We start from the raw sequence: 57,149 nt of genomic DNA on the forward strand, positions 1-57,149 counted from the left end.
ATCGCCATTGTGCTGATGTCGGTATTCAACAATTTCGGTAACCGCCAGCAGGCCACGCGCCCGATGGAATACTCGACCTTTGTCCAGAAAGTCCGCGGCGATGAAGTCGAACGGGTTACGATCCAGGGCCGTGAAATCACGGGCAAGCTCAAGGGCGGCGAGAGTTTCACCACCTACAATCCGGGCGACCAGCAGATCTTCAACGACCTTATTGACCGCAAGGTTCAGTTTGAAGGCAAGCCGCAGGAAGAACAGTCACTGTTGTTGACCATTTTCATCAACTGGTTCCCGCTGTTGTTGTTGGTCGGTGTTTGGGTATTCTTCATGCGCCAGATGCAGGGCGGCATGGGTGGCCGCGGCGCCATGAGTTTCGGCAAGAGCAAGGCACGCATGTTGTCCGAGGAGCAGAACAAGATCACCTTTGACGACGTCGCCGGTGTCGAAGAGGCCAAGGAAGAAGTGGGCGAGCTGGTGGAATTCCTGCGCGATCCTTCCAAATTCCAGAAACTCGGCGGCCGTATTCCCAAGGGCGTGCTTATGACCGGAGCGCCCGGGACCGGCAAGACGCTGCTCGCCAAGGCCATCGCCGGCGAGGCCAAAGTGCCGTTCTTTTCTATTTCCGGTTCTGACTTTGTCGAGATGTTCGTCGGCGTTGGTGCCTCGCGCGTGCGCGACATGTTCGAGCAGGCCAAGAAGCACGCACCCTGTATTATCTTCATTGACGAAATTGATGCCGTCGGACGCCAGCGCGGTGCCGGTCTGGGCGGCGGTCACGACGAGCGTGAACAGACGCTGAACCAGCTGCTGGTCGAGATGGACGGGTTCGAGGGTACCGAGGGCGTGATCGTGATCGCCGCGACCAACCGGCCGGACGTGCTCGACCCGGCCCTGCTGCGCCCCGGTCGTTTCGACCGCCAGGTGTACGTGCCGCTGCCCGACATCCGCGGGCGCGAGCAGATACTCAAGGTGCACATGCGCAAGGTGCCGGTATCGGATGACGTGGATGCCAATATTATTGCCCGCGGCACACCCGGTTTCTCCGGTGCCGATCTGGCCAACCTCGTGAACGAGGCGGCGCTGTTTGCCGCGCGCTTCAACAAGCGCCTCGTGGACATGCAGGATTTTGAGAAGGCCAAAGACAAAGTCATCATGGGCGCGGAACGCCGCTCCATTGTCATGCCGGAAAAGGAGCGCATGAACACCGCCTATCACGAGTCCGGTCACACGGTGGTGGCGAAGTCGCTGCCGAACACCGATCCGGTGCACAAGGTGACTATCATCCCGCGCGGTCGCGCGCTCGGTGTCACCATGCAGTTGCCGACGGAAGACCGCTACAGCCACGACCGCGAGTCGTTACTCTCGACCATATCGGTGCTAATGGGCGGACGCATTGCCGAAGAAGTGTTCATGCACCAGATGACCACCGGCGCTTCCAACGATTTCGAGCGTGCCACTGATCTGGCGCGCAACATGGTCATGCGCTGGGGCATGTCCGACGTGCTGGGCACGCGCGTCTATGGCGATAACCAGAGTGAAGTGTTTCTGGGACGCGACGTGATGACACACAAGAACATGAGCAATGCCGTGGCCGAGGCGGTGGACAAGGAGATTCGTCGTATTGTCGACGAACAGTATGCGCGGGCGCGCGCCATCATCGAGGAGAACCGCGAAAAAGTTGAAAAAATGGCGAAAGCACTGCTGGAATGGGAGACGCTTGAATCCGACCAGATCGAGGACATCATGAAGGGCAGGGAACCGCGCCCGCCGGCAGACACGGGTGGTAAGCCCAAGGGCGATGTTGGCAGCCCGAAGAAGCCGAGCGGCAAGGCCGTGAAGCCGCGCCTCGATTCACCCGCGGGCGAACACTGAACTGAAATGACAGTTCTGGATTGCGCCGGGCGGCCGCTCGATTTGCGCCGTCCAGCGGTGATGGGCATCCTGAATATCACCCCCGATTCTTTTTCAGACGGGGGTGTTTTTTTGTCTCCTGATAAAGCGATTGCCCAGGCACTGCGGATGGCGGAGGCGGGTGCCGATATTATCGATATTGGTGGCGAATCCACGCGACCCGGCGCGCGGCCAGTATCGGCGCAGGAGGAAATTGACCGGGTGCTTCCGGTGGTGGAAGCGCTGCACAAGAAAATTCCTCTGCCCATTTCGATAGACACTTCCAAACCCGAAGTCATGCGCGCCGCCGTCAAGGCCGGGGCGGGGTTTATCAATGATGTGCGCGCCCTGCGCGAAGCCGGCGCACTGGAGGCGTCGAAGCAGCTCGGTGTGCCGGTGTGCCTGATGCACATGTCTGGCGAACCGCGCACCATGCAGGATGCCCCCCGCTACGCCGATGTGGTGGGTGAGGTTCGGGATTTTCTCGAGGAACGGCTGGGCGCCTGTATGAATGCGGGCATTCCGGCGCAACGGCTGGTCATTGATCCCGGCTTCGGTTTCGGCAAGACGCTGGAACATAATATAGAATTACTGCGTGGCCTGAAGAAGCTGCAAAGTCTGGGCGCACCGGTGCTGGTCGGGTTGTCGCGCAAGTCCATGATCGGCCAGTTGCTGGGTTTGCCGGTGGAACAGCGACTGTACGCAAGTGTGGCGCTGGCCGTGATGGCGGTGCAGCAAGGTGCCTGTATTGTGCGGGTACACGATGTCGGTCCGACGGTCGAGGCGCTGCGCATGTGGGCCGCCGTGTATCCCGAAAGCATGAGAGAATAGAACATGAGCCATAAACGCCGTTTTTTCGGCACCGATGGTATCCGCGGGAAAGTAGGTGAAGAACCGATCACGCCGGAAACCGTGCTCAAGCTTGGCTGGGCGGCGGGTCGTGTGCTGGGCCAGGGATCGACCGAACACGCTGTAATTCTGATTGGAAAGGACACGCGCGTTTCCGGTTACCTGCTGGAGTCCCTGCTCGAAGCCGGTCTCTCGGCCGCCGGGGTAGACATCCGTCTGCTCGGACCGATGCCGACACCCGCCATTGCCTATCTGACTCGCACGGCCCGTGCCCGTGCCGGCATTGTAATTTCAGCCTCGCACAATCCATTCGATGACAACGGCATCAAGTTTTTTTCCTCCGAGGGTACCAAGCTGCCGGATGATGTTGAGTTCGCTATTGAAGACATGATGCAACAGCCGCTGGCGACCGCTGGACCCGATGCACTGGGCAAGGCTTGGCGCTACGAAGATGCCGGAGGACGCTACATCGAATTTTGCAAAAGCACCTTCCCCCACCGTTTGAGTCTGGAAGGACTCAAGATTGTCGTGGACTGTGCGAACGGGGCGGCCTATCACATCGCGCCCCTTGTATTCAGCGAACTCGGTGCTGAAGTCGTGGCGGTGGCGAATGAGCCTGACGGCTTCAACATAAACCACGAATGTGGCGCCACCTTTCCGATTTTTCTCAAGAAGACCGTGCTGGCGCACAAGGCCGATCTCGGTATTGCGTTGGACGGTGACGGCGACCGGGTGATCATGGTCGATAGTCGAGGTGAAATCGTGGATGGCGATCACCTGCTTTACATCATTGCCATGGACCGGAAGCAGTCAGGGCGGTTGCACGGCGGGGTGGTAGGCACGCTTATGAGCAATCTCGGACTGGAACACGCCTGCGGCAGACTGGGCGTTCCTTTCAAGCGCGCGGCGGTCGGCGATCGTCACGTGCTGAGCATGCTGAACGAACATGATTGGGAGTTGGGGGGTGAGACTTCCGGCCATATCATTTGCCTCGATCGTTCCAGCACGGGTGATGGCATCATCGCTGCATTGCAGGTGCTGGCGGCCATGCGCGGGACCGGCAAGACCCTCGCCGATCTCAAAAGCGGTCTCGAGATTTATCCGCAGACCATGATCAATGTGCGCATGTCACGCCGTTTTGACGTCAAGGAATCACCGCGTGTGCAGCAGGCCCTCAAGGCAGTTGAAAATGAGCTGGCGGACAATGGACGCGTGGTACTGCGTGCTTCGGGCACCGAGCCGGTGGTGCGTGTCATGGTCGAGGGCCGCGACGCCGTGCAGGTCGAGCGTCTGACCCGTCATCTCGCCGATACCGTGAAAAGCGCGGCCGAAGCCGCGGCGTGACGGAAAGAAATGAATAGACAGGATTTACAGGGCGAAGCGGAGTAGTCGCCGATGTACTTAACGTACATCGGCGCCGCTGAGCGCCCGCACATGGATGTGCGGGCCGGGGAAAAACGAAGCCCTGCCGCGACGCCAGGGAAGGCATACTTGCCGTCCCTGGCGAGACCATGAAAACTTCGACATACTCGGCCCCGCCATCCGTGGCGGGGCGCTCGCCGGGACGAAGACATGTTAAGTGTCTTCGTCTGTTTCCGGCTCGCCCTGCTTAATCCTGTCCATTTTCTGGTTTTTGCCTTTCTGAAATTGCTTTCCCACGCCGGCATCGGTAACATCGCGCCCGTTTTTCGAGAGATTTAAGACGAATATGGGGAGGTCCTGATGACGAAGCGTCGGCCACTGGTGGCGGGCAATTGGAAGATGAATGGCTCGCGGACGGAATCTGCGGCCCTCCTGGACGGAATCAAAAAAGGCATCAGTTCCACGTCCAAGGCAGAAGCGGCTGTGTGCCCCCCGTATGTCCTGATACCGTTGGCGGCCGAGAAACTGGCCGGGAGTGCGGTGGCTTGGGGCGGGCAGAACCTGTCGGTGCATAAATCTGGCGCCTTTACCGGCGAGATCTCCGGTCCGATGCTCAAGGATTACGGCTGTACTTATGTTATCGTCGGTCATTCCGAGCGTCGCACGCTGTATGGCGAAAATGACGCCATGGTGACTGAGAAGTACGGTGCGGCCCAAGCCGTGGGATTGATACCTATATTATGTGTTGGCGAGACCCTGCAGGAACGGGAAGCGAATCAGACCGAGGCGGTTGTAGCGCGCCAGCTTGATGCCGTGCTGAGCAAGCATGGCATCGCCAGTTTCAAGAATGCCGTGATCGCTTATGAGCCCGTCTGGGCCATCGGCACTGGCAAGACGGCGACACCCCAGCAGGCCCAGGATGTGCACCGTTTTATCCGCAGCCGACTGGCGACCAAGGATAAAACCATAGCGGAAAGCACGCGCATTCTTTATGGCGGCAGCATGAAGGGCAGCAACGCGAAGGAGCTTCTGGCCCAGGCAGATATTGATGGGGGCTTGATCGGCGGGGCGTCGCTGCAAGCGGACGAGTTCCTGACGATTTGCCACGCAGCCGACTGACAATTGCATATCCATGTGCATCGGAGTTAATTGATGAGAGACATAGTATTAGTTGTTGATGTCATTGCGGCCGTGGCGCTGATCGGCCTGATCCTGTTGCAACAGGGTAAGGGCGCGGATATTGGCGCCGCTTTTGGCAGCGGCGCCTCGCAAACCTTGTTTGGCAGCCGCGGTTCGGCCAATTTTTTGACGCGCACGACGGCAATTCTGGGAACGGTCTTTTTCCTCTCCAACCTGGGAATGGCCTGGTTGCATGCGCAACAGACGGTGCCAGCGAGCGTTACGAAGAGTGTGGTTATTGAACAGCCGGCAAAAACCGAGACGCCGGCACTACCCACCGATGTCCCCGCCGTGCCCAAGGCGCCCGAAGTGCCCAGGTGATGTAACGCGTTTCACGTTACGGGTTTTGAATTCAAGCCGACGTGGTGAAATTGGTATACACGCTACCTTGAGGTGGTAGTGGCGAAAGCCGTGAGAGTTCGAGTCTCTCCGTCGGCACCATTCAGTCTTGTGTTATCCCGCGTGTATTGTGTGACGTAAAATAATGTTTACACCGCTCGTATCAATAGGTGTTCTTTATACCCCTAAAAGTGACTTAACCCTTTGAAGGGTATCGGTTTGTGTTCCTGTTGTTTGCTTGACATCCTTTGCAGCGAAAGCCTAGACTCGCCGGCTCATTCATTTTCATGCGCGGATTGAACTCCGCTGGTGAATTCCCGGGGCTCGGATGCTGCAAGCTTATCTTCCCATCCTGATATTTATTGGCGTTGCCCTGGTCATGGGTGGCGTTATCGTTCTGGCTGGCCGGGTGCTGGGCCCGAATCGTCCGGACAGTGCCAAGCTATCGCCTTATGAATGCGGTTTTGAGGCATTCGAAGACACGCGCATGAAGTTCGACGTGCGTTATTACCTCGTCGCCATCCTTTTCATCATTTTTGACCTCGAAATTGCATTCCTGTTTCCCTGGGCCGTGGCGTTGCAGGAAATCGGTATGTTCGGTTTTGTTTCCATGATGGTATTTCTCGGCATTCTTGTGGTCGGTTTCATTTATGAATGGAAGAAAGGCGCTTTAGAATGGGAGTAGCGACATGAGCCGTGGAGCAGGGGCCCCGCGCATTGTGCGGGGATGCGACCGGCGAGTTGGCGCAGGCCGCCGACAAGAATTTACGTCCGTGTTGTACAGTTTTTCGGAGGCGGCGAAGGTGTTCTGTATTGTGGGGAAAGATCGTGGGTATTGAAGGCGTTCTGGAGAAAGGCTGGGTGACCACGAAGGCTGACACGCTTATTAATGCCGCGCGCACGGGCTCGCTCTGGCCCATGACTTTCGGGTTGGCCTGCTGCGCGGTAGAAATGATGCACGCGGCGGCCGCGCGCTACGACATGGATCGGTTCGGCATCGTCTTCCGGCCCAGTCCGCGGCAGTCGGACGTCATGATCGTGGCCGGGACGCTGGTGAACAAGATGGCGCCGGCCCTGCGCAAAGTCTACGACCAGATGGCCGAGCCGCGCTGGGTGATTTCCATGGGCTCCTGTGCCAACGGCGGTGGCTATTACCATTATTCCTATTCCGTGGTGCGCGGTTGCGACCGCATCGTGCCGGTGGACGTTTACGTGCCGGGCTGCCCGCCGACGGCCGAGGCCCTGTTGTACGGCATCATTCAGCTGCAAAAAAAGATTCGCCGCACCAATACCATCGCCCGCTAGCGCCCGAGGAATCCGGACCATGACTGATTCAAATCAGGAGCTTGTCGCACACGCCCGGGAATTGCTGGGTGCGTCGATCACGGCTGTGCGTGAGTCGGTCGGCCAGCTGACGCTGGAAGTGCGGCGCGACGATGTTCTTTCAGTCTGTACCCGATTGCGCGACGATCCCGCGTTTGCCTTCGTTCAACTGATGGATCTGTGTGGTGTGGATTATCTCGATTACGGGCGGGAATCACCGGCGGGTCCTAGATCGGGGCCGCGGTTTGCCGTGGCGTATCAGCTGTTGTCACTGAAGCATAACCGGCGCATTCGGCTGCATGCCTGGCTGGACGATGAAATGCCGCAGATTGCTTCCGTGACCGGCATCTGGAACTCGGCCAGCTGGTACGAGCGCGAGGCCTTCGATCTTTTTGGCATCGTGTTCGAGGGGCATCCGGACCTGCGACGCATCCTCACCGATTACGGATTCGTGGGCCATCCATTCCGCAAAGACTTTCCGCTCATCGGTCAGGTCGAGATGCGTTACGACCCTGAAAAACAGCGCGTTGTGTACCAGCCGGTGTCGATCGAGCCACGCGTGCTGGTGCCACGCGTGATCCGTGAAGAAGGTTTTGCCAAGGGTTAATGATCGTGGCTGAGATCAGAAATTACACGATGAATTTTGGGCCGCAACACCCGGCGGCGCACGGCGTGTTGCGCCTGGTGCTCGAACTCGACGGCGAGGTTATCCAGCGTGCCGACCCGCATATCGGCCTGTTGCATCGTGCCACTGAGAAACTGGCCGAGTCCAAGCCCTACAACCAGTCCATCGGTTACATGGACCGCCTCGATTACATCTCGATGATGTGCAGCGAACATGCCTACGTGCTGGCCATCGAGAAGTTGCTTGGTATCGAGCCACCGCTGCGCGCGCAATACGTCCGTGTGTTGTTCGACGAGATCACGCGCATCCTCAATCACCTGTTTTGGCTCGGCGCGCACGCGCTTGACGTCGGCGCCATGACCGTGTTCCTTTACTGTTTCCGCGAGCGCGAGGACCTGTTTGATTGCTACGAGGCGGTATCGGGGGCGCGCATGCACGCCACCTATTACCGGCCGGGTGGCGTTTACCGCGATCTGCCCGACAGCATGCCGCAGTACCTGCCGTCCAAATTGCGCGACGCCGATGACCTGACGCGGTTGAATGCCAACCGCCAGGGCTCGTTGCTCGATTTCATCTGGGATTTCACGGAGCGGTTCCCGAAACATATCGACGAATACGAAACCCTGCTGACCGACAACCGCATCTGGAAACAGCGTACCGTGGGCATCGGCGTGGTATCGCCGGAGCGCGCGGTGCAACTTGGCTTCAGCGGCCCCATGCTGCGCGGCTCGGGCGTTGAGTGGGACCTGCGCAAGAAACAGCCTTACGAAGTTTATGACCGCATGGATTTTGACATTCCCGTGGGGGTCAACGGTGACTGCTACGACCGCTACCTGGTACGGGTCGAGGAGATGCGCCAGTCCAACCGCATCGTGCGCCAGTGCGTCGAATGGCTGCGGAACAATCCCGGGCCGGTAATGATTGGTGATCGGAAGATCGCCCCTCCGAAACGTGAAGACATGAAGGACGACATGGAATCGCTCATTCACCACTTCAAGCTTTTCACGGAAGGCTACTGTGTTCCGGAAGGCGAGGCCTATGCAACGGTCGAGCACCCCAAAGGCGAATTCGGCGTGTTCATGATCTCGGACGGCGCGAACAAACCTTACCGGGTAAAAATTCGCTCCGCCGGTTTCGCCCATCTGGCGGCGCTCGACGAGATGACCCGCGGCCACATGATCGCTGACGTGGTGGCGATCATCGGCACGCTTGACATCGTTTTCGGGGAGATCGACCGATGAAGCCGCAATCGAATACGGTCCCGAAGACCGGTCTGCTCTCCGAATCTTCGCGCGCCGAGATCGACCGCTGGATTACCAAGTACCCCCCGGACCGGAAGCAGGCGGCCGTGATGGCGGCGCTGAGTATTGCCCAGGAGCAGAACGGCGGCTGGCTGTCGGTTGAGCTGATCGAGGCGGTGGCGGAATACCTTGAAATACCACCCATTGCGGCGCACGAAGTGGCGACCTTTTATACCATGTACGATCTCAAGCCCGTGGGCCGCCACAAGGTTTGTGTCTGTACCAATATTTCTTGTCAGCTGAACGGTTCCAGCCGGATCATGAACCATATCCAGAAGCGGCTCGGCATCAAACCGGGTGAGACCACGACCGGTGGAAAGTTTACGCTCAAGGAAGTCGAATGCCTGGCCGCCTGCGGTGGCGCTCCCATGATGATGATCGGTAAAAAATATTACGAGAATCTCACCCCCGAGAGAGTGGATGAGATTTTGGGCAAGCTGGAATAACGCCGTGGCCAACGAACTCTGTTTCAAGAATCTCCATCTCAACCAACCGTGGCGGCTCTCGGTTTACAAGGACACCGGCGGGTACGATACTTGGAAAAAAATCCTGAAGGACAAGACGCCGCCGGAAAAAATCATCGATGAGCTAAAAAAATCCGCCTTGCGTGGACGGGGTGGTGCGGGATTCTCCACGGGCCTGAAATGGTCCTTCATGCCGAAGAACACGCCGGGCCAGAAGTATATTGTGTGCAATTCCGATGAGGGCGAGCCGGGCACATTTAAGGACCGCGATATCTTGCGCTTCAATCCGCATTCCCTGATCGAGGGCATGGCCATAGCCGGTTACGCCATCGGCGCCACCGTGGGTTACAACTACATCCGCGGCGAGTTTTGGGAGCCGTTCGAGCGCTGTGAAGCCGCGCTCCGCGAAGCCTATGACGCCGGCCTGCTCGGCAAAAATATCCTGGGCTCGGGCGTCGATTTCGATTTGCATAACCACTTGGGTGCCGGCGCCTATATCTGTGGTGAGGAAACCGCGCTGCTCGAATCCCTTGAGGGCAAAAAGGGCCTGCCGCGCTTCAAGCCCCCGTTTCCGGCGAATTATGGTTTGTTCGGGCGGCCGACCACCATTAATAATACCGAGACACTGGCATCCGTTCCGGACATTATAAGGAATGGTGCCGACTGGTTTCTCAAGATCGGCAAGCCCAATAACGGCGGGCCAAAGCTTTTCTCCGTATCAGGCCATGTCAACAAACCCGGTAATTACGAAGTCCCGCTCGGGATGCCGTTCGCGAAGCTGCTGGAAATGGCTGGCGGCGTGCGCCAAGGCCGCCATCTCAAGGCAGTTATTCCCGGAGGTTCGTCGGCCAATGTGCTGCCGGCCGGGGTCATGATGGAAGTGACCATGGATTATGACGCGCTCGCCAAAGCCGGTTCCATGCTGGGCTCGGGCGGGGTAATTGTGATGGACGACACGACCTGCATGGTGCACGCGCTGGCGCGTATCGCCCATTTTTATTTTGAAGAATCCTGTGGCCAATGCACGCCGTGTCGCGAAGGCACCGGCTGGATGTCGCGCGTTATCCATCGCATTGAGCATGGAGAAGGCCGGCCCGAGGATCTCGACATGCTCACGGACGTGGCCTCCAACATCGAGGGGCGCACCATCTGCGCACTCGGTGATGCCGCGGCCTGGCCGGTAAAAAGTTTCATCAAACATTTCCGCAGCGAGTTCGAATATCACATCGAGCATCGCCAGTGCATGCCGGGAACCTTGGGGAGCCGCGCATGAGCGTGAGCGCGGATAAAATGAAACTCCCGGTTGCGCCCGACACGGTCACGATCGAAGTCGATGGCCGCAAGTTGCAGGCACGCAAGGGCGAGATGTTGATCAAAGTAACCGATGCCGCTGGCATATACATTCCGCGATTCTGCTACCACCACAAGTTGTCGATTGCGGCCAACTGCCGCATGTGTCTGGTGGACGTGGAAAAAGCGCCCAAACCGCTGCCGGCCTGCGCCACGCCGGTGATGGATGGCATGGTGGTGAGCACCCGCTCCGAGCGGGCGCGCACGGCGCAGAAAGGCACCATGGAATTTCTGCTGATCAATCACCCGCTCGATTGCCCAATCTGCGATCAGGGCGGCGAATGCGAATTGCAGGACTTGGCCGTGGGTTACGGCAAGAGTGCTTCGCGCTATGCCGAGGTTAAGCGCATTGTGAAGGATCGGGACATCGGACCGTTGATCTCGACCGAGATGACCCGCTGCATTCACTGCACCCGCTGTGTGCGCTTCGGCCAGGAGATCGCCGGCGTGATGGAGTTCGGTGGCTTGGGGCGCGGCGAGCACATGGAGATACGCACCTTCCTTAATCGCAGCGTGGATTCCGAACTGTCCGGTAACGTTATCGACCTCTGTCCCGTGGGGGCGCTGACCTCCAAGCCCTTCCGTTTCACCGCGCGCACCTGGGAACTGGCGGATCATGCTTCGATCAGCCCGCACGATTGCGTCGGCGCGAATATTATCGTGCAGACCTTGCACGGACGTGTGAAACGCGTGTTGCCACGTGAAAACGAGGCCGTCAACGAAGTCTGGTTGGCTGACCGCGATCGTTTCAGTTACGAAGCCTTGAACGGCGAGGACCGCCTGCGGGTTCCGATGATCCGGCGCGGCACCGAGTGGGAGGAAACCGACTGGCCCACGGCCCTGGAATACACCGTGGCAGGCCTCAGAAAAGTGCTGGAAACGCATGGCCCTGAAGGCCTCGGAGCGCTGGCGGCACCCATCTCCACGTCGGAGGAATTTTATCTGTTGCAGAAACTCATGCGCGCCCTCGGCAGCGGCAACGTGGACCATCGCCTGCGTCAGATGGATTTCAGCGATGATGCCATGGCACCACCGTTCCCATCGCTTGGGCGACCGATCGCCGAGCTCGGCAATCTTGATGTGGCGCTGCTGGTCGGATCCAATCCGCGCAAGGATCAGCCCCTGATCAACCTGCGCTTGCGCAAGGCCGTGCTCAAGGGCGCGAAAATTTTTGCCATCAATCCGCTTAATTATGACTTCAACTATAAGCTCGCGGGCAATGTAGTCTGCACGCCAGCCAATATGCTGCGTTCGCTTGCAGGTGTCGTGAGCGCCCTGGCAGCATTGAAGAAGTGTGCGCTACCCGCCACATTTACCTCTCACTTCGGGAATATCAGGCCGGAAGCGCCGGAACAGTCTATGGCCCAGGCGCTGCATCAGGGTGAACGGGTTTCCGTTCTGTTAGGAACATTTGCGCTCAGCCATCCGCAGGCGGCAGCGTTGCGCGCACTGGCGCAGCTCATCGCTGAATTGTCCGGCGCGAAGTTTGGCCAGCTCCCGGAGGCCAATGCTACAGGTGCATGGGTGGCCGGGTGCGTGCCTCATCGTGGACCGGCCGGCAAGGACGCAACGAAGGGGCGGCATGCATTGGACATGTTGCACAAGCCACTCAATGCCTATCTGCTGTTTGGCACCGAGCCTGAGTTCGACTGCCTGGACGGGTCGGCGGCGACTGCTCTGTGCACGGCTGAATTCGTTGTCATGATGACGAGCTTCAAACCATCGCCGTATCGCACGCGCGCGGTGGAGTATGCGGATGTGTGGCTGCCACTGGCGCCTTTTACCGAAACCGACGGCAGCTTTATCAGCGCTGAAGGCCGATGGCAGCCGTTCACCGCGGCGGCCACCTTATTGGGGGAATCGCGTCCCGGATGGAAGATTCTGCGCATGCTTGGGAATCTCATGGGGTTGCCGGGTTTTGAGCAGAATTCGATTGAAGAGGTTCGCAAGGAAATGAATCTGCCGGCAATCCCGGTGGCACCGCCCATTACTTTTCCTTCGCTGCATGATGACACCGCCATGATGCCCGCGAACGGTCAGCTGATGCGTATTGCCGAAGTCCCCATGTATGTTGTTGACGCCATCGTACGCCGCGCGCCGTCGTTGCAGAACACGGCCGACAACCCGCCGCCGTCCGCGCGTCTCAATACGGCGCAGGCCGGCAAGCATGGTTTCGAGCAGGGCCAGACCGTGCAGGTGATCATGGCGCAGGGTGTGGCGCGCCTCAATCTGGTGCTGGATGAACGCGTGCCGGATGGATGCGTTCTTGTCCCCGCTGGATATGCCGAGACCTGCATGCTGGGCGCACACGGCCCGGCAACCATCAAGGTGGCGTCATGAGCAAAATCATGCTCGACATCTGGAACTGGTTTCCGGATTGGTCGCAGGTGGGATTGCTCAACCTTGGCAAGATCCTCCTCATCGCCGTTCCACTGATACTGACGGTGGCGTATCTCACCTTGGCCGAACGCAAAATCATCGGCTACATGCAGGCGCGCATCGGACCCAACCGCGTGGGCCCCAAGGGTCTGCTGCAGCCGTTTGCCGATGTGGTCAAACTTTTTCTCAAGGAAGTGATAATTCCGAACAAGTCGAGCAGGTACCTGTTCCTGTTTGCGCCGATTCTCACTTTTGCGCCGGCCTTGGCGGCGTGGGCGGTGATTCCGTTTACTGACAAAATGTGGCTGACAAACATTGATGCCGGCCTGTTGTACATTCTCGCACTCACATCCATGACGGTTTATGGAGTTATCATCGCCGGCTGGGCATCCAACTCGAAGTATGCCTTCCTCGGCAGCCTGCGCTCGGCGGCCCAAATCGTGGCCTATGAAATCGCCATGGGTTTCGCGCTGGTGGGCGTGCTGATGGCGGCCGGCAGCCTGAACTTGCGCGAGATCGTGCTGGCTCAGAGCGGAGGCCCGCATCAATGGTACCTGCTTCCGCTGTTCCCGTTGTTCCTGGTGTATCTCATCTCCGGCGTAGCCGAGACCAACCGTGCGCCGTTTGACGTAGCCGAAGGCGAGTCCGAGATTGTGGCCGGCTTTCACGTAGAGTACTCCGGCACAGCGTTCGCCCTCTTTTTTCTGGCCGAGTATGCCAACATGATTCTGATCTCGGCACTATGCTCGATCATGTTCCTGGGCGGCTGGCTGTCGCCGTTCGAAATTCTGCCCGCCAAGCTGCTGGCCGTACCGGTGATTGGCGCCGTGCTGGGCAATGGCATTCACTGGCTGCTGTTCAAGATCAGTTTCATTCTGTTTTGTTTCCTGTGGTTCCGTGCCACGTTTCCGCGCTATCGTTACGACCAGATCATGCGGCTGGGATGGAAGGTGTTTATTCCGGTGACGCTGGTCTGGATCGCCGTGATGGGATGCGTCATGTTTCTCACGCCTTGGGGGTTTATTTTCCACTGAGTGGAAGAGGGGACAACCATGCTCAAGACGGTCAAACGTTATCTGAATACATTCCTGCTCTATGAGCTGCTGAAGGGCCTGATGGTGACCGGGCGTCATCTGTTCATGCGCAAGTTTACGGTGCAGTACCCGGAGGAGAAGACGCCGATCAGTCCGCGATTCCGCGGCCTGCACGCGCTGCGTCGCTACCCCAACGGCGAGGAGCGCTGCATTGCCTGCAAGCTGTGTGAAGCGGTCTGTCCCGCGGCGGCCATCACGATCGAATCGGAAGTGCGCGCCGATGGCACGCGCCGCACCACGCGTTACGATATCGATCTCTTCAAGTGTATCTACTGCGGTTTCTGCGAGGAGTCCTGTCCCGTCGATTCCATCGTCGAAACCAGGATTTTCGAGTTTCATTTCGAAAATCGCGGCGAGCATGTGATCCACAAGGAAGAATTGCTCGCGATCGGCGACAAGTACGAAAAACAGCTCGCGGAAGACCGCGCGACCGACGCGAAATATAGATAAGAATGTGGAACCGCAGATAAACGCAGATGAACGCAGATCGAAGCAAAGAACCAATAGAGTTATTTTTTAATCTGCGTTTATCCGCGTTCATCTGCGGTTTCAAAGATAATAATTATTATGGAATTTAAACAGCTCATTTTTTACTTCTTCAGTGTGGTGCTGGTGTTCGCCGCCGCCATGGTGATTACCGTGCGCAACCCGGTGAAGGCGGCGCTGTTTCTGGTGCTGGCGTTTGTGAGCGCCGCCGGCCTGTGGCTGCTGCTGCAGGCGGAATTCCTCGCCATCGTGCTGGTTTTGGTCTACGTCGGCGCGGTCATGGTGCTGTTCCTGTTCGTGGTCATGATGCTTGATATCAACCTCGTGCGCCTGCGCGAGGGCTTTGGCGAGTACCTGCCGATCGGGGGGCTGGTGGCGGTGCTGCTGGTACTTGAGATGGGCATTATTCTGAGCACTGATCAGTTTGGTTTAAAACAGATGCCCGATCCGGGCTCGCTGCCCGCGGATCACAGCAACACGCGCGAACTCGGGCGACTGCTGTACACGGTTTACGCCTATCCGTTTGAAATCGCGGCGGGCATTCTGCTGGTGGCCATTGTTGCGGCCATCGCGCTCACCTTGCGTCGCCGCAAGGACAGCAAATACCAGGATCCGTCGCGGCAGATTAATATCGACCCGCGCGAACGTGTGCGTATCGTTAAGATGTCGTCAGAAAAGAAAAGCTGAGTGATGACTGTGCGAAAAAGGGAAGGGAAACGATGATTCCGTTGTCGCATTATCTGATTCTCGGGGCTATCCTGTTTTCCCTGAGCGTCGTCGGTATTTTTCTCAATCGCAAGAATCTGGTCATTCTGCTCATGGCCATCGAGCTGATGCTGCTCGCCGTGAACCTGAACTTCATTGCGTTTTCACATTATCTCGGCGACATCTCCGGGCAGGTTTTTGTGTTTTTCATCCTGACTGTGGCGGCGGCCGAGTCGGCCATCGGGCTGGCCATCCTGGTGGCGGTGTTCCGTAACCGCCAGACCATCAATGTCGAAGACCTGAGCAGCCTGAAAGGATAGATGATGCAGAATTCCTTTCCTTTCGAGCTGATCTATCTCGCCATTCCGCTGTCCTGCCTCGTGGGCGCGATGCTGGCCGGCCTGCTGGGCTGGAAGATCGGGCGTGTCGGTGCGCACAGCGTGGCGATTTTCGGTGTGGCCACGGCGTTCGTGCTGTCGGCTTTTGTGGTCCTGCCGGATGTGCTCGCAGGGAACAGTTTTAACGGGCCGGTTTATACCTGGGGCGTTTCTGGTGGCATCCCGCTGGAGATCGGATTCCTGATCGATCCCCTGACGGCGCTCATGATGGTGGTGGTGACCTTCGTTTCGCTCATGGTGCACATCTACACCATTGGCTATATGCACGACGATCCCGGTTATCAGCGCTTCTTCAGTTACATCGCGCTTTTTACCTTTTCGATGCTGATGCTGGTGATGTCGAACAATTTTCTCCAGCTTTTCTTCGGCTGGGAGGCGGTGGGCCTGATGTCCTACCTGTTGATCGGTTTCTGGTACACGCGCGATTCGGCCACCTACGCCCAGCTCAAGGCTTTCCTTGTCAACCGCGTCGGCGATCTGGGTTTCCTGCTCGGTATCGCCGCGATCTACATGACCTTCGGCACGCTGGATTATGCTGCCGTGTTCGCGATCGCCCCGCAGATGGTTGCTAAGACTATCCAGGTGCTGCCGGGCGCTGAATGGAGCGTGATAACGCTCATTTGCATCCTGCTGTTCATTGGCGCGATGGGCAAGTCCGCGCAGGCCCCGCTGCACGTGTGGCTGCCCGACTCGATGGAGGGCCCGACGCCCATCTCGGCCCTGATCCATGCGGCCACCATGGTGACCGCCGGCGTGTTCATGGTGGCGCGCATGTCGCCGCTGTATGAGCTTTCGGAAACCGCGTTGTCAGTGGTGCTCGTCATCGGCGCGATCACGGCGCTGTTCATGGCCTTCGTTGGAATGGTGCAGAACGACATCAAACGCGTGGTGGCGTATTCGACGCTGTCCCAGCTTGGCTACATGATGGTCGCACTTGGGGCTTCGGCCTACAGCGTGGGCATCTTTCATCTGATGACGCATGCCTTCTTCAAGGCTTTGCTGTTCCTGGCCGCGGGCTCGGTGATTATCGCCCTGCATCACGAGCAGGACCTGCGCAAAATGGGCGGCCTCAAGCGGCGCATGCCGATTACTTTTATCACCACCTGGATCGGGTCGCTCGCGCTGGCGGGGATTCCGCCGTTCGCGGGTTTCTTCTCCAAGGACATGATCATCGAGGCGGCGCATCACTCGCAATTGCCTGGCAGCGGCTTTGCCTATTTTGCCGTACTGACGGGCGTGTTCGTCACCGCTTTTTATACCTTCCGCATGCTGTTCCTGGTGTATTACGGCAAGCCGCGCATGGATGAGCATACGCTCAAGCATGTGGAGGAATCGCCCTGGGTAGTGACGATACCTCTTATACTGCTCGCCATTCCCTCGCTTGTGACGGGTTTCATGTTCCTCGATCCGCTGGTGTTTGGCAGTTTCTTCGGCGAATCCATTAAAGTCCTGCCGGCGCATGACGTGGTTCAGCAGATCGCGGGGCAGTATGCCGGGCTCGGCCCCTTCATCGCCCATGGCCTGCAATCCGCACCGTTCCTGCTCGCGGTGGGGGGAATTGTTACGGCCTGGTTCATGTACGTCCGCCTGCCGCACCTTCCGAGCCGCGTGCGCGAAAAGGCCGGCGTGATCTACACACTCCTGCTGCGCAAATATTTCGTGGATGAGTTCAATGAATTCGTATTTGCTGGCGGCGCGCGCGCCATTGGGCGCTTGTTCTGGAAAATCGGTGACGTGAAGCTTATCGATGGCCTGGCGGTGAACGGCACGGCGCGCATGATTGGCTGGGTGTCCTCGGTCATCCGCCATATCCAGTCCGGCTACGTGTATCACTACGCATTCGCCATGATCCTGGGACTGTTCCTGTTGATCACTTTTTTCCTGCACAAATAAATGATGCTGGCCGAACATATCCTGAGTCTGGTGACATGGCTGCCGATCTTCGGCGGTATCGCGGTGCTTGCCACCGGCAGTGATCGCAATGCCGATTACGCCCGCCAGCTGAGCCTCGTGATCGCTGTTCTGACTTTCATCGTTACACTGCCGCTGTATGCCAATTTCAACAGCGGCACGCATGCGATGCAGTTTGTCGAGGACCGTGCCTGGATCGAGGCTTTCAACATCCGTTATCGTCTGGGTATTGACGGCATCTCGCTGCTGCTGATCCTGTTGACGAGTTTCAGCACCGTGCTGGTCATTATTTCTGCCTGGAAGGTGATCGAGAAGAAGGTGGCGCAGTATTATGCCGCGTTCCTGATCATGGAAGGACTCATGATCGGCGTGTTCAGCGCGCTCGATGGCATCCTGTTCTACATTTTCTGGGAGGCCATGCTGGTCCCGATGTTCCTCATCATCGGCCTGTGGGGCGGGCCGAACCGCGTTTACGCCACCATCAAGTTTTTCCTTTATACCTTTCTCGGTTCGGTACTGATGCTGGTGGCCTTTATTTATCTTTACTATCAGGCCGGTAGTTTTGACATTCTCGCCTGGCACGGCGTTAAACTCGGGTCCACCCCTCAGATTCTCATCTTTCTCGCTTTCCTCACGGCCTTTGCCGTGAAGGTCCCGATGTGGCCGGTGCATACCTGGCTGCCGGATGCGCATGTTGAGGCGCCCACGGGAGGGTCCGTTATTCTGGCCGCGATCATGCTGAAAATGGGCGCCTACGGTTTCCTGCGCTTCTCACTCCCCATCCTGCCGGACGCCTCGCATGAACTGGCGTGGCTCATGATCGCGCTCTCGCTCATCGCGATCGTGTACATCGGTCTGGTGGCACTGGTGCAGGAGGACATGAAAAAGCTGATTGCCTATTCATCTATTGCACACATGGGTTTTGTGACCCTGGGATTTTTCATATTCAACGTGCAGGGTATTGAGGGGGGTATCGTGCAGATGATCTCGCACGGTTTTGTTTCCGGCGCGCTGTTCCTGTGCGTGGGTGTTCTCTATGACCGTCTCCATTCACGCATGATCAAGGACTACGGCGGTGTCGCCAATCGCATGCCGGTGTTTGCCGCTTTCATGATGCTGTTCGCCATGGCCAACGCCGGTCTGCCCGGTACCTCCGGATTCGTGGGCGAGTTGCTGGTGATCCTGGGCGCGTTCCAGGCCAATGTCTGGTATGCCCTGGCCGCGGCCACGACGCTCGTGTTTGGCGCTGCCTACACGCTGTGGATGTACAAGCGTGTAATTTTCGGGGCGGTTGCCAATGACAAGGTCGCCGCACTTACGGATGTCACTGCGCGCGAAATCGTGTTTCTCTCGCTACTGGCCCTGGCCGTGCTGGTCATGGGGCTGTGGCCGTATCCGTTTCTCGATGTGATGCACGCGTCGGTGGATCACCTGTTGCAACAATCCATGACTTCAAAACTGTGATAGCCGGATGAAATTCGTCACGCCCGATATGATGCCCGCCATGCCCGAGATCTTCGTGTTCTCGATGGCCTGCGCGATCCTGGTGATCGACCTGTTCCTGTCGGATCGTGCGCGCGTCGTTTCCTACTGGCTCACGCAGGCGACGCTGGTCGGCGCAGTTCTGTTGACGTTGAAAGTGGCAGCCACCGCGCCAGTATTCACCTTCAGCGGCATGTTTGTCGCGGACCGGCTTGCCGATCTGCTGAAGTTGGGTACTTACGTCATTACTTTCTTTGTTTTTGCCTATTCGCGTGATTATCTGCGTGACCGCGGGATGCTGCGAGGAGAGTATTTCGTGCTTGGCTTGTTCGGGGTGGTGGGCATGATGGTCATGGCCTCGGCCAGCCATTTCCTGACGCTGTATCTGGGTCTCGAACTGCTGTCACTCTCGCTCTACGCCATGATCGCTTTCCAGCGCGATTCCGGCACCGCGACCGAGGCCGCGATGAAGTATTTCGTTCTTGGCGCTATCGCCTCCGGCATGTTGCTCTACGGCATGTCCATGATCTACGGCGCGACCGGCAGCCTCGAAATCGCCGCGGTTTCCAAGGCCATCGGTATGATGTCCCCGGACAATATCATTCTCATTTTCGGCCTGGTATTCGTGATTTCCGGATTGGCTTTCAAGATCGGCGCGGTGCCGTTCCACATGTGGGTCCCGGACGTGTATCACGGCGCTCCCACGGCCGTGGCGCTGTACATCGGCACGGCCCCGAAACTCGCAGCCTTCGCGCTGTTCCTGCGCCTGCTGGTCAGCGGGCTCGAACCGCTCGCGGGTTCCTGGCAATCCATGCTCATGATCATTGCCGTATTGTCCATGGCCGTTGGCAACCTCATCGCCATCGCACAAACTAACATCAAGCGCATGCTGGCGTATTCTTCGATCTCGCACATGGGTTTCTTCCTGCTCGGTATATTGAGCGCGGAGCCGAATGGTTACAGCTCTTCTCTGTTTTATATCCTGGTCTACGCCGTCATGAGCGCCGGTGCCTTCGGCATGATCATCTTGCTGTCGCGCACGGGTTTTGAGGCGGAACGACTCGAGGATTTCAAGGGGCTCAACCAGCGTAGCCCATGGCATGCGTTTCTAATGTTGTTGCTCATGCTGTCGATGGCCGGCGTGCCGCCGACCGTGGGTTTCTACGCCAAACTGCTCGTCATCCAGTCCGTCATCAAGATTGGCATGATTCCGCTGGCCGTGGCGGCGGTGCTGTTCGCCGTCATCGGGGCCTACTATTATCTGCGCGTTATCAAGCTCATGTATTTTGACGATGCCACGGAGAAGGCCCCGATTCGCGCGAGCGGGGATATGCAGGTGCTGATCGGCTTCAATGCGCTGTTGCTCATCGGCATCATGCCGTGGGTGGGCGCCCTTATCGAGCTGTGCCGGCAGGCGATCAGGACCTTGGCGTGAATGGAAGGATTGTGTAAAAAAAAGCCCCTTTCGGGGCTTTTTTTCTTAATTTGATATTAAAATCTGAAGATTAAAAAGAGGGGTAAACTTTCATCTCGCTCAGAAACTTGTCCTCTGTCTGCACCATCACCTGTGCAGGCGTATTTGTTTCTTCCAGGGAGTGCTCCACAAAAATTTCCTGTTCTGAAATGACGGGTGGAGTAGCGTTGTCAGCCTGATTGACGTCGAGTCTTTCCTGCGCAGCGAGTGAATGCGTAAGGCTGGCGATTACGACGGCTGACGCGATGGCGGTAATATGATTCAGTTTCATGATTCCTTTCTTCCCTGTTGTTCGAAGTAAATTCCGCGCGGACTCTTGGATACCCTATTCCCTGCAAGCGCCACGAAACAGGGCTGGCAAGATGGGTGTGATGGTTTCGCTGACTGGCGGTCAGGTTCGGGACCGCAGATCGTCTGGCTCGGGGAGTTCAGCCGGTCCTTGGCTCGAAGAATACCACTGTACTATTTTTAGCATTAATTGCTGATTCTGTCCAAGCGATCTGCACGTAATAGGCTAACCATCGCCTGATTTCTCAGGCGGGACCGGACGAACGCAAACGCCGGCGGGTGAATGCCAGCATGTCGAAGAAAAGCTCCCCCAGCGCGTTGAAGCGCACCACCCGCAGCATCAGTCCTGCCGGTGTGAGCTTGCGCACCTCACGCACCTCACGCAAGGCCGGCGCCAGCGTTAGTGCCACCACGCCACGCGCCAGACTCGAGACCACCAGCACGCCCCACAGGCTGCTGGTCCAGTGCCAGGATTTACCGAATAGTACGAAGTTTTCCGGGACCATCAGACTCAGGAAGCCGCCCAGCAAGGCGCCGGCAAAGATAGCAATACTGGTGAACACGTTATGTAACGCGCTATAGGCAGCGCGGCGCTCGGGATTCACGGAGTCATAAAGATAGTTGCTCGCGCTCAAGCTGAAGCCGGCCCAGAAGAGGCCGCCGAACATTTGCAATACCACGACGTAGGCAAAATGCGGTGAAACCAGCCACAGCAGGGGGAAGAACGGAATCACGTAACCGGTAACGGTCAATATCAGACGATTGCCGAAGATATCCCCGATCCGGCCCCACATGTGCAGGCTGCCGAACTGCGCCAAGACGGCCAGCGCCGTGGCTGACATGTACTGGAGGTAAGAGAAACCGAGATCGCGCAGCATGTATACGACGAAGAAAGGTGCGGCGATTGCCGCCGCGAACTGCATGGCGGCGTAGAAAAAGGTGAAGCGCGCGCAGTCGGACCCGCGCAGTCGCTGCCACAGATCCGGCAATGCCGGCCAGTCGATAGCGCTCGGCGCGTGTTCCGGATCGTGCATGCGTGCCAGCTGAGTGGCGGAGTAGAGCCGTGCCAGCGCCGCCAGGGTAAAGACCATCATGAAGCCGAAGCGCACGCGATCTGCTATCTCAAACCCATACAGCAGCAGACCGGCGCCCACCAGCGCCATAAAATTCATCATGCTCATAAGCCGGGTACGCCGCGCAAAGAAACGCCCGCGTCGTTTTTCGGGCACGAGATCGCCCATGAGGCTGTTCCATACCGGCGTGGCCAGGTGACCGCCGGTGAAATACAGCGCGACGCACACGATAAGGATGGTCACGGCATGCGCGGGGAAAAAATATGGCAGCCAGATGATCGGCAGCCACATGGCAGTTTGAAGCACCACGCCAAACAGGATGATGGACTTGCGCCGGCCGAGGCGACTCGCCAGCCAGGCCGAGAACAATTGCGCGAACGAGCCGAGCAGTGACGGGAAGGCCGCGAGCCATGAAATCTGCGCGGTCGTGGCCTTCAGGAACAGGGCGTAGGCAGAAAGGTAGTGCTCGCCGGCGCCGGCCATGACGGAATAAGCCACGCCGTCGCGAACCGAATGTCTCAACGACTGTTCGGTACGCGGGTCCTTGGAATAACGCGGGAAATTCACACTCAACAGCTCACAGCGGCAGATTCAGACCGTGTCTGCTTTACACGGGGTTTATGCTTTTTCAGTATAGACGGCATTTTCGCGCCTGATGATTACCGGCCGCCCGGCCCGACGAGCTGACATGGATGACCGATCAGGTGCCATCTCGCCGGCGAGCGCGTTGCCGGGTTTCACCCTGACAACGTAGAATGGACCGCCTACCGCCCGGAAGAAATAATCATGACGCAAATCCTCATTGAGCACGACCCGTCGCCCATGAAACTGGATATTATCGGCGTTTATGAGTGGCCGATCTGGACCAAGGAGATTTCCAAGTTTCCCTGGACCTATGAACAGAATGAAACCTGTTACATTCTGGAAGGCGAGGTTATCGTCACGCCCGATGGCGGCGAACCGGTTAAAATAGTGGAAAACGATTATGTTTCATTCCCGGCGGGCATGTCCTGTACCTGGGATATCCTGAGTCCGGTCAAGAAGCACTATAATTTCGGTTGAGTATTATAAAATAAAATGAATTCGAACCACGGGGGACACGGGGGAAGACATGAAAGTTAAGAATGACATTCCCGTTTTTCTGATACTTTTTACTCCCCGTGTTCCCCGTGGTTTAAGCTTTAGGTTTTGATTTTGTTAGGTTTCTTAATTACCTGACCGATGCAGGAAGTTACTCGCGATGTTCCCGCGCGCACCGAGGGCGAACTCCGTTTGCATGCCGCCATCCGTGCTTTATTGAGCCCCGGCATATGGTTTGTATTAACAGCGCAAATCGCCCTGTTGTTTGTCCTGCAATGGCGCGCACCGGCGGATGCCACGACGCTGGTCTCGACGCTGGCCGTATTCCTGACGGCCACGTCCTTGATGTTGTTCTTTTATCTGCAGGCGGGTGCTTTTTATGCCTTGACGCTGCGGCGGGAGGCTTTGACGGTCGGAGAAATCATGCGTGCAGGCCAGACGGTATTTGCCAGCTTTGTGTGGCTGACGCTCAAGGCGGGCCTGCTGTTTGCCTTGGTTGTAAATGTTCTGGTGCTGGTGGCGTTGATGCTCACGGGCTCGGACTTCAAAAGTCTGTTGCAGGCGCTGTCAGCATTTTTTGGTCCCGCAACTGGCGTGCTGGCTTTCGTTTTCGTCTACTGGCTGCCTTATGTATTCGTGCATCGGGAATTCCGTCTGCTGCCCAGCCTCAAGGCATCGCTGCAGATCGCCTTGAAAAGACTGCCTCATTCTGTTTTTTTGGTACTGCTGGTGCTTATTCCTGCCGTGGCTATCGGATTCATTCCCGTGGAAAGCCCGGTTCTGGTCGACGTACTGACGAGTGCGGCTACCGGTATCATGGGCTGGATCGCCTATATCTATTGCACCGATATCCTGCGGCTGCCCCAGCAAGTCGCCCCCGGCAAAATACCTGTCTGATAGTCATGGGCGATGGGATAAATACCTTCACAAAAACCCATTAGTAATCGGTTAAGTCCCTCTTTTTCCTTGAATTAGCCCGAGCCCGCCGTTAGACTTCGCGTCCTGCTGCGGGGTGGAGCAGTCTGGCAGCTCGTCGGGCTCATAACCCGAAGGTCGCAGGTTCAAATCCTGCCCCCGCTACCAAACTCCAAAGGCCCTTCAAGGGCCTTATTGTTTTGGATTTCTGGCCACTTTCCGATTGTCGGGGAAGTGCTTATAATTCAGCCGGGTTTCAGCCGTTTCAAGAGTAAGTATAAGAAGTGGGCCGCGTGCCCACTTTTGTTTTATGGGGTCGGAAATTTATGCAGGGTGCACGGGCGGATTTGCGAAAGCTGCTTGAGCCCGGTGTTAGCGCCCTGGGCTTTGAGTTGGTGGACGTGGAGATGGCCGGTAGCCACCACTACACCACGCTGCGGGTGTATATAGACAGTCCCCGGGGCGTAAACGTGGACGATTGCGCCAGAGTCAGCCGGCAACTGTCGGCGCTGCTGGATGTTGAGGACCCGCTGCCGGGGCAATACACCTTGGAGGTGTCATCGCCCGGCCTGGATCGGCCGCTGGTCAAACCGGAGGACTTCAAGCGGTTCGTGGGTGAAACGATCAAGGTGAAGATGCATGTGCCGTTGCAGGGGCGCAAGAACTTCTCCGGCAAACTGGTGGACGTGGCAGCGGACCATGTCGTGGTGGAAGTGGACAAAGAGATTTTTAACCTGGCGTTCGATGCCATGGAGCGGGCACGGTTGGTGCCCCGGTTTTGAACGGCGGGTGTGACGGGAGATAGCGATTATGATGGGCAATGAAGTACTGGTTATTGTAGAGGCGGTGTCGCGCGAAAAAGGCGTCAGCAAGGAAATCATTTTCCAGGCGCTCGAAGCCGCGCTGGCCACCGCCACGCGCAAGCGCCACAAGGGCGACATCGACGCACGCGTTGCAATTCATCGCAACACCGGAACCTACGACACCTTCCGTCGCTGGGAGATTCTCCCGGACGAAACCGAAGTGGTGGAATTCCCGGACCGCCAGTACAAGCTGACCGAGGCCCGTGCGATGAAGCCGGAAATCCAGGTTGGCGAGTTCATCGAAGAACCGCTGGAGCAGGTCGAGTTCGGACGTATCGCGGCGCAGGCAGCCAAGCAGGTGATCATGCAGAAGGTGCGCGAGGCCGAGCGCGAGCAGATCGTCAACCTCTATAAGGACCGCCAGGGCGAAATGGTCACCGGGGTAGTCAAGCGCCTGGAACGCGGCGATGTTATCGTGGACCTGGGTAACGCCGAAGCCTTGCTTTCCAAGAGCACCATGATCCCTCGCGAGGGTCTGCGGCCGGGTGATCGCATCCGCGCGTTGCTGGAAGACGTCAAATCCGTTCCGCGTGGCCCGCAGCTGTTCCTGTCACGTGTGGCGCCCAGGCTGCTCATTGAATTGTTCAAACTCGAAGTCCCGGAAGCCGGAGAGGGCTTGATCACCATCCATGGCGCGGCGCGCGATTCCGGCCTGCGCGCCAAGATCGCCGTGAGTTCCTCCGATCCACGTATCGACCCTATTGGCGCGTGCGTGGGCATGCGTGGTTCGCGTGTGCAGAGCGTGTCAAACGAACTCGCGGGTGAACGTGTCGATATCATTCACTGGTCGGAGAATCCGGCGCAGTATGTTATTAACTCGCTCGCGCCCGCTGAAGTGCAGTCCATCGTGGTGGACGAAGAATCGCACAGCATGGACGTTATCGTGGACGAAAAGCAGCTTTCCCAGTCCATCGGCCGCAGCGGCCAGAATGTGCGCCTGGCGTCTGAGCTCACCGGCTGGGAACTCAACATCATGACGGCGGAATCGGCCCAGGAAAAAGGCACCCAGGAAGCGGCCAATGCCATCAAGCTGTTCATGGAACAGCTGGACATGGACGAGAACGTCGCCACGGTGCTGGTGCAAGAAGGTTTCTCCAGCTTGGATGAAGTGGCCTACGTGCCGAAGCAGGAACTGCTCGCCATTGAGGAATTCGACGATGACCTGGTGGATGCCATCCGCGACCGCGCACGCGATCTGCTGCTGACCCGTGCCATCGCGCAGGAAGAAAAGATCAGTCTGGCCGAACCAGCCAAGGATCTGTTGGAGATGCAGGGCATGGACGAAAACACCGCGCACCTGCTGGCGGCTCGTGGCATCAAAACCATGGAAGAGCTGGCGGAGCAGGCGGTGGATGACTTGCTCGAAGTTGAAGGCATGACCCAGGAGCGCGCCAGCGAGTTAATCATGACGGCGCGCGCGCCATGGTTCGAGGACAAGCAGGCGGGCTAGTTGCCCCGCTTCCGGGAGTTTATGACACAAATTACTATCAAAGGCTTCGCAGACCAGATCGGCATCCCGCCGGAGACGCTGCTGCGCCAGCTCGATGCCGCCGGCATTGATGCCAAAGGCCCGGATGACGCGCTCACGGAAGACGAGAAGGCGAAGCTGTTTCATTATCTGCGCGCCAGTCACGGCGCAGACGATGAGGGTGCGGCCAAGAAAAAAATCACGCTCAAGCGCAAGTCCACCAGTCAGGTAGTGCAAAGCACGCGCACCGGCGCTACCCGCACGGTGCAGGTCGAGGTGCGCAAGAAACGCACCTTCATCAAGCGCACCACTGCCGAGGAATCTCCTGCGCTGGAGGAAGAGGCGCCGGTCGAGGACTTGGTTGAGGAGGCTGCCGCTGCGGCGATTACCTCAGAAACCCCTGTGCAGGAACCGGTTAAGGCCGAGGCGGTCCCGGCCCCCAAGGCGGAGATTCCCGCCGCGCCGAAGATCGCGGTAGCAGCCCCGGTGGCCAAACACGCGCCGGCGCCGGCAAAAGAGGTAAAGAAACCGCACAAAAGCAAAAAGGAACGACTGGCGAAACTTGAAGAGCGTGAACGCGGCGAACTGCATCTCGCGGCCGGCAAGAAAGTTCGGCGCAAGGTCAGAATCGTCGCCAACAAGCCTGTCGTTACCAGCGCCACCGGTCAACACGGTTTTGAAAGGCCCACCGCACCGATCGTGCATGAGGTGGCGCTGCCGGAAACTGTTACGGTCGCTGAACTCGCTCAGAAGATGTCCATCAAGTCGGTCGAGGTCATCAAGGCGCTGATGCAGATGGGCACCATGGTCACGATCAATCAGGTGCTCGATCGCGATACGGCCACGCTCGTGGTCGAGGAAATGGGCCATGTTGTCACGGAGGCCAAAGCGACCGATCCCGAGTCCCTGCTGGCCGGCTCCGGGGCTGATGCCGCCGTCAATGCTGAGCCGCGCCCGCCTGTCGTTACCGTCATGGGTCACGTTGACCATGGTAAGACCTCGTTGCTCGACCATATCCGCAAGGCCAAGGTGGCCTCGGGTGAGGCCGGCGGCATTACCCAACACATCGGTGCTTATCACGTGGAAACGCCCAAGGGCGTCGTCACATTCCTGGACACGCCCGGCCACGAAGCCTTTACCGCCATGCGCGCCCGCGGCGCCAAGGCCACCGATATCGTCATTCTGGTGGTAGCGGCCGATGACGGCGTCATGCCGCAGACGATTGAGGCGGTGCATCACGCGCGCAATGCCAAGGTGCCGATCGTGGTCGCGGTGAACAAGATCGACAAACCCGAGGCGCAGCCCGATCGTGTGCGTCAGGAACTCACCAAACACGAAGTCGTTGCCGAGGAATGGGGTGGCAGCGATATTTTCGTGAACGTCTCCGCCAAGACCGGCGAAGGCATCGACAAGCTGCTCGAATCCGTATTGCTGACGGCCGAGGTGCTGGAGCTGAAAGCCCCCAAGACCGGCCCTGTCGCGGGTCTGGTGGTGGAGGCACGCCTCGACAAGGGGCGCGGTCCGGTGGCCACGGTGCTGGTACAGCGCGGCACGCTGCGCAAAGGCGACGTGATCCTCGCCGGGCGTGAGTACGGGCGCGTGCGCGCCATGTTCGACGAGAAAGGTCGGCAGATTAAAGAGGCCGGCCCCTCCATCCCGGTTGAAGTCCAGGGCCTTTCCGGCGTGCCAAGCGCCGGCGAAGAAGTCATGACGGTCGAATCCGAGCGCAAGGCGCGTGAGATCGCGCTTTTCCGCCAGGGCAAATTCAAGGACGTGCAGCTCGCGCGTCAGCAGGCGGCGAAGCTGACCGATGTATTCGAACAGCTGAAAGCGGACGAAGAAGCCAAGACCCTGAATCTCATCATCAAGGCCGACGTGCAGGGTTCCATCGAGGCGCTCACGGTCGCGCTCGAGAAGATTTCCACGGCCGAAGTGAAGGTCAAGGTGGTGCACGGCATGGTCGGCGGCATCACCGAGTCGGACGTGAACCTGGCGGTGGCGTCGAACGCCGTCATCATCGGATTCAACGTGCGTGCCGACAGCACGGCGCGCAAGCTGATCGAGCATCAGGGCGTAGACGTGCATTACTACAACGTCATCTATAGCGCGGTGGAAGAGGTCAAGGCCGCCATGAGCGGGATGCTCAGCCCGCAGATCAAGGAACAGATGCTGGGTCTGGCCGAAGTGCGCGATGTATTCCGCTCACCCAAGATGGGTGCCGTTGCCGGCTGCTACGTGATCGAAGGAGTGGTAAAACGCAACCGCCCGATCCGCGTGCTGCGTGACAACGTGGTGGTTTTCGAAGGCGAGCTCGAATCGCTGCGCCGCTTCAAGGACGACGCCGGTGAAGTGAAGGCCGGGCTCGAATGCGGCATTGCCGTGAAGAATTACAATGACGTGAAGGCCGGTGACCAGATCGAGGTCTTCGAACGGGTCGAGGTCGCCCGCACCCTGTAGAATTAATAGACAGGATTTACAAGATTAACAGGATTACGGCTGGGCACGTTTTCTTTTAATCCTGTAAATCCTGTAAATCCTGTTAATCCTGTCCATTTCCGTTCTTATGCAAAAAGTTTCCAATCGGCCGCGACGTGTCGCGGAACTCATCCGGCGTGAACTTGCCATGCTCATCCCGCGCGAGCTCGACGATCCCAAGGCGCACCAGATCACGTTAACCGGCGTGGAAATGTCGCGCGACATGTCTTCCGCGCGAATCTATTTTTCTTTGTTGAGCGGTGCCGTGGAGGCGAAAAAGTTGACCAAGTCGCTCAACCGCGCCGCCGGATTTCTGCGGCATGTCCTCATGGGAAGGGTATCGTTGCGAAGCGTGCCGGTGCTGCGGTTTTATTTCGATGAATCGGTGGAACGTGGCGCGCGCATCGACAGCCTGATTGAACAGGCCATCACCGAAGACCAGCAGACCAAAAATAAATAGACAGGATCAACAGGATTCAGCAGGATTAACAGGATTTTTGAAATTTTGAATCTTTAATCCTGTAAATCTTGAGTAATCCTGTTAATCCTGTGAAATTTTTTTCGAAATAAGGATATCGAAGCAGTGAAGCGGCAACGACGTAATTGTGATGCGATAAATGGCGTGATGCTGCTCGATAAGCCGGTGGGGCTGACTTCGAACCAGGCCTTGCAAACGGTGAAGCACCTGCTCAACGCCTGCAAGGGTGGGCACTCGGGCAGCCTCGATCCCATCGCCACCGGACTGTTGCCGCTGTTCTTTGGCGAGGCGACCAAGCTGACCCAGTTTCTGCTCAATGCCGATAAGCGCTACTGGAGCGTCTTCCGGCTCGGGGTTAGCACCACGACCTACGATAGCGAAGGTGAGGCGACCGCTACGCGTCCCGTCAGCGTCACCCGGCGCGATATCGAGCGCGCGCTGGAAAGTTTTCGTGGCGAGATAGAACAGGTACCGCCGATGTATTCGGCCATCAAGCATCAGGGCGAGGCGCTTTATAAACTGGCCCGGGCCGGCGTGGTGATCGAGCGCGAAGCGCGCCATGTGACGATCCATGAGATCAAGCTGGTGAGTTTCGAAAATGATTTGCTGACGCTGGAAATCGCCTGCACCAAGGGCACTTATGTTCGCAGCCTGGCGCACGATCTGGGTGAGGTGCTGGGATGCGGCGCGCACGTGGTGCAGTTGCGCCGACTCGGCACCGGCCGCGTTGGTATCGAGCAGGCGATACCGCTTGACCGATTGCAGGCACTGGAAAGCCCGGTGGAACGGGCGCAGCTGCTGCTACCCGTGGACAGCGTGCTGCATGAAGTTCCGGACGTGCACCTGACGACGCTGGCGGCCCATTACCTGATACAGGGGCAATCGGTGTCGACACAGCATGGCTTCAAACCCGGCTGGGTGCGCTTGTACGAGGGCGACAAGCGCTTTCTCGGCATGGGGGAGGTGATGGATGATGGGCGCGTGGCGCCGCGGCGCCTGCTCGCACTGGGTGAAAATCCCTGAAACAGGCATGAAACAGGCGGTCCGTACGGCGCGTTCGGACCTGATATTGGCGGTTGAGGCGGGGTCCCCCCGCAGGTAGAATACGCGCCCTTCAAAGTGTAATTGACAGCAAATTGAGGTAAATATTGATGACCGTTACCCGCGAGACCAAGGCCAAGGTCATGCAGGATTACCAGGCGCACGAAGGAGACACCGGTTCGCCCGAGGTCCAGGTTGCCCTGCTGTCCACGCAAATCGAGGAATTATCCAGCCACTTTCAGGCCCATCCGAAGGATCATCATTCGCGCATCGGCCTTTTGAAAATGGTGAACAAGCGCCGTCAGCTGCTTGAATATCTGAAAAATAACGACAGCGACCGCTACCGCACGCTCATTGAGCGGCTCGGCCTGCGCAAGTAAGCATTCAAGCCAGTAACGAATAACACGAGGACAAGGTCTTGGCAAAAATCACGAAATCATTTCAGTACGGCAAACATACCGTCACCCTGGAAACCGGCGAGATCGCGCGCCAGGCCAGCGGTGCCTGCATCGCCAGCATGGGCGATACCGTGGTGCTGGCCACCGTGGTAGCGAAGAAAGAACCCATGCCCGGCAAGGATTTTTTCCCCATGACCGTGGATTATCAGGAAAAAACCTTCGCCGCCGGCCGCATCCCGGGTGGATTCTTCAAGCGTGAAGGCCGACCCTCGGAAAAGGAAATTCTCACCTGCCGTCTCATCGACCGTCCCATCCGCCCGCTGTTCCCCGAAGGTTACACCAACGAAGTCCAGATTATCGCCACCGTCATCTCGGTGGACCCGGACATCGATGCGGATATCGTCGCCATGCTTGGTTCCTCCGCGGCGCTCAAGCTTTCGGGCGCACCGTTCAACGGCCCCGTCGGTGCCGTGCGCGTCGGTTACAAGGACGGCCAGTACCTGCTCAATCCGGGTAACAAGGATCTCGTCGATTCACAGCTCAACCTCGTCGTCGCCGGCACCGTGAAAGCCGTGCTGATGGTCGAATCCGAGGCACAGCAACTGTCGGAAGAAGTCATGCTCGGCGCCGTCATGTTCGGCCATGAGCAGATGCAGACGGCTATCAAAGCTATCAACGAACTCGTCAAAGATGCCGGCGTGCAGCCCTGGGCCTGGCAACCGCCGCTGGAAGACACTTCACTCAAGAACACCTTGGAGACCGAATTCGCCCCGCTCATTGTCGAGGGTTATCGCATCAAGGAAAAGACTGCACGTCAGGACCGCATCGCCGAAATTCACGAGATGGCGGTTGGCAAGCACGCGGCCGAAGGCGCCCCCGCGGGCACCAAGGAAAAAGTCCAAAAAATCATTGGCGATATCGAATACCGCACCGTACGCGACAAGATTCTTTCCGGTGAGCCGCGCATTGACGGGCGTGACACGCGCACCGTGCGCCCCATCACCGTGCGTACCGGCGTGTTGCCGCGCACCCACGGTTCCGCGCTGTTCACGCGTGGCGAAACCCAGGCGCTGGTCGTCACCACGCTCGGCACCGGGCGCGACGCGCAAATCATCGACGCCCTGGAAGGCGAGCGCAAAGACCCCTTCATGCTGCATTACAACTTTCCCCCGTACTCGGTGGGTGAATGCGGTCGTGTCGGTAGCCCCAAGCGCCGCGAGATCGGTCACGGTCGGCTGGCCAAGCGCTCCATGATTGCCGTATTGCCGGACATGGAAACCTATCCTTATATCCTGCGCGTGGTGTCTGAAATCACCGAATCCAACGGCTCCAGCTCCATGGCCAGTGTGTGTGGCGCATCACTGTCGATGATGGACGCCGGTGTACCCATTAAAGCCCCGGTCGCGGGTGTCGCGATGGGCCTGATCAAAGAGGAAAAGCGCTTTGCCGTGCTCACCGACATCATCGGTGACGAGGACCATCTCGGCGACATGGACTTCAAGGTCGCCGGCACCACGAATGGCGTCACTGCTCTGCAGATGGACATCAAGATCGAAGGCATCAACAAGGAAATCATGGAAGTCGCGCTCAAGCAGGCGAAAGAAGGCCGGCTGCATATCCTGGGCGAAATGGCCAAGGTGATTTCCACGCCGCGCGCCGAACTCTCGGAATACGCCCCGCGCATCATCGCCATCAAGATCAATCCGGAACGCATCCGCGACGTCATCGGCAAGGGTGGCGCGGTTATCCGCGCGTTGTGCGAGGAGACCGGCTGCACCATCGATATCGAGGATGACGGCACGGTCAAGATCGCTTCGGCCGACAACGTCGCCGCGCAGGAAGCTGTGCGTCGCGTTAAGCAGCTCACGGCGGATATCGAAGTCGGCATGGTCTACGAGGGCAAGGTTGCCAAGCTCATGGACTTCGGTGCCTTCGTCACCATCCTGCCCGGCAAGGATGGCTTGGTGCATATTTCGCAGATCTCGCGCGAGCGCGTCGAGAACGTTGCTGACAAGCTGAAGGAAGGCGAAATGGTCAAGGTCAAAGTACTGGAAGTGGACAAGCAGGGCCGCATCCGCCTGTCCATGAAGGCGCTGGAAGAAGAACCGGTCTCCTGAGCATTGCACGCTTGAGCAGTAAAAAAGGGAGCTTCGGCTCCCTTTTTTGTGCTTGTCTTGTTTAGGCCGTGCTGGCTGGTTAAGCTGGTGGACGTTAAATGATTGGCTAGTTTTTTCAGAATCGGAGGATGCAAGATGGCTAAATTCAAGATACAGGCCACTGGCAGATTCCTGATGCTATCGGCGTTCTGTATTGTCCTCAACGGATGTGTAGGACTGGAAACTTACATAGTAAGTAGTCCAATAAGTAATTCATCACAAGTAGATATCAGCAAGAAAGGGCGGTTTGTACTTGATGACACAGTTATCTTTGTATCGCCAACAAATTACGTTCATGTAAATAGCGGTGCACTGTGGTTTTCTGTGATCCCGGTAACTGAGGATATTCCACAAAAGGACCAAGGTTTCAGCCCCGGTTACTATATAGGTTCTTTCCAGAAACCGGGATTCTTTATATTCGAGATATTCTTTGCTGTTGGAAAAACCCCCATTATATTTTACCCCGGTGACATTGTCCTTCGTCATCGTGGTAAAGAATGGCGACCAGTAAATACATACGAACTAGTCAAAATGCATGATGCAACCAATCCGTTTTGGGGCCATGAACCATTTAGGCAACTTTGTGCTGGAAAAGAACAGGACACACACAAACGTCATTATTATCACAACCCGATTATGGTGACACATTATGATGGCACCACTAATCAACTCCCAGGTATCGGTGTTCCCAAAAGAATCCAGCTTGAGCAAGATACAAACCGTTGTTATGCCCTAAAGTTCTTGGTTGATCCCCCAGATCCAAGAGAAGAGTTTGATATTGAATTTAGTTCTCTGCAGATAAATAATCGAAATGTTCCGATTCGGATTAAATACGCCCCATTAACTGTGAAGGAAGGACACGGGTGAAGCCCATCAATCTCGGATCTCGCGATAACGGAGCTTCGCCATGTCATTGACCCTGACTTCCACGGCGTTCCGCCACAACGGTGAAATCCCTGAGCGGTACACCTGTGACGGCGAGGATATTTCGCCGCTGTTAGCATGGTCAGGCGTGCCGTCCGAAGCCAAAAGTCTGATCTTGATCGTAGACGATCCCGATGCTCCCGATCCCACAAGGCGCCCAAAATGACTTGGGTGCATTGGGTGCTCTATAACATGCCACCGACAGCCACTGGATTACCGGATGCGGTAGCGGCAAAAAGTTTGCTCAAGGGAACGCTGATAGGAATCAACGACTGGAAGCGCACGGCTTATGGCGGTCCCTGTCCGCCCATCGGTCGCCATCGTTATTTTCACAAACTATACGCGCTCGACACGATGTTGCCGGACATGAACCGGCCAACCAAGGCTAAGGTGGAGAGTGCCATGCAAGGGCATATCCTTTTCCAGGCTGAGATCGTCGGCACTTATCAACGATCTCCATGATGCTTGTGTGGTCGGAGTGGCTTTACAGGAAGCGCATCGTCCTTTAGCCTCGGTGTCAGACATGTACATTGCCGGTCAAAAAAAGAATAACGATCCGCTGCAAAGCTCGCGCCTCCATTCTGCCCGTCTGTTGTTTGCAGTGGTCTGCCTGTCTGTCTTGGCGGCTTGCGGGACGATGAAGAACAGCCCCGATGAGGCGGCGGCAGGGGATTCCGGCGCTCAGATAGATGCGGCGACAGAGGAACGGAACAACGTCAAAGATCCGTTCGAGGGCCTCAACCGCGTTATGTACACGTTCAACGACAAAATGGACCGGTACCTGCTCAAGCCGGTCGCCAAGGGTTACCGCGCGATCACGCCCAAACCGGTCAGCAAGGGCATTTCGAATTTTTTCAGCAATCTGCATGATCCGGCGATCATGTTGTACAACTTCCTGCAGGGCAAACCGAAGGCAGGCGCCTCAGACCTGGGGCGTTTTCTCGTTAATTCCACCATCGGCATTGCCGGCCTGTTCGATGTCGCCACCAAGATGGGGCTGGAAAAGCACAACGAGGATTTTGGCCAGACGCTGGCGGTGTGGGGCGTGGGTGACGGACCCTACCTGGTGTTGCCGTTCTTCGGGCCGAGCAATATACGCGAGGGCGCATCCATCCCCGTGGATTGGTATACCTATCCGCCCAATCACATGGAGGAACAGAGCACGAACGTCAAGATGTTTGCCGTGGAAGTGGTGGATCGGCGCGCGCAGCTGCTGGATGCCGGCGATATTCTCGATCAGGCCGCGGGAGCTGACCCGTATATTTTTGTGCGTGAGGCTTTCCGCCAGCGCCGTCTCAGCCTGATTTACGATGGCAATCCGCCGCAGGCCGCACCGCCCCCGGGCCTGTTCGAGGATGATGAACCGGTGCCCAACACATCTGCCCAACCCGCGCCGGGTGCGCCTCCTCAGTCGAGGTAGCCGTAACCCAGCAGCGCAGGGAACTGCGCCGGATTGCGTGGTTTGACGGGAAATTGGTCGATTCTCGGTCAAAGCTTGTTATTCGCCGTTATCGTTACCGGGAAACAATGATCTGGCTCTGACTGCTGATTTTCAGCGGGTTTTTCGGCCGTGCCCCTTCATTTCTCGCGGTATCGAGGGTAAAATCGCGCCCTTTCTCGAACCTTGCAAGGCCCTGTCCGGCCGGGCGGGGCTTCTTAACGAAGTGAGGTAGATCAATGGTAACCATACGTCTGGCCCGTGGCGGCGCGAACAAGCGGCCCTATTACCGCATCATTGTCGCTGACCGGCGTCGTGCGTTGAACGGCAATAACATTGAGCGCATCGGATTTTATAATCCGATGGCGACCGCAAAGGAAATCAAGCTGAAGGTGGACATGGAGCGCGTGCAGTACTGGCTGGGCAAAGGCGCCAAGCCGACCGATCGCGTGGCTGATCTGCTCAAGCAGGCCGCCAAAACTTCTTAAGTCATCATGGCCGACCCGTCACGCCCTGACGGCTTGGTGCATTTCGGCCGAATCACCGGTCTGTTCGGTGTGCAGGGTTGGGTCAAGGTTTTTTCCCATGCCCGTCCGCGTGAATCGATTATCGACTATTCGCCCTGGCTTGTGAAAACCGCCGGAGACTGGCGCGAGTTGGTGGTCGAAGAAGGGCGCGCGCAGGGCAAGGGCGTGGTGGCAAAGCTCGCCGGCGTGGATGACCGCGATCAGGCGAGCCAGCTGATCGGCGCGGACATCGAGATAAAGTTTTCGCAGTTGCCGCCGCTGTTGAAGGGCGAATATTACTGGACGCAGCTGGTGGGGCTGGAGGTTGTCAATCTCGCCGGAGAACGTCTCGGTAAAGTGGACCACCTCGTCGAGACCGGCGCGAACGATGTGCTGGTGGTGCTCAACGGGAAGGAGCGCTGGCTGCCGGTGACGGCGAAAGTCATCCGCGGGGTGGATCTGGAAGCGGGCGTGATCCGGGTGGATTGGGAAGCGGATTTCTGATCCATGCGTATTGACGTTATAAGTTTGTTTCCGCCGATGTTCGAGGCCGTGAGCGCTCACGGCATTACCGGACGGGCGGTCAAGAACGGATTGCTGACGCTGCGGGTGTGGAACCCGCGCGATTACACGGAAGACAAGCACCGCAGCGTGGATGACCGGCCTTATGGCGGCGGCCCGGGTATGGTGATGATGAATGAGCCGTTGACGCGCGCGATCCGCGCGGCACGCGGCGAACAGACGCAGACGGCGAAGGTGATTTACCTTTCGCCGCAGGGCCGGCGGCTGGATCATGCCGCGGTGCTGGAGATGTCAAAGCGCGAGGGCATGATTCTTCTCGCCGGGCGTTACGAAGGTATTGACGAGCGCCTGATCGAGACAGAAGTGGACGAGGAGTGGTCAATGGGTGACTACGTCCTCTCCGGCGGTGAACTGGCGGCGATGGTATTGATCGACGCCGTGACGCGCCAGCTTCCCGGGGCCTTGGGCGACGAAGATTCAGCGCAGCAGGATTCCTTCGTGGAAGGCCTGCTGGATTGCGAACATTACACGCGGCCGGAAGAGTATGCCGGGCGTAAAGTGCCGGAAGTGCTGTTGTCGGGCGATCACGAAAAGATCCGCCGCTGGCGTCTCAAGCGGTCGCTGGGACGGACCTGGTTGCGGCGGCCGGATTTGCTGGAAAAGTTGACGTTGAACAGTGAGCAGAAACAGCTGCTGGAAGAATTTAAAGAGGAATATTTGAATAAATAGAACCACAGATAAACACGGATAAAAAACTTCCGGGTTTTTATTGAATAATCTGTGTTAATCCGTGTCCATCCGTGGTTAAAAGTATATTTTGAGAATCTAGAGGTGAAAAAATGAGCAAGATCATGCAGGAACTGGAAGCGCGGATGATGGCGGACAATAAGGTCCCCGAGTTTTCTCCGGGTGACAGCGTTATCGTCCATGTGAAGGTGAAGGAAGGTGAGCGCGAACGTCTCCAGGCCTTTGAGGGCATGGTCATCGCGCGCCGGAATAGCGGTTTCAACTCCTCCTTTACAGTACGCAAGACTTCCTACGGCGAAGGGGTGGAGCGTGTGTTCCCGCTGTACAGCTCGGCCATCGCCAAGATCGAGGTCAAGCGCAAAGGCGACGTACGCCGCGCCAAGCTTTATTATCTGCGTGATCTCGCCGGCAAGGCCGCTCGTATTCGCGAGAAGGTCTGAGTTTTGTTGTCATGCCGGCGGAAGCCGGCATTCAGGTAGCACCAGAAAAGCCGCCCATCCGGGCGGCTTTTTATTTTCCCTCTCCCCTTGCGGGAGGGGGTTAGGGAGAGGGGTGTAGTAATTCTGCCAAATCGCCTTCGGCGATGATTAACCGCTAATTGCGGGTTGCTCCGCCCCGCACCCTGGGTGACTTTTGTTTCGGCAAAAGTCACCAAAACCACTCCCCCCGGAGCGCGCGACTTCCTTCTCCGCTCCTCGCCCCACCGGGCGCTCGACCAACTCGCCGGGCGCGAAATACGCGCCTCGGGCTCAAACAGGGTCTCGCTTAAAAACTCCCGGCGGGGCTGCGGTGCTCGACGCGCGCTACGGGGTCTGAAGAAACCGTGGTGGCACTGATCGCTGTGCCCGTGGATAATGAATCCATGCGGAACGGGAGAACATCCAAAGCCAGGGACTACGACGCGGTTGTGGCCACGCCCATCGGCCGGGTCGGGATCGTGGTGCAGGACGACGCGCTGGTGGACGTGAACTTTCTCGGCATGTCCGCCGCCTTGCAGGCCCCGCGCACGAACATGGCGCGCCGGGCTTGTCGCCAGATCCGATCCTATTTCATCAATCCCCGTCTTTCCTTTCGCCTTCCGTTGAAGCTGTCGGGGACGGCGTTCCAGCAGCGCGTGTGGCGCGCGTTGCAGCGCATTCCCGTGGGCCAGACGCTCAGTTACGGCGTGCTGGCGAAGAAACTCGATACCTCGGCACGTGCCGTGGGCAATGCCTGCCGTGCCAACCCTGTCCCCATCATCGTTCCGTGTCATCGCGTCGTCGCAGCGGGTTACGGCGATGTACAGGGAAGTACAAGTGTCGCGGGAAGCAGGAAGCTGAGAGCGACCGTCGGCGGTTTCATGGGCAAGCGCTCGGGTTCCCCGTTGAATCTGAAGCATTGGCTGCTGGAGCATGAGCGCAGGGAATAAGGACCTCATCGAACGTTTTTGCGACGCTCTGTGGTTGCAGGATGGGCTGAGCGCGAACACGCTCGAAGCCTACCGGCGTGATCTGGAAGGACTGGATCGCTGGTTTACCAAACGCGGCACGGCGCTGGCATCGGCCTCGCGCGCCGATCTGCAGGAGTATCTTTCCCAATGCGTCAGCAAAAAAAGTGCACGTACGGCTGCGCGATTGCTGTCCAGCCTGCGCCGGTTTTACGGTCATCTGGTGCGTGAAGAAAAAATCAAAACCGACCCTACGGCGCTGATCGACTCGCCCAAGCTCGGCCGGCCCTTGCCGAAATCGCTGTCTGAAGAGCAGGTGGAAAAACTGCTGGAATCGCCGGATGTCGCGAAGCCTCTCGGCCTGCGCGACCGCGCCATGCTGGAAACGCTCTATGCCACCGGCCTGCGCGTGTCGGAGCTGGTGGGCCTGACGCTGTCGCAGGTGAGCCTGACGCAGGGCGTGGTGCGCGTCATCGGCAAGGGCGACAAGGAACGGCTGGTGCCGCTGGGCGAAGAAGCCATCTCGTGGATCAGCCGCTATCTCGCCGAAGGTCGTCCCAAGCTGGTGCGCAGCCGCTCGACCGATGCGCTGTTCACCACCACCCGCGGCGGCCCCATGACCCGCCAGGCCTACTGGCATAACCTCAAAAACCACACCCGCAAGGCCGGCATTGAACCCAAAAGACTGTCACCCCACACCCTGCGCCACGCTTTTGCCACGCATCTGCTCAACCACGGCGCCGATTTACGCGTGGTACAGATGCTCCTCGGCCACGCCGACCTTTCCACCACGCAGATTTACACCCACGTCGCACAGGCGAGATTGAAGACATTGCACGAGCAGCATCATCCGAGGGGGTAGGGTATCGCGCGCTTTGCGCGCGATACCATTCAAGGCCTGGATTCCGGTTTTCACCGGAATGACGAAAGGGAAAAAGCCGCCTTTCGGCGGCTTTTTATTTACCCCTCTCCTTAATCCTCTCCCGCAAGGGGAGAGGAGAGATATCAATGATAAGCCGACCGATTAATCTGATCGTGATCCACATCCGGATCAAACACCTCCACTCCCGGTACTCGTTTGTAGCCGAGGACGAGGGCGATCTTGTGGATGAGGGTTTTCCAGTTGAGTGAGTTGACGCGGCGACGCAGGACGTCGTTGACTTCTAGCGTCAGTTTTTCATGTTCCTTTTCCAGCGCCGGCAGCTTGTGAAAATAGCGCAGCGCGAGCCAGGCGTAGGCCACCGGCAGCAGTTTGACGATCAGGGACGGGTTTGCCATCGCAAGCCACATGACGATGAAGCTGACGCCGGCGAAAATGAAGAACAAACCATAGCGCACGGCCTTGGCGTACTCGTCGCGATTGCGTTCCATGGCCTCGCGCAGTCGCCGCTCGGCATTGCGTGAAGCGATGGAGTGCGCGTAATGGATGTCGCGGAACATGCTCAGCGTTTTGAGCATGCGCTCGCTATGACGCCGGTTCTCGATGCCGAATGAATCCAGCGCCGATTGGAGGCTTTCGCGGAACTGGCGGTAATTCGGCGTGGCAGCCGGTTCCTTGTAGCGGTCGGCGGTGTGGTTGATCAGGTAACGCAGTTCCAGCACGTTCGCGATCTTCATCGGAAAGCGCAAGCTGATGAACTTGGTGTAGAACGTGTGAAAGCCGTCAGGCGTCAGGTTCAGCCCAGAGAAATCCTGCGCCAGTTCCCGCTGCTGAGCCCTTTCTTTCCTTCGTTTGCTAGTTGTTTTTTTCATGAATGGAAAAGCTCGCTCAATATCCTGCCCCGTTTTCATGATATTGAACCGTCCTGTAGTTCTAATGGAAACTAGGATAACGGATAAAGCAGGGGTTTTCTACCGCCGGGCTGGCGCCCCGGGAACGGTCGTAGCTTAGAGACTGTGTCAGAACAAATACAAAAATCATGAACCACGGGGTCCACGGGGAGAAATGAATAGGATCATGCCTTCATCCCAGCCTGGTTTTCCCCGTGCTCCCCGTGGTTGAAATTCTTAACTATTACCCAGCATGTTCCGCAGGTTGGCGACATGGATGTCGGCGCGGCCGAGCATAGCCTGAGCATCAGGCTCCCGGTCCGGCTCCTCCCACTTGAGGTCATCCGATGGTAATTCCCTGAGGAAACGGCTGGATTCGCAGATGATGACCTCGCCGCCGCGCTTGCGCCGGTCGACAAAGGAGAATGTCAGCGTTTGGCGCGCGCGCGTCATGGCCACGTAGGCGAGACGGCGTTCTTCTTCCACGCCGGCCTCCGACTTGTTCTGATGTTGCGGCATCAGGCCTTCTTCCATGCCGACGATGAAAACATGCGGAAATTCCAGGCCCTTGGCGGCGTGCACGGTCATGAGCGAAACCAGATCGCCGGGATTTTCCTGATCGCCTTTATCCAGGATGCCCGAGAGCGTCAGCCGCGCGACCAGGTCGCTGAGCGTCAAGTCCTCTTCCTGGCGCGCGAGACGCTGGATCCAGCCCACCAGTTCCAGCACGTTTTCCATGCGGCGTTGTGCGATCTTTTGATCGTTGCAGATGTCCTTGAGCCAATCTTCATAATGCAGGTCGGTCAGCATGTCGCACACGAGTTTGCCCGGCTCATCATCTTCCGACTTGGTGATCATTTCCATCAGCCAGTGCGTGAAACCGCGCAACGTTGTTTCCTGACGTGCGGTAAGTTTCGTGTCGATGCCGGGATCCATGGACGCTTGCAACAGGCTCGTGTTCAGTTCGGCGGCATGCGCGGAGAGCAGCTCCAGTGTGGCCGGAACGATTTCGCGCCGCGGCGTGTTGATCACGCGCAGGAAGGCATTGTCATCGCCCGGGTTGCATAGCAGGCGCAGATAGGCCATGACGTCCTTGATCTCGGTCTTGTCGAAGAATGACGTCCCGCCGCTCTGAAAATGCGGAATGCGCCGCTCGCGCAACACGCGCTCGAGCACGCGCGACTGATTGTTCTCCCGGAACAGGATGGCGTAATCCCTGAAATCCGTGTTGTTCTTGAATTTGTGATTCAGCAATTCGGAAATAACGCGCTCGGCCTCGTGCTCCTCGCCGCGTGCCCGCAGCACGCGCAGCGACTCGCCGTAATCGCGGTCGCACCACAGCGATTTCTCGAAGAGATGGGAGTTATTCGCAATCAGGGCATTGGCGGCCTTGAGAATCCGCCCGCTCGAACGGTAGTTCTGCTCGAGCTTGATTACCTTAAGTAGCGGGAAATCCTGTTGCAGCTGTTTCAGGTTCTCCGGATGTGCGCCGCGCCAGGCATAGATGGACTGGTCGTCATCGCCCACCACGGTGAGCGCACCGCGATCGCCGGCCAGTAGTTTGACGAGCTGGTACTGGCATAAATTTGTGTCCTGGAATTCGTCCACCAGCAGGTAACGCACGCGCTGGCGCCATTCCGCCAGTAGTTCCGGGTGCTCCTGGAGGAGCCGCACCGGCTTGAGGATGAGGTCGTCGAGATCCATGGCGTTGTACGCCTGGAGGTGGCGTTCGTATTCGCCGTAGATCCGCGCTGCCACGTCCTGGATGGTTTCGCCCCCGGCCGTGAGTGGCGCTTCCGCTGGCGACACCAGGTTGTTTTTCCATAACGAGATCTGGTGCCGTACGGCCTCGGCAGGGTTAATCTTGCCGGTGTATTGTCCGCGCAGTAGCTTGCTGAGCAGTGCCTGGCTGTCTTCGCCGTCGTACAGCGAGAAGCCCGGCCGGTAACCGATATCGCTCAGGTGCTCGCGCAGGATTTTCAGGCCGAAGGTATGGAAGGTCGAGATGAGCAGTTCCTTGCTGTATTCGCCGTTCATCAGATCGGACACGCGCGATTTCATTTCGCGTGCGGCCCTGTTGGTGAAGGTGATGGCGACGATATGGCGCGGGGCAATGCCGTAGTCGCGGATAAGCCAGGAGATTTTACGGGTAATGACGGAGGTCTTGCCGCTGCCCGCGCCCGCCAGCACCAGCAGGGGGCCATTGACGTACTGCACGGCCGCTTTCTGTGGCGGGTTCAGTTTAGGCAATTCCGCTGGATCGTGATAGGAAGTGTCATGACTGGACGGGCATTCTAACCTTAATTCACAGTCGTTTGAAAGAAAAGTTTCCGGAAAAATTTATCTTCATTCCAGTTGCTCAAGAAAGTTTTTCATGCGTTCCCGCGTCGCGGCGGGTTTGTCCAGCAGCTGGCCAATGAGATCGAACAGGGCGTGGTGGCGGGAGCCGAACAACCGGTGGGCACGCACCATCTTCAGGGTGTGCACGCCTTCGCCTTCAAGCGCGCCGGTTTGGCCACGAACCAGCCGACGACCCAGCTCGTGATGGTGGGAGCCCTTGCTGGTGGCCGTGGTAATCAGGTCGCCAAGGCCGGCGAGTCCGTGCGCCGCGCCCGCCGAACCGCCCAGACCGGTGACGATGCGCTCCAGCTCGTGCATGGCCGCCGTGGCAAGATAGCCCCGCATGTTGTCACCCAGGCCCAGCTCGTCTGCCACGCCGAACAGGATGGCGTAAACGTTCTTGAGCACGGCCGACCAGGAAATGCCCTCGGTGTCGGCGCTGTGTTCGAGGTAAAGCGAGGTACCGGCAAAGACATCGCGCAGGCGAGCAAAGATTTCAGCCCGTGCGGCGCCGGCTTGGGCGAAGGCCGGACGTCCGGCGCGGATTTCCTCCGAAATCATCGGTCCGTAAAGCACGGCAATTGGGGCTTCCGGACCCAGCGCTTGGGTAAGTGCCCGCGCCGCCGTGCGTCCCTCGTCGTCGAGCCCCTTGGCGATACTGACGCAGAACGTGTCCGGGCGCAGACGGGGCCGCAGCCGGGTGGCCAGCTCGAAATGGGGATTGGCCGGCAGACAGAAGATAATGATGTCCTGTTGTCCGGCGATGGATTCCAGTTCGACGGCAAGGCTGCCTGGTTGGGAGCGACGCTGCCAGACCGTGAGCGTGTGGCGCTGTTGCAGGAGGTATTCCATAGCCCGGCCCATTTCGCCGTGGCCGAGGATGAGGATTTGATATTTATTTTTCACCGCCAAGTCGCCAAGACGCCAAGAATTCAGAAAGTCTAACGAATCCCAGGGTTAAAATCCTGAATTTCATTGGCGTCCTTGGCGTCTTGGCGGTTAAGCACATATAGTTCCAGAGCATGACTAATCGAATTATTTTCGTCCCGGGGAAAAATCCCAAGCCGCCCGCGGAAGAGCACCGGCGTCAGTTGGTGCGCAGCCTGCTCCGGGGTGTCGAGCGCGCCGACCCCGCTGTGGCGCTGGAGATCGAACGCAAACCCGACAGCTTCCAGTGCATCTCGTGGAATCCGCTCTACTATCAAAGCTACAAGCCGCTGGACGAGGATCTGCCGTGGATCGAGGCGTTGCTGAAGCAGGTTGGCCCGACCCAGGAAGATGTGCAGGAGGCGCTATCGGTTCGCCGTCGCTTCGCCTGGGTGCTTTATACGGTGGCGGATCTGTTTCATTTTCTCATTCCGTTGCTGCCGGACCCGGTCGTGAGGGCTACGATCCGGGAAACCGCGCGTTACTTCAGCAACGACGGAGGCATCGGCCAGCAGGTACGTGAGTTGCTCAAGGTGCCACTGCGTAAAATGCTGGAGGCGGGAGATCGTATCCTTATTATTGGCCACAGCATGGGTTCCGTGATCGCCTACGACAGCCTGTGGGAATTGACGCACATCGAGAAAAACCCCGGCCGGATCGACCTGCTCTCGCTGGGCAGCCCCTTGGGTATGCGCTTCACGCAGCAGCGCCTGCTGGGCGTGCGTGAAAAGGGGACGCAGCGTTATCCCCAAAATATCCGGCACTGGACCAACATGACCGCGCAGGGCGACCTCACGGCCCCGGATCCCACGGTGCGCGATGATTTCAAGGCCATGCTGAAGCTGGGCGTGGTGGAGTCGATCACCGATGTGAATGGCGGACTCTTCAATTATTTTCGCAATGAGCGGGGACTGAACGCGCATCGTTCCTATGGCTACCTCGTCAACCCCCGGGTGGGCGAGGTCATCGCGAACTGGTGGAAAGAGGGCGGATGAAATGAAACAGATGATGCGGTGGAAATTCGCCATGCTTGTGGCGCTGGGCTTGTGCGGGCTTGGACCGGTTTCCGCTGTCTGGGCAGAGGCCGACAGGCTTCCCGAGCCGGTGGCGGCGGCGCTGAAGCGCCATGGCTTCCCGACGCGCGGCCTGAGTCTCTATGTGCAAGAAATCGGTCAGGACGAGCCGGTATTGTCCATTGCGGCCAATCAGCCTCGCTTTCCCGCCTCGACCATCAAGCTGCTCACCACGCTGGCGGCGCTGGAGGAACTTACCCCGGCCTGGCGCTGGAAGACCGAGGCCTATGTCACGCAACCCGTGCGTGACGGGCGCCTGGCGGGCGATCTTTATATTAAGGGTTACGGCGACCCCTATCTGGTGATCGAGCATTTCTGGCGCCTGCTGCGTGCGCTGCGCGCGGCGGGCCTGGAAACCATCGATGGCAATCTGGTGCTTGACCAGAGCCACTTTGCGCGTGAAGCGGGCGATGCCGCCGATTTCGATAACCAACCGCTGCGCGCCTACAATGTCCTGCCGAATGCCTTGCTGGTCAATTTTCAGGCGGTGAATTTCCGCTTTATCCCGCAGTTGTCAGTCCAACGTGTTCAGATTATTGCCGATCCGCTGCCGGCGAATGTCGAGCTGGAGAATCGCGTGGTGCTGGCCGATGCGGTGTGCCGCGGTTGGGCGCACCGGCTTGGCATGAAGGTGCGCCATGAAAAGGACCGCACGCGCGTGGTTTTCAGCGGCACCTATGACGCCGGCTGCGGCAACAACGAGCTGTTCCGCGTGGTGTCCGAGCCCGCGCCGTATATTCTCGGCCTGTTCCGCTTGCTGTGGACGGAACTGGGCGGGCGTTTTGCGGGCGATGTGCGTGAGGCTACGGTCCCGGCCGAGGCCACGTTGTTCCACACCTCTTATTCGCCGCCGCTGGCGGACATCGTTCGCTCCATTAACAAGTACAGCAACAATGTCATGGCGCGTCAGCTGTTGCTGACGCTGGGAGCCGAAAAGGCCGGAACGCCCGGTACGACGGATAAGGGTATTCAGGCGGTAAGCGAGTGGCTTAAGCGCCGTAATCTCATTTTTCCGGAACTGGTGCTGGAGAACGGGGCGGGGCTTTCACGCGAAGAGACGATCTCCGCGCGCCATCTGGGACAAGTATTATTGGCCGGTTGGCGCAGTCCGTACATGCCGGAATTCATTTCCTCGCTACCCCTCGCAGCCATGGATGGGACCTTGCGCCGGCGCTTCAACAGTGGGGCGCTCGAGGGACAAATGCATCTCAAAACCGGCAGCCTGAACGATGTACGCAGCGTGGCGGGTTACGTGCTGGACCGCGCTGGCCGGCGTGTGGTGGTTGTCTGCCTGCATAATCAGGCTCGGGCCGACACCGCTGCCGGCGAGGCGGTGCAGGAGGCGGTGCTTCAATGGGTCCATGAGCGGCCCTGATATTTCAGCACTGGACAGTCCTTATGGTATGGTCAATCCTTAAGTTTTGGCGGTCACGACGGACACACACAATGGCGACCAAATACGTTAATGCGGTAATCTCGGAAGAAAACAACGATAACAGTCTGCCCGTGCTGGACGGCACGCTCGGACCCAGCGCGGTGGACATCCAGTCTTTGTACTCCCGAAACGGCCTGCTGGCCTACGATCCCGGGTTCCGCTCCACCGCCGCCTGCAAGAGCAGCATTACTTTCGTGGACGGCGACAAGGGTGTGTTGCTTTATCGCGGGTACCCGATCGAGGAGCTGGCCGAACACAGCGAATTCATCGAAGTGGCCTATCTGTTGATGCATGGCGAATTACCCAACGCCACGCAACGCAAAAAATTTGACGACGCGATTGGCAGCTACAACCTGCTGCATGAGCAGGTGCTCTCGTTTTACCGTGGTTTCCGCCGTGACGCCCACCCCATGGCAGTTATGGTCGGTGTGGTCGGCGCGCTGTCGGCGTTTTATCACGATGTCATGAACATGCGCGACGCCGATGACCGTGAACTGGCGGCCATCCGGCTCGTTGCCAAAATGCCGATGCTGGCTGCGGCCAGCTACACTTATTCAATCGGCCGCCCGCAACGCTATCCGAACAACACGCTCGACTACGCCTCGAATTTCCTGCAAATGATGTTCGGCGCGCCGAACCGGGACTACGTCGTCGATCCAGTCTTAGCGCGCGCGCTCGACGTTATCCTGATCCTGCACGCTGACCACGAACAGAATGCCTCAACCTCCACGGTGCGGCTGGCCGCCTCCAGCGGCGCCAATCCTTTCGCCTGCATCGCCGCCGGCATTGCCTCGCTTTGGGGCCCGGCGCACGGCGGCGCCAACGAGGCCGTGCTCAAGATGCTGATGGAGATCGGCAGCGTGGAGAACATCCCGAAGACCATCGACCGCGCCAAGGACAAGAGCGATCCCTTCCGCCTCATGGGTTTCGGCCACCGTATCTACAAGAATTTCGATCCGCGCTCGCTGGTCATTCAGAAGCAGGCGAAAAAGGTTTTGGCGCATCTCGGCAAGGACGACCCGCTGCTGGAAATTGCCATGCGGCTGGAGGAGATCGCGCTCAAGGACGAATACTTCATCGAGCGCAAGCTGTACCCGAACGTGGATTTCTACTCCGGCATCTTGCTGCGCGCCATGGGCTTCCCCATGACCATGTTCACCGCCGTGTTCGCGCTGGCGCGTACGGCCGGCTGGGCCAGCCACTGGCTCGAGCTGCAGGGCGAATCCCACGGCATCGATCGTCCGCGCCAGATTTACGTCGGCAAGACCCTGCGGCATTATTCGAAGAAAAAATAAATCCCTGTGTTGAGCTGGGCGATTTATCCGGACCTGCGTTTATCCAGACTCAAAGGACTTTTTGCCATGAAGAAATATCTTTGGTTCGTGCTGGCGGGAATCTTGCTCGGTGGTTGCGCCTCGTATACCGCCACCTCCGGCCGGGTAGTCATCAAGGATGACGGCAAAGCTGCCGACAAAGCTGTCGAGATTCGGCTCATCCCCAGCGATCGTGCGCTGATCAAGGATTACTACCGGAAATCCCCCGTCGCGAATACCGCTCCAGGGTCGATGCCTTTGATCAGGGGCGGCAACCTTCTGGCGGACGTCAAGGTGGAACCCCTGCCGCCCGTGCTGGAACGGAAACTATCGTCATTACCGACCACCCATGTGCGCTGGATAACTGGCCGCGACGTCATTCTTGTTGAAAAGAAAACGCGCACCATCGTGGATGCGATTTACGACGTGACGAAATAGCGCGTCACTTTTTTATCAAGAATCTCCCGACTAGGGCGCGGCGTTTTTCGTAGGCCTCGCGCGCAATCGCCACGTCTTCCAGAAAGTAGGGCAACTCTTCCAGCAGCAACGCCTGCGGGCCGTCGACCAGGGCCTTGGTCGGCACCGGATGGAAATCCACCAGAATCATGTTGGCGCCGGCGATCACGCCCTGCGCGGTGACATGCGAAATATCGAGCATGCCATCGGGCGCGCGGTCGCGCGTGCCCACCGAATGCGAGGGATCGATGCACACCGGCATGCGCGTCAGGCGCTTGATCACCGGCACGTGCGCGAAGTCGACGAAGTTGCGGTGCGGATCGCCCATGTTGGTCTTCATGCCGCGCAGGCCGAAGACAATATTCCGGTTGCCTTCGCTGGCCAGGTATTCGGCGGCGTTCAGCGATTCCTCCAGGGTGATGCCGAAGCCGCGCTTGAGCAGCACCGGCAACTCGCGCTGGCGTCCGACGATTTTCAGCAGTTCAAAATTCTGGGTGTTGCGCGTGCCGATCTGAATCATCACGCCGGTAGGTTTGCCGGTCTTGTGCAATGCCTCCTGGATTTCGATCAGATGTGAGTCGTGGGTGATCTCCATGGCGATCACCTTGATGCCGTATTTTCCAGCGAGCTCGAACACCCACGGCAGGCACTCCTTGCCATGGCCCTGGAAGGAATAGGGATTGGTGCGCGGCTTGTACGCGCCCATGCGCGTGCATACCTGGCCGTTATCGCGCAATGCCTTCAGCATCATCTCGACATGAGTCGGATTATCCACGGCACAGAGACCGGCGAAGACGTTGAGATTGTCCTGGCTGAATTTAACGCCGTTGTACTCAAAGCCGGTCTGGCGGCCGTCGTCTTTGTGCCGTCCCAGGATGCGGTATTCTTCCGAGATGCGCACCACGCGCTCCACGCCTGGCAGACTTTCGATCTCGGTTTTGTCGAGCGAGGCGGTGTCGCCGATGAGATAAATTTCCGTGAGCGTTTGCAGCGTGCCGATTTCCTGGTGGACGCGTGTTTTGATGTTCGGTTTGTGCGCCAGAAAATCGAGAATCTGCCGGTATTCCGGAGTTTTTTCTCCCAGATTGGGTTTGAGGATAACGATCATGCGACTTTTCCTTTATTATTCAATACGGCTCAAGGCTGGGTATTTTAACAATTTAACCGTGAAAGATATGTTTACAATGAGCCTCAACTCCGCATGAGCCTGAAAGCCGTCAAATCCCCGCCCTACGCCCTGGACCGCGCCACCCTGGAACGCGAGGTGCGCGTGGATACCTATCGTGCCTCCGGCCCAGGCGGGCAGCACGTAAACCGTACCGAATCGGCGATACGCCTGACCCATGCACCTTCGGGGGTGGTGGTGACGGCCACGGAGAACCGCTCCCAGATCCGCAATCGCGCCATCGCCTTCGAGCGTCTTGCACTGAAATTGCGCGCACTAAACCGCGTACGCAAGCCGCGCAAGGCCACCCGCATCAGCCGGGGAATGAAAGAACGCCGGCTGGACGCCAAGAAGCGACGTGCCGCCCTGAAGCGCGAGCGATCACACCGCCGCGAGGAATATTAGCGTTTGCTCAAGCGTCTTCCGGCTGAATTGTTTTGCCCGGGGAGTTGACGTAGGATGTTTTTACACCAGCCCCACCGCAGGGCGGGTGGTTTTAGTTCCAAATAATAAAGGGGGATGTATGCAAACCGGTACCGTGAAGTGGTTCAATAACGCGAAGGGTTATGGTTTTATCACCCCGAGCGACGGCAGTGAGGATGTGTTTGTGCATTTTTCCACCATCGAAGGAGACGGTTACAAGAGTCTGAACGAGGGGCAGCAGGTCGAGTTTGAGCACGCTCAGGGACCGAAGGGCAAGCAGACCACGCGCGTTCTCCCCCGCTGAAATACCGACAGGAAACAGCATTTGCAATTTCCGGCCCCGCCACCGTGCGGGGCCTTGTTTTTGTGCATGGCGCCCGGCGCGTTCCACGCTGGCGTGCCGTGGGCGTTTTACTACACTTGAGAGAAGACATTCCCGTTCGCATCGCATGAACTGGCTGGGCAAGACACTGACGCGGAAGTTCATCATCCTGCTCGCCGGGTTTCTGGCGTTGCAGGCGCTCCAGCTCGGCATCGGCATATTCGGTATCCTGCATGTCGGCGAGGAGGGCACGGCCATCAACGAGGCCGGCCGTCAGCGCATGCGCATGTATCATCTGTTGTTTCTTACGCACGAGGCTCTGGAATACCATTCCTGGCCGAGTGAGGGGCGCAAGATCGTGGATGGCATTCTTGCCGACTACGACGCCGAGTCCGACCGCCTTGATGCGCTGGCCGGTAAGTCGGCGAAGTACGAAAAATTCCGGGAAGCCGTTACCGCCGTGCGCGCTCACTGGGACGGGGAGCTGAAACCGCTGTTGCTGGCGCTCGATCCGTCAAACCCTCAAGCGGCGTTGGCAACCTTGGCCCGTTTCGAGGCCCAGGTTCCCGGGCACGTGAGACATCTGGAGGAGGTCATGAGCCTGATGGAGCTGGATGCCGCCGAGGATGCTCGCGAACTCGCCATTTTTCAGGCCGTTATTCTTGGATTGACCCTGCTCCTCGGCGCGGTCGGTTTTGCCATGGCCCGCTATGTCGTGACTCTGCCGCTGCGGCAGCTGACGGAGGCAACACGTTCCATCGCCGCCGGCGCCTATGACAGGCGTGTCGTGATTTCCTCGCGCGACGAAATCGGCGAGCTGGCCGGCACCTTCAACCGTATGGCGGAGGCCATCGGTGCAAAGACCTCGCGTATCGTTGCCCTGAACGAGATTGCCATTTATCTCACCTCAAAATTGTCATTGCGTGAGTTGCTGGATGAAATCATGAACCGCGGCATGCAGTTGACCGGCGCGCAGGCCGCCTGCATCGCTTTTTTCGATCAGAAGACGAGCCGCTTTAAAGAATGGGTCACGCAAGGTCTGTCGGACCATTTTGTTAAGAACATGTCTTTCCGCCCCGGTGGCCTGGCCCATGAGGCTTTTACTACTACTACTACTACTACTACTTCGGTCGGTACTTACATCCTCAGCAACGACCGGCCCGAGACAAAACACAAACTTTCCCGGCTGACGCACGAGGAAGGCATCCAGTCGTTCACCTGCCTGCCGCTCACGAGCCACGCCAGCCGGCTGGGCGTGATTTATTTCTACCGCAAGGACCGCGATTTCTTTTTGCCGGATGAAATCGAAACTCTGAACACCTTCGCCCACCTTGCCGCCGGCGCAATCGAGAACGCGCAGTTACAGGAGCAGACGCAGGACCTCGCCGTCACCGACAAGCTCACCGATCTGCGCAACCGCCGGTTTTTCGATCAGCGGCTGGCCGAGGAAATCCAGTATGCCATAAGGGATGAAAAGCCCCTTTCGCTGTTGCTGCTCGATATTGATGATTTCAAGCGCATCAATGACACCTATGGGCATGCTGCCGGCGACAAGATGCTCCAGACTTTGGGCCGCACACTTTCGGGCCAGTTGTGGCAGGTTGACGTCGCCGCCCGCTACGGCGGAGAGGAGTTCACCGTCATTCTCCCAGGAACGGATTTCAATGCCGCGAGGCGCGTGGCTGAACGCCTCCGGCAGTCTGTCGAGGGTGCGACGACCCGCCTGGAGGGCGGTCGCACGATCAGTATGACGGTCAGCATTGGCATTGCCTGTTTCCCGCGTTGCGGGGACTCGGCGGAAAGCCTGGTCGAGCACGCCGACCAGGCTTTGTATACCGCCAAGCGCGAGGGCAAGAACCGCGTGTGTCTGTACCGTGAAATTCTCAAGTCAAGACTGGAGCAGAATCCGGATGAAATCGTAATGTTGCTCAAACAGGGCCTGGAGAATATTCAGCCCATTGTTACGGCTGTGTCCGCCAAGGCGGCGTTTCTTCACGAACACATGGCGCTGGTTGTCGATACGGCGATGCGGCTGGCGGATGTGCTCACGCTTAACCGGGAGGATCGTGAAACGTTGCGCCTCGCGGCGCAGTTGCATGAGATCGGCATGATCACCATATCCGACGAGGTCCTGAACAAGCGGGGCGCGCTAACCACCGAGGACTGGGCGCTGATCCGGCAGCACCCCGCCACCGCTGCCGGATTCCTGGAGCAGGTGCCCGCCTTGTGTCACCTCGCGCCGGTTGTCCGTCATCATCATGAGCGTTATGACGGCGGCGGCTATCCCGACGGGCTCAAGGGTGAGGCCATTCCCTATCTGGCGCGGGTACTGACGGCCGCGGACACCTATGCCGCGATGATAGGCGAATGGATCGGGCATAAGGCCAAGCCGGCCGCTGTGGCCAAAGCGCAGTTTACAGAATCCGCCGGGACCCAGCTTGATCCGCGGATCGTTTTGGCGTTTGTACAGGTGCTGGATAAGGAGCAGGCACAGACAGACTGAGTGCGCGCGGCGGAGGGTGTGCGCGACGCCGGAATCGGGGCCGGAGCCCCAGCTCCCGACGTTATCCCGATGTCCGCTCCAGCGCGACGGCATAGAATCCGTCGGTGTGATGGCGGTGCGGGTACAGCCGCAGGACGTCGTCCTCCATCGTCAGCGGCACGTGCCGTCGCTCCAGTATCTCGTTTACCGGGATCATGCGAAAGTCCGGGTGTTCTGACAGGAATTTTTCCACGATGTCATCGTTTTCTTCTTTCAGCAAACTGCATGTCGCATATACCAGCCTCCCTCCGGGCTTGAGCAGCTCGGCCGCGGCGGCCAGGATGCGCTGCTGGGTGTCCGTCAGCTCTGCCAGGTTGATGTTGCGCCATTTAATGTCGGGATTGCGTCGCATCGTGCCGGTACCCGAGCAGGGCGCGTCTACCAGTACGCGGTCAATTTTCCCCTTCAGACGTTGCACACGCGCATCGCGTTCATGGCTTATCGTGACCATGCGGACGTTGTTCAGTCCGGCGCGCCGCAGCCGTGGCTTGAGCCGGTCCAGCCGCTTGGCCAGTACGTCGAAGGCATACACCGTGCCGGAGTTGGCCATGAGCGCCCCCAAGTACAGCGTTTTTCCGCCGGCGCCGGCGCAGAAATCCACGACCATTTCCTGCCGTTTCGGCTCCAGCATCAGCGCCAGCAACTGACTGCCTTCGTCCTGTACCTCGAATAATCCCTCCTTAAAACAAAGCGTCTTGAAAATCGGCGCGCGCTCACGGCGTCGCAGACCGGAAGGCGAGTAGGGCGTAACCTCGCACGAAAACCCTTCTTGCGTGAGCCGCGTCTGGACCTCATCGCGTTTGGCCTTGATCGTGTTAACGCGCATGTCCAATGGCGCGGGCTGATTCAGCGCCTGCGATAACGCCAGCGTTTCCGCATCGCCGTATTGCGCACGCAATAGTTCCGCCAGCCAGTCCGGCATGTTCGCTTGAATGGCAAATGGCAGCGTGGTTTTGTCGAGCGTGCGCGCACGCTCCACCATCCCGCGCGCATCGCCCCGGAATCCCGTTTCTTCAAGTGCGCGGGCGCTGTAGTCGTGTGTCAGCAGGTATGCCGCCACCACATCCAGCAGCAGAGAGTTACCGGCAATGTGCTCCAGCCAGCGTTTCTCGCGCAGACAGCCGTAAACCGTCTCCGCCACGAAGCCGCGATCGCGCACGCCCATATTCTTGTGCGTTCGGAAATAACCCTCCATCTGCCGGTCGGCGGGTATTTTTTCGCTGAGAATGCGTTCCAGCAGCTCAGCGGCGGAATGGAGCAGGATGGGTTTGGCCATGGATGAATGTGGGAAAGGCTGCGGATGCGAATCGCAGCGGGATTATTTGCCGTAGCGCTGGAGCAGATCCTGATAGGCGTCTATGCGCCGGTCACGAAAGAAGGGCCAGATACGGCGCACGTCTTCGGATTGTTTACGGCTGATTTCCGCCACCAGGACCTCGGGCTTGTCGCTTGCGGCCTGCGCGAAATATTCTCCCTGCGGCCCGGTAATAAAACTCGAACCCCAGAATTGAATTCCTGACGTGCGGCCTGAAGGGTCCGGTTCGTGCCCCACGCGGTTGCAGGTGACGACAGGCAGGCCGTTGGCGATGGCATGCGCACGCTGGATGGTTATCCAGGCCTCGCGCTGGCGGCTTTTCTCGGCTTCATCGTCGCGCGGGTCCCAGCCGATAGCAGTAGGGTAGAGCAGGATGTCCGCGCCGTGCATGGCCATTAGCCGCGCGGCTTCCGGGTACCACTGATCCCAGCACACCAGCACACCGAGCATGCCCACCGAGGTGCTGATCGGCACGAAACCCTGATCACCCGGCGTGAAATAAAACTTTTCGCAGTACCCGGGATCGTTCGGGATGTGCATTTTTCGGTATTGACCCTTCAGGCTGCCATCCGCCTCCAGCACCACCGCGGTGTTGTGATGCACGCCGGGGGCACGGCGCTCGAACAACGAGCCGACGATAACGACGCCCAATTCCTTCGCGATCTTGCCCAGATCCTGCGTGGTCGGGCCCGGGATCGCTTCGGCCTGATCGAAGCGCTTGGTGTCTTCCGTTTGGCAGAAGTAAACCCCGGTGTGCAGCTCCTGCAACAACACCAGCCTGGCGCCGCGCGCGGCCGCCTCACGAATCCCGGCAATCGAGGTGGCGAGATTTTTGTTCCGGTCCTCGGAACAGGTTTGTTGCACGAGGCCGATCTTGAGCGATGCATTCATGTCGCCAATGTTAGCATGTTCCCGCGTGATTTTTGTTCAATGCTTGACACCGATGGCGGCCATTCCCTATCGTGCGCTTCCTTCTTGCAACAAAAGGAGTTGTTTCATGAAACGCAAACTGATTCTTCTTGCAAGCTTGTTACTGATCAGTCCGCTGGCCATGGCCTACCAAGTTACCGGCCCGGTGGTGGAAGTGACTGATTCCAAGATTGTCGTGAAGAAAGGCAAGGATAACTGGGAATTGGCACGCGATGCCGGCACCAAGCTAATGGGCGATGTCAAAGTGGGTGACAAGGTGACGGTCGAGTACAGGATGACCGCGACCAGCATCGAAGCCAAGAGCGGGGGCAAAGCCAAAGGCAAGAAATAGAAAAAACCAAAGATTACAGTTCGTGTATTCAAAAACGGGAAGGCCTAATACGGTCTTCCCGTTTTTGTTTGGACCGGCGACTGGTTCTAAAGCACCCCCTCCGGCAACTGCATCGTCACGCAGTGCAGGCTGCCAAACTGGTAAATGAGCGGCAGGCAGTTGATAGCGACCACTTCGCGGTCCGGGAAACACCCTTTCAGTTGTGTCAGCGCATCGTCATCAGCCGGGTCTTCATAGGTGGGTACCAGCACGGCCCCGTTGATGATGAGAAAATTGGCATAGGTGGCCGGCAGGCGGTTGCCATCCTCGTCGAATTTCGCGCTTGGCCAGGGCAGTGGCACGAGGCGGTAGGGCTGGCCGTCTGCGGCACGAAACACTTTCAGCTCGTCCTCCATCGCCTTCAGCTCTGCGAAATGTTCGTCTTGCGGATCATCGCAGCGGACATAAGCAATGGTGTGGCTGTCGCAAAACCGGGCGAGCGTGTCGACGTGGCTGTCGGTATCGTCACCAGCGAGATAACCGTGATGCAGCCAGAGAATGCGATTGATTCCGAGTAGTTCTTTCAGGTGCTGTTCCAATTGCGTCAGCGTCATATTCGGGTTGCGCGTGGGTGCAAGCAGGCAACGGGCGGTGGTGAGCAAGGTCCCGGAGCCGTCAACCTCGATGGAGCCGCCCTCGAGTATCATCTCGACCGTCTGCATGGGTGTTTTTTTGAATACGTCCATGGTGTAAAGCTTGCGGTTGATCTGGTTATCGAGCTCAAAGCCGTATTTTCCGCCCCAGCCGTTGAATCCAAAGTCGAGCAACAGGGCTTCATACGTGCATAAAACGGTCATGGGTCCATGGTCGCGTGCCCAGGTGTCGTTGGAGGGCACGGTCCGCAGAATGACCCGCCCCATGTCCACGCCGGACTCGGACAACAGCTTGCCGACATATTCGCGGTGCTCCCGGTCGTAGCAGGAGATCAATACGTTTTCGCGCCGCGTCACCTGCCGTGCGATCTCAACGAATACCGGCTCGACCTGTTTCAGGCGTTTGGCCCAGTCGCCGTGCACATGCGGCCAGGTGAGCATGACGCCGCTTTGGGGCGCCCATTCAGCAGGGAGGTAGTTGCGGCAGGTGTCGGCCATCGGGTTTTTATCATGTCCTGGTCAAAACGCCGCGTATGCTAGCGTAGCAATTGCGTCGCGCCAAGCGCGTAGGGGCACAATTCATTGCGCCCGGTGAGGTGGAATTGAACAGGGCGCGATAAATCGCGCCCCTACATACCGAAACCCGGTTTGACCTTCGCCGGCAAGTGGTTTTGAATGTGCGCCTGTTTTTGTCTGCCCGGAGCTGAAATGTCCCTGATTCGTCCTTTCACCGGCCTGCGCCCGGCGCCCCGTCGCGCCGGAGATGTCATCGCGCCACCTTACGACGTGCTTAATTCGGAGGAAGCGCGCATACGCGCCAAGGACAAGCCCTGGAGTTTTTTGCACGTCTCCAAGCCCGAGATCGATCTGCCCGTGGGCACCGACCCGTACAGCGCGGCCGTATACGCCAAAGGCAAGGAAAATTTCGCAAAGATTCTCAAAGAGGGCGTGCTCGGGCGTGACCCGGAGCCTTGTTACTATGTTTACCGCCTCGTGATGGGTGCGCACCAACAGACCGGGATCGTGGCGGCGGCTTCGATTCACGCCTACGACGCCAATCGCATCCGCAAACACGAATTCACGCGCCCGGACAAGGAAGACGACCGTGTGCGGCAAATCGAGGCGCTGAACGCCCAGACCGGTCCGGTGTTTTTGACGTACCGCCAATCATCCGCCGTAGATACGATCATCGACAAGCTAACGCTCGGTACAGCCGACGTGGACATCGCCGCCGACGATGGCGTGCAACATACGTTGTGGGCCATGCGTGATCCCCATCAGATCGATGCCATCACGGGCCTGTTCGATTCCATGGACCGTCTTTATATCGCCGACGGCCACCACCGCTCGGCGGCGGCCTCGCGCGTGGCGGCGTCACGACGCGTGAAAAATCCGCAATTCACCGGCAATGAATCGTTCAATTATTTTCTCGCCGTGATATTCCCCGACAACCAGATGCAGATCCTGGATTACAACCGCGTGGTCAAGGATCTGAACGGTCTGTCGCGTGAGAGTTTTCTGAAACGTATTGAAACGGCTTTTACCTTAATGCCGGAATCATCGATGGTAAAACCCGGCCGCACCGGTGAGTTCGGCCTGTATATGAAGGGCCAGTGGTACCGATTGAACATTAAGCCAGATCGCATCCCCGCAGATGATCCGGTGCGACGACTGGACGTGAGCCTGCTGCAGGACAATCTCATCACGCCGGTGCTGGGAATCGACGACCCGCGCCGTGACAAGCGCATCGATTTTGTTGGTGGCATTCG

54 protein-coding genes, 2 tRNA genes and 1 pseudogene (2 of these 57 cut by a window edge) are annotated in these 57,149 nt (G+C 58.3%); 48 read left to right on the forward strand and 9 right to left on the reverse strand.

Annotation, left to right across the window (positions count from 1 at the left end):
* The 20 genes from ftsH to nuoN form a co-directional block, all read left to right on the forward strand.
* Window positions 1–1,869, forward strand: the 3' portion of a protein-coding gene (gene ftsH, locus NUV55_RS09395; RefSeq protein ID WP_296672353.1) for an ATP-dependent zinc metalloprotease FtsH. Its footprint begins 39 nt before the window's first position; only the last 1,869 of its 1,908 coding nucleotides appear in the window; its start codon lies beyond the left edge, outside the window; the stop codon is at window positions 1,867–1,869.
* 6 nt (window positions 1,870–1,875) lie between these two features.
* Window positions 1,876–2,718 carry a dihydropteroate synthase gene (gene folP, locus NUV55_RS09400; RefSeq protein ID WP_296672354.1) on the forward strand — a complete coding sequence of 281 codons (843 nt, stop codon included), beginning with the start codon at window positions 1,876–1,878 and terminating at the stop codon, window positions 2,716–2,718.
* 3 nt (window positions 2,719–2,721) lie between these two features.
* A complete protein-coding gene (gene glmM, locus NUV55_RS09405) occupies window positions 2,722–4,080 on the forward strand; it encodes a phosphoglucosamine mutase (RefSeq protein ID WP_296672356.1) in 1,359 nt (452 codons plus the stop codon).
* Window positions 4,081–4,458: 378 nt separating this feature from the next.
* Window positions 4,459–5,217 (forward strand): triose-phosphate isomerase, encoded by a 759-nt coding sequence (tpiA, locus tag NUV55_RS09410; RefSeq protein ID WP_296672357.1) that lies wholly within the window; start codon window positions 4,459–4,461, stop codon window positions 5,215–5,217.
* A gap of 33 nt (window positions 5,218–5,250) precedes the next feature.
* Entirely contained in the window at window positions 5,251–5,598 is a 348-nt protein-coding gene (gene secG / locus NUV55_RS09415) for a preprotein translocase subunit SecG (protein WP_296672359.1), read from the forward strand.
* A gap of 35 nt (window positions 5,599–5,633) precedes the next feature.
* A tRNA-Leu gene (locus NUV55_RS09420) sits at window positions 5,634–5,718 on the forward strand.
* 226 nt (window positions 5,719–5,944) lie between these two features.
* Entirely contained in the window at window positions 5,945–6,301 is a 357-nt protein-coding gene (locus NUV55_RS09425) for an NADH-quinone oxidoreductase subunit A (protein WP_296672361.1), read from the forward strand.
* Window positions 6,302–6,444: 143 nt separating this feature from the next.
* Window positions 6,445–6,921, forward strand: coding sequence for an NADH-quinone oxidoreductase subunit B family protein (locus NUV55_RS09430; protein ID WP_296672363.1), 477 nt, complete (start codon window positions 6,445–6,447; stop codon window positions 6,919–6,921).
* A 19-nt stretch (window positions 6,922–6,940) separates the two neighbouring features.
* Window positions 6,941–7,546 carry an NADH-quinone oxidoreductase subunit C gene (locus NUV55_RS09435; RefSeq protein ID WP_296672364.1) on the forward strand — a complete coding sequence of 202 codons (606 nt, stop codon included), beginning with the start codon at window positions 6,941–6,943 and terminating at the stop codon, window positions 7,544–7,546.
* The gene (locus NUV55_RS09440; protein WP_367280393.1) at window positions 7,546–8,805 is read left to right on the forward strand and encodes an NADH-quinone oxidoreductase subunit D; all 1,260 of its coding nucleotides are present in this window, start codon (window positions 7,546–7,548) and stop codon (window positions 8,803–8,805) included. Before NUV55_RS09435 ends, NUV55_RS09440 begins: the two co-directional genes overlap by 1 nt.
* On the forward strand, window positions 8,802–9,311 hold the full coding sequence (nuoE, locus tag NUV55_RS09445) for an NADH-quinone oxidoreductase subunit NuoE (RefSeq protein WP_296672367.1): 510 nt from the start codon (window positions 8,802–8,804) through the stop codon (window positions 9,309–9,311). The genes NUV55_RS09440 and nuoE overlap by 4 nt, the downstream gene beginning before the upstream one ends.
* Entirely contained in the window at window positions 9,286–10,602 is a 1,317-nt protein-coding gene (gene nuoF, locus NUV55_RS09450; protein ID WP_296672369.1) for an NADH-quinone oxidoreductase subunit NuoF, read from the forward strand. Before nuoE ends, nuoF begins: the two co-directional genes overlap by 26 nt.
* A gap of 17 nt (window positions 10,603–10,619) precedes the next feature.
* The gene (gene nuoG / locus NUV55_RS09455; RefSeq protein ID WP_296672371.1) at window positions 10,620–13,019 is read left to right on the forward strand and encodes an NADH-quinone oxidoreductase subunit NuoG; all 2,400 of its coding nucleotides are present in this window, start codon (window positions 10,620–10,622) and stop codon (window positions 13,017–13,019) included.
* Window positions 13,016–14,092 (forward strand): NADH-quinone oxidoreductase subunit NuoH, encoded by a 1,077-nt coding sequence (gene nuoH / locus NUV55_RS09460; protein ID WP_296672373.1) that lies wholly within the window; start codon window positions 13,016–13,018, stop codon window positions 14,090–14,092. Before nuoG ends, nuoH begins: the two co-directional genes overlap by 4 nt.
* An 18-nt stretch (window positions 14,093–14,110) precedes the next feature.
* Window positions 14,111–14,602, forward strand: a complete 492-nt coding sequence (gene nuoI / locus NUV55_RS09465) for an NADH-quinone oxidoreductase subunit NuoI (protein WP_296672375.1) — start codon at window positions 14,111–14,113, stop codon at window positions 14,600–14,602.
* Between the two features lie 117 nt (window positions 14,603–14,719).
* Window positions 14,720–15,325, forward strand: coding sequence for an NADH-quinone oxidoreductase subunit J (locus NUV55_RS09470; RefSeq protein ID WP_296672377.1), 606 nt, complete (start codon window positions 14,720–14,722; stop codon window positions 15,323–15,325).
* Window positions 15,326–15,357: 32 nt separating this feature from the next.
* A complete protein-coding gene (gene nuoK, locus NUV55_RS09475) occupies window positions 15,358–15,663 on the forward strand; it encodes an NADH-quinone oxidoreductase subunit NuoK (RefSeq protein ID WP_296672379.1) in 306 nt (101 codons plus the stop codon).
* Entirely contained in the window at window positions 15,664–17,634 is a 1,971-nt protein-coding gene (nuoL, locus tag NUV55_RS09480; protein WP_296672381.1) for an NADH-quinone oxidoreductase subunit L, read from the forward strand.
* The gene (locus tag NUV55_RS09485) at window positions 17,635–19,116 is read left to right on the forward strand and encodes an NADH-quinone oxidoreductase subunit M (protein WP_296672383.1); all 1,482 of its coding nucleotides are present in this window, start codon (window positions 17,635–17,637) and stop codon (window positions 19,114–19,116) included. It begins immediately after the preceding gene.
* Window positions 19,117–19,123: 7 nt separating this feature from the next.
* Entirely contained in the window at window positions 19,124–20,569 is a 1,446-nt protein-coding gene (gene nuoN / locus NUV55_RS09490; RefSeq protein WP_296672385.1) for an NADH-quinone oxidoreductase subunit NuoN, read from the forward strand.
* Window positions 20,570–20,639: 70 nt separating this feature from the next.
* On the opposite strand, the gene NUV55_RS09495 is transcribed toward nuoN, so the two are convergent.
* Window positions 20,640–20,879 (reverse strand): hypothetical protein, encoded by a 240-nt coding sequence (locus NUV55_RS09495; protein ID WP_296672387.1) that lies wholly within the window; start codon window positions 20,877–20,879, stop codon window positions 20,640–20,642.
* A 262-nt stretch (window positions 20,880–21,141) separates the two neighbouring features.
* Entirely contained in the window at window positions 21,142–22,536 is a 1,395-nt protein-coding gene (locus tag NUV55_RS09500) for an MFS transporter (RefSeq protein ID WP_296672459.1), read from the reverse strand.
* Between the two features lie 219 nt (window positions 22,537–22,755).
* Here NUV55_RS09500 and NUV55_RS09505 point away from each other — a divergent pair, with 219 nt between their 5' ends.
* From NUV55_RS09505 to xerD, 19 genes and pseudogenes are all read left to right on the forward strand, one after another.
* Complete coding sequence (locus tag NUV55_RS09505) at window positions 22,756–23,031, forward strand: cupin domain-containing protein (RefSeq protein ID WP_296672389.1); 276 nt, start codon at window positions 22,756–22,758, stop codon at window positions 23,029–23,031.
* A 159-nt stretch (window positions 23,032–23,190) separates the two neighbouring features.
* Window positions 23,191–23,946: a hypothetical protein gene (locus NUV55_RS09510; protein ID WP_296672391.1), complete on the forward strand. Its 756-nt coding sequence runs from the start codon at window positions 23,191–23,193 to the stop codon at window positions 23,944–23,946.
* A 109-nt stretch (window positions 23,947–24,055) separates the two neighbouring features.
* Window positions 24,056–24,132: transfer RNA gene (locus NUV55_RS09515), tRNA-Met, on the forward strand.
* 158 nt (window positions 24,133–24,290) lie between these two features.
* A complete protein-coding gene (gene rimP, locus NUV55_RS09520; protein WP_296672393.1) occupies window positions 24,291–24,746 on the forward strand; it encodes a ribosome maturation factor RimP in 456 nt (151 codons plus the stop codon).
* 31 nt (window positions 24,747–24,777) lie between these two features.
* Window positions 24,778–26,277 (forward strand): transcription termination factor NusA, encoded by a 1,500-nt coding sequence (gene nusA, locus NUV55_RS09525; RefSeq protein WP_367280397.1) that lies wholly within the window; start codon window positions 24,778–24,780, stop codon window positions 26,275–26,277.
* 21 nt (window positions 26,278–26,298) lie between these two features.
* On the forward strand, window positions 26,299–28,752 hold the full coding sequence (infB, locus tag NUV55_RS09530) for a translation initiation factor IF-2 (protein ID WP_296672396.1): 2,454 nt from the start codon (window positions 26,299–26,301) through the stop codon (window positions 28,750–28,752).
* Between the two features lie 106 nt (window positions 28,753–28,858).
* Entirely contained in the window at window positions 28,859–29,230 is a 372-nt protein-coding gene (gene rbfA / locus NUV55_RS09535) for a 30S ribosome-binding factor RbfA (RefSeq protein ID WP_296672398.1), read from the forward strand.
* Window positions 29,231–29,344: 114 nt separating this feature from the next.
* On the forward strand, window positions 29,345–30,271 hold the full coding sequence (truB, locus tag NUV55_RS09540) for a tRNA pseudouridine(55) synthase TruB (protein WP_367280398.1): 927 nt from the start codon (window positions 29,345–29,347) through the stop codon (window positions 30,269–30,271).
* 128 nt (window positions 30,272–30,399) lie between these two features.
* Complete coding sequence (gene rpsO / locus NUV55_RS09545; protein ID WP_296672401.1) at window positions 30,400–30,669, forward strand: 30S ribosomal protein S15; 270 nt, start codon at window positions 30,400–30,402, stop codon at window positions 30,667–30,669.
* A 38-nt stretch (window positions 30,670–30,707) separates the two neighbouring features.
* The gene (gene pnp, locus NUV55_RS09550) at window positions 30,708–32,804 is read left to right on the forward strand and encodes a polyribonucleotide nucleotidyltransferase (RefSeq protein ID WP_296672403.1); all 2,097 of its coding nucleotides are present in this window, start codon (window positions 30,708–30,710) and stop codon (window positions 32,802–32,804) included.
* Window positions 32,805–32,939: 135 nt separating this feature from the next.
* Complete coding sequence (locus tag NUV55_RS09555) at window positions 32,940–33,710, forward strand: hypothetical protein (protein ID WP_296672404.1); 771 nt, start codon at window positions 32,940–32,942, stop codon at window positions 33,708–33,710.
* Window positions 33,711–33,750: 40 nt separating this feature from the next.
* A pseudogene (locus tag NUV55_RS13855) lies at window positions 33,751–34,229 on the forward strand (YbhB/YbcL family Raf kinase inhibitor-like protein).
* A gap of 61 nt (window positions 34,230–34,290) precedes the next feature.
* Window positions 34,291–35,187, forward strand: a complete 897-nt coding sequence (locus NUV55_RS09570) for a VacJ family lipoprotein (protein WP_296672409.1) — start codon at window positions 34,291–34,293, stop codon at window positions 35,185–35,187.
* A gap of 257 nt (window positions 35,188–35,444) precedes the next feature.
* On the forward strand, window positions 35,445–35,693 hold the full coding sequence (gene rpsP, locus NUV55_RS09575; protein WP_296672410.1) for a 30S ribosomal protein S16: 249 nt from the start codon (window positions 35,445–35,447) through the stop codon (window positions 35,691–35,693).
* 6 nt (window positions 35,694–35,699) lie between these two features.
* Entirely contained in the window at window positions 35,700–36,215 is a 516-nt protein-coding gene (gene rimM, locus NUV55_RS09580) for a ribosome maturation factor RimM (protein WP_296672413.1), read from the forward strand.
* A gap of 3 nt (window positions 36,216–36,218) precedes the next feature.
* Window positions 36,219–36,962: a tRNA (guanosine(37)-N1)-methyltransferase TrmD gene (trmD, locus tag NUV55_RS09585; RefSeq protein WP_296672415.1), complete on the forward strand. Its 744-nt coding sequence runs from the start codon at window positions 36,219–36,221 to the stop codon at window positions 36,960–36,962.
* Between the two features lie 110 nt (window positions 36,963–37,072).
* Window positions 37,073–37,420, forward strand: a complete 348-nt coding sequence (gene rplS, locus NUV55_RS09590; RefSeq protein WP_296672417.1) for a 50S ribosomal protein L19 — start codon at window positions 37,073–37,075, stop codon at window positions 37,418–37,420.
* Between the two features lie 386 nt (window positions 37,421–37,806).
* Complete coding sequence (locus NUV55_RS09595; RefSeq protein WP_296672419.1) at window positions 37,807–38,388, forward strand: methylated-DNA--[protein]-cysteine S-methyltransferase; 582 nt, start codon at window positions 37,807–37,809, stop codon at window positions 38,386–38,388.
* On the forward strand, window positions 38,372–39,268 hold the full coding sequence (gene xerD / locus NUV55_RS09600; protein ID WP_296672421.1) for a site-specific tyrosine recombinase XerD: 897 nt from the start codon (window positions 38,372–38,374) through the stop codon (window positions 39,266–39,268). Before NUV55_RS09595 ends, xerD begins: the two co-directional genes overlap by 17 nt.
* A gap of 143 nt (window positions 39,269–39,411) precedes the next feature.
* Here the strand turns inward: xerD and NUV55_RS09605 are convergent, their stop codons facing one another.
* From NUV55_RS09605 to NUV55_RS09615, 3 genes are all read right to left on the reverse strand, one after another.
* Window positions 39,412–40,158 carry a hypothetical protein gene (locus NUV55_RS09605; RefSeq protein ID WP_296672422.1) on the reverse strand — a complete coding sequence of 249 codons (747 nt, stop codon included), beginning with the start codon at window positions 40,156–40,158 and terminating at the stop codon, window positions 39,412–39,414.
* Window positions 40,159–40,413: 255 nt separating this feature from the next.
* Entirely contained in the window at window positions 40,414–42,426 is a 2,013-nt protein-coding gene (locus NUV55_RS09610; RefSeq protein ID WP_296672424.1) for a UvrD-helicase domain-containing protein, read from the reverse strand.
* Window positions 42,427–42,522: 96 nt separating this feature from the next.
* The gene (locus NUV55_RS09615; protein WP_296672426.1) at window positions 42,523–43,422 is read right to left on the reverse strand and encodes a hypothetical protein; all 900 of its coding nucleotides are present in this window, start codon (window positions 43,420–43,422) and stop codon (window positions 42,523–42,525) included.
* A 116-nt stretch (window positions 43,423–43,538) separates the two neighbouring features.
* On the opposite strand from NUV55_RS09615, the gene NUV55_RS09620 reads away from it, so the two are divergent.
* The 4 genes from NUV55_RS09620 to NUV55_RS09635 all read left to right on the forward strand — a co-directional run bounded on the left by NUV55_RS09620 (window position 43,539) and on the right by NUV55_RS09635 (window position 47,702).
* Window positions 43,539–44,438, forward strand: a complete 900-nt coding sequence (locus NUV55_RS09620; RefSeq protein WP_296672428.1) for a hypothetical protein — start codon at window positions 43,539–43,541, stop codon at window positions 44,436–44,438.
* A gap of 1 nt (window position 44,439) precedes the next feature.
* On the forward strand, window positions 44,440–45,891 hold the full coding sequence (dacB, locus tag NUV55_RS09625; RefSeq protein WP_296672430.1) for a D-alanyl-D-alanine carboxypeptidase/D-alanyl-D-alanine-endopeptidase: 1,452 nt from the start codon (window positions 44,440–44,442) through the stop codon (window positions 45,889–45,891).
* Between the two features lie 71 nt (window positions 45,892–45,962).
* Entirely contained in the window at window positions 45,963–47,246 is a 1,284-nt protein-coding gene (locus tag NUV55_RS09630; RefSeq protein WP_296672432.1) for a citrate synthase, read from the forward strand.
* A 66-nt stretch (window positions 47,247–47,312) separates the two neighbouring features.
* Window positions 47,313–47,702: a hypothetical protein gene (locus tag NUV55_RS09635; protein ID WP_296672436.1), complete on the forward strand. Its 390-nt coding sequence runs from the start codon at window positions 47,313–47,315 to the stop codon at window positions 47,700–47,702.
* Between the two features lie 4 nt (window positions 47,703–47,706).
* On the opposite strand, the gene NUV55_RS09640 is transcribed toward NUV55_RS09635, so the two are convergent.
* On the reverse strand, window positions 47,707–48,828 hold the full coding sequence (locus tag NUV55_RS09640; protein ID WP_296672437.1) for a hypothetical protein: 1,122 nt from the start codon (window positions 48,826–48,828) through the stop codon (window positions 47,707–47,709).
* Window positions 48,829–48,921: 93 nt separating this feature from the next.
* Between NUV55_RS09640 and NUV55_RS09645 the strand changes: the two genes are divergently transcribed.
* The 3 genes from NUV55_RS09645 to NUV55_RS09655 all read left to right on the forward strand — a co-directional run bounded on the left by NUV55_RS09645 (window position 48,922) and on the right by NUV55_RS09655 (window position 52,133).
* Window positions 48,922–49,290, forward strand: coding sequence for a peptide chain release factor-like protein (locus NUV55_RS09645; RefSeq protein ID WP_367280394.1), 369 nt, complete (start codon window positions 48,922–48,924; stop codon window positions 49,288–49,290).
* A 118-nt stretch (window positions 49,291–49,408) separates the two neighbouring features.
* On the forward strand, window positions 49,409–49,612 hold the full coding sequence (locus NUV55_RS09650; RefSeq protein ID WP_296672438.1) for a cold-shock protein: 204 nt from the start codon (window positions 49,409–49,411) through the stop codon (window positions 49,610–49,612).
* 145 nt (window positions 49,613–49,757) lie between these two features.
* Window positions 49,758–52,133: a diguanylate cyclase gene (locus tag NUV55_RS09655; RefSeq protein ID WP_296672440.1), complete on the forward strand. Its 2,376-nt coding sequence runs from the start codon at window positions 49,758–49,760 to the stop codon at window positions 52,131–52,133.
* A gap of 61 nt (window positions 52,134–52,194) precedes the next feature.
* On the opposite strand, the gene NUV55_RS09660 is transcribed toward NUV55_RS09655, so the two are convergent.
* Window positions 52,195–53,448 (reverse strand): RsmB/NOP family class I SAM-dependent RNA methyltransferase, encoded by a 1,254-nt coding sequence (locus tag NUV55_RS09660; protein WP_296672442.1) that lies wholly within the window; start codon window positions 53,446–53,448, stop codon window positions 52,195–52,197.
* 42 nt (window positions 53,449–53,490) lie between these two features.
* Window positions 53,491–54,378 (reverse strand): carbon-nitrogen hydrolase, encoded by an 888-nt coding sequence (locus tag NUV55_RS09665; RefSeq protein ID WP_296672444.1) that lies wholly within the window; start codon window positions 54,376–54,378, stop codon window positions 53,491–53,493.
* A 106-nt stretch (window positions 54,379–54,484) separates the two neighbouring features.
* Between NUV55_RS09665 and NUV55_RS09670 the strand changes: the two genes are divergently transcribed.
* Entirely contained in the window at window positions 54,485–54,748 is a 264-nt protein-coding gene (locus tag NUV55_RS09670; protein ID WP_296672445.1) for a hypothetical protein, read from the forward strand.
* A gap of 86 nt (window positions 54,749–54,834) precedes the next feature.
* On the opposite strand, the gene NUV55_RS09675 is transcribed toward NUV55_RS09670, so the two are convergent.
* Entirely contained in the window at window positions 54,835–55,878 is a 1,044-nt protein-coding gene (locus NUV55_RS09675) for an agmatine/peptidylarginine deiminase (RefSeq protein WP_296672447.1), read from the reverse strand.
* 210 nt (window positions 55,879–56,088) lie between these two features.
* Between NUV55_RS09675 and NUV55_RS09680 the strand changes: the two genes are divergently transcribed.
* Window positions 56,089–57,149: the 5' portion of a DUF1015 family protein gene (locus tag NUV55_RS09680; protein WP_296672448.1), read on the forward strand. It continues 181 nt past the right edge of the window; 1,061 of the gene's 1,242 nt are visible here — the first part of the coding sequence; the start codon lies at window positions 56,089–56,091; the stop codon falls past the right edge of the window.

The sequence above is a fragment of the Sulfuricaulis sp. genome, from assembly GCF_024653915.1.
Lineage (GTDB): Bacteria > Pseudomonadota > Gammaproteobacteria > Acidiferrobacterales > Sulfurifustaceae > Sulfuricaulis.

Coding starts and splice junctions, on each gene's coding strand:
- nuoN (WP_296672385.1), top strand. CDS start 19,124: ATGAAATTCGTCACGCCCGATATGATGCCCGCCATGCCCGAGATCTTC.
- nusA (WP_367280397.1), top strand. CDS start 24,778: ATGGGCAATGAAGTACTGGTTATTGTAGAGGCGGTGTCGCGCGAAAAA.
- nuoE (WP_296672367.1), top strand. CDS start 8,802: ATGAAGCCGCAATCGAATACGGTCCCGAAGACCGGTCTGCTCTCCGAA.
- trmD (WP_296672415.1), top strand. CDS start 36,219: ATGCGTATTGACGTTATAAGTTTGTTTCCGCCGATGTTCGAGGCCGTG.
- NUV55_RS09425 (WP_296672361.1), top strand. CDS start 5,945: ATGCTGCAAGCTTATCTTCCCATCCTGATATTTATTGGCGTTGCCCTG.
- NUV55_RS09570 (WP_296672409.1), top strand. CDS start 34,291: ATGTACATTGCCGGTCAAAAAAAGAATAACGATCCGCTGCAAAGCTCG.
- NUV55_RS09485 (WP_296672383.1), top strand. CDS start 17,635: ATGATGCTGGCCGAACATATCCTGAGTCTGGTGACATGGCTGCCGATC.
- glmM (WP_296672356.1), top strand. CDS start 2,722: ATGAGCCATAAACGCCGTTTTTTCGGCACCGATGGTATCCGCGGGAAA.
- NUV55_RS09635 (WP_296672436.1), top strand. CDS start 47,313: ATGAAGAAATATCTTTGGTTCGTGCTGGCGGGAATCTTGCTCGGTGGT.
- NUV55_RS09670 (WP_296672445.1), top strand. CDS start 54,485: ATGAAACGCAAACTGATTCTTCTTGCAAGCTTGTTACTGATCAGTCCG.
- nuoF (WP_296672369.1), top strand. CDS start 9,286: ATGAGATTTTGGGCAAGCTGGAATAACGCCGTGGCCAACGAACTCTGT.
- infB (WP_296672396.1), top strand. CDS start 26,299: ATGACACAAATTACTATCAAAGGCTTCGCAGACCAGATCGGCATCCCG.
- nuoH (WP_296672373.1), top strand. CDS start 13,016: ATGAGCAAAATCATGCTCGACATCTGGAACTGGTTTCCGGATTGGTCG.
- dacB (WP_296672430.1), top strand. CDS start 44,440: ATGAAACAGATGATGCGGTGGAAATTCGCCATGCTTGTGGCGCTGGGC.
- nuoI (WP_296672375.1), top strand. CDS start 14,111: ATGCTCAAGACGGTCAAACGTTATCTGAATACATTCCTGCTCTATGAG.
- rimP (WP_296672393.1), top strand. CDS start 24,291: ATGCAGGGTGCACGGGCGGATTTGCGAAAGCTGCTTGAGCCCGGTGTT.
- rplS (WP_296672417.1), top strand. CDS start 37,073: ATGAGCAAGATCATGCAGGAACTGGAAGCGCGGATGATGGCGGACAAT.
- NUV55_RS09675 (WP_296672447.1), bottom strand. CDS start 55,878: ATGGCCGACACCTGCCGCAACTACCTCCCTGCTGAATGGGCGCCCCAA.
- NUV55_RS09650 (WP_296672438.1), top strand. CDS start 49,409: ATGCAAACCGGTACCGTGAAGTGGTTCAATAACGCGAAGGGTTATGGT.
- nuoG (WP_296672371.1), top strand. CDS start 10,620: ATGAAACTCCCGGTTGCGCCCGACACGGTCACGATCGAAGTCGATGGC.
- NUV55_RS09555 (WP_296672404.1), top strand. CDS start 32,940: ATGGCTAAATTCAAGATACAGGCCACTGGCAGATTCCTGATGCTATCG.
- NUV55_RS09660 (WP_296672442.1), bottom strand. CDS start 53,448: ATGGCCAAACCCATCCTGCTCCATTCCGCCGCTGAGCTGCTGGAACGC.
- NUV55_RS09655 (WP_296672440.1), top strand. CDS start 49,758: ATGAACTGGCTGGGCAAGACACTGACGCGGAAGTTCATCATCCTGCTC.
- NUV55_RS09435 (WP_296672364.1), top strand. CDS start 6,941: ATGACTGATTCAAATCAGGAGCTTGTCGCACACGCCCGGGAATTGCTG.
- secG (WP_296672359.1), top strand. CDS start 5,251: ATGAGAGACATAGTATTAGTTGTTGATGTCATTGCGGCCGTGGCGCTG.
- nuoK (WP_296672379.1), top strand. CDS start 15,358: ATGATTCCGTTGTCGCATTATCTGATTCTCGGGGCTATCCTGTTTTCC.
- NUV55_RS09505 (WP_296672389.1), top strand. CDS start 22,756: ATGACGCAAATCCTCATTGAGCACGACCCGTCGCCCATGAAACTGGAT.
- NUV55_RS09495 (WP_296672387.1), bottom strand. CDS start 20,879: ATGAAACTGAATCATATTACCGCCATCGCGTCAGCCGTCGTAATCGCC.
- NUV55_RS09630 (WP_296672432.1), top strand. CDS start 45,963: ATGGCGACCAAATACGTTAATGCGGTAATCTCGGAAGAAAACAACGAT.
- rpsP (WP_296672410.1), top strand. CDS start 35,445: ATGGTAACCATACGTCTGGCCCGTGGCGGCGCGAACAAGCGGCCCTAT.
- NUV55_RS09665 (WP_296672444.1), bottom strand. CDS start 54,378: ATGAATGCATCGCTCAAGATCGGCCTCGTGCAACAAACCTGTTCCGAG.
- tpiA (WP_296672357.1), top strand. CDS start 4,459: ATGACGAAGCGTCGGCCACTGGTGGCGGGCAATTGGAAGATGAATGGC.
- NUV55_RS09510 (WP_296672391.1), top strand. CDS start 23,191: ATGCAGGAAGTTACTCGCGATGTTCCCGCGCGCACCGAGGGCGAACTC.
- NUV55_RS09470 (WP_296672377.1), top strand. CDS start 14,720: ATGGAATTTAAACAGCTCATTTTTTACTTCTTCAGTGTGGTGCTGGTG.
- NUV55_RS09645 (WP_367280394.1), top strand. CDS start 48,922: ATGAGCCTGAAAGCCGTCAAATCCCCGCCCTACGCCCTGGACCGCGCC.
- rpsO (WP_296672401.1), top strand. CDS start 30,400: ATGACCGTTACCCGCGAGACCAAGGCCAAGGTCATGCAGGATTACCAG.
- NUV55_RS09440 (WP_367280393.1), top strand. CDS start 7,546: ATGATCGTGGCTGAGATCAGAAATTACACGATGAATTTTGGGCCGCAA.
- NUV55_RS09620 (WP_296672428.1), top strand. CDS start 43,539: ATGACTAATCGAATTATTTTCGTCCCGGGGAAAAATCCCAAGCCGCCC.
- NUV55_RS09640 (WP_296672437.1), bottom strand. CDS start 48,828: ATGATCGTTATCCTCAAACCCAATCTGGGAGAAAAAACTCCGGAATAC.
- rimM (WP_296672413.1), top strand. CDS start 35,700: ATGGCCGACCCGTCACGCCCTGACGGCTTGGTGCATTTCGGCCGAATC.
- folP (WP_296672354.1), top strand. CDS start 1,876: ATGACAGTTCTGGATTGCGCCGGGCGGCCGCTCGATTTGCGCCGTCCA.
- NUV55_RS09605 (WP_296672422.1), bottom strand. CDS start 40,158: ATGAAAAAAACAACTAGCAAACGAAGGAAAGAAAGGGCTCAGCAGCGG.
- nuoL (WP_296672381.1), top strand. CDS start 15,664: ATGATGCAGAATTCCTTTCCTTTCGAGCTGATCTATCTCGCCATTCCG.
- xerD (WP_296672421.1), top strand. CDS start 38,372: ATGAGCGCAGGGAATAAGGACCTCATCGAACGTTTTTGCGACGCTCTG.
- rbfA (WP_296672398.1), top strand. CDS start 28,859: ATGCAAAAAGTTTCCAATCGGCCGCGACGTGTCGCGGAACTCATCCGG.